This window comes from Mesorhizobium sp. WSM4821 (assembly GCF_055901555.1).
Window position 1 is genome coordinate 575470 of sequence record NZ_CM148371.1, and the last position, 56350, is coordinate 631819.

General features: G+C 63.7%; 53 protein-coding genes, 1 tRNA gene and 1 other RNA gene (1 of these 55 cut by a window edge). 37 read left to right on the plus strand and 18 right to left on the minus strand.

Features of this window, described 5'->3' with window-relative positions; translation table 11 throughout:
- The 8 genes from AC0NID_RS02580 to ffs form a co-directional block, all read right to left on the minus strand.
- Nucleotides 1-1353, minus strand: partial view of an ABC transporter substrate-binding protein gene (locus tag AC0NID_RS02580; protein ID WP_473450540.1) — the 5' portion only. Its footprint begins 291 nt before the window's first position; the window shows 1353 of its 1644 coding nt (coding positions 1-1353); the start codon lies at nucleotides 1351-1353; the stop codon falls past the left edge of the window.
- Between the two features lie 232 nt (nucleotides 1354-1585).
- Nucleotides 1586-2863 (minus strand): lytic murein transglycosylase, encoded by a 1278-nt coding sequence (locus tag AC0NID_RS02585; RefSeq protein ID WP_473450542.1) that lies wholly within the window; start codon nucleotides 2861-2863, stop codon nucleotides 1586-1588.
- A gap of 191 nt (nucleotides 2864-3054) precedes the next feature.
- Entirely contained in the window at nucleotides 3055-3660 is a 606-nt protein-coding gene (gene recR, locus AC0NID_RS02590; protein WP_473450544.1) for a recombination mediator RecR, read from the minus strand.
- Nucleotides 3661-3838: 178 nt separating this feature from the next.
- A complete protein-coding gene (locus AC0NID_RS02595; protein WP_473450546.1) occupies nucleotides 3839-4798 on the minus strand; it encodes a cell wall hydrolase in 960 nt (319 codons plus the stop codon).
- A gap of 146 nt (nucleotides 4799-4944) precedes the next feature.
- Nucleotides 4945-5352, minus strand: a complete 408-nt coding sequence (locus tag AC0NID_RS02600; protein WP_473450548.1) for a hypothetical protein — start codon at nucleotides 5350-5352, stop codon at nucleotides 4945-4947.
- A gap of 28 nt (nucleotides 5353-5380) precedes the next feature.
- On the minus strand, nucleotides 5381-5704 hold the full coding sequence (locus AC0NID_RS02605; protein WP_473450550.1) for a YbaB/EbfC family nucleoid-associated protein: 324 nt from the start codon (nucleotides 5702-5704) through the stop codon (nucleotides 5381-5383).
- Between the two features lie 29 nt (nucleotides 5705-5733).
- Nucleotides 5734-7584 (minus strand): DNA polymerase III subunit gamma/tau, encoded by a 1851-nt coding sequence (locus AC0NID_RS02610; RefSeq protein WP_473450552.1) that lies wholly within the window; start codon nucleotides 7582-7584, stop codon nucleotides 5734-5736.
- A gap of 123 nt (nucleotides 7585-7707) precedes the next feature.
- Nucleotides 7708-7804, minus strand: an RNA gene (gene ffs, locus AC0NID_RS02615) — signal recognition particle sRNA small type.
- Between the two features lie 402 nt (nucleotides 7805-8206).
- Between ffs and AC0NID_RS02620 the strand changes: the two genes are divergently transcribed.
- The 5 genes from AC0NID_RS02620 (at nucleotide 8207) to AC0NID_RS02640 (ending at nucleotide 11555) form a co-directional block, all read left to right on the plus strand.
- Nucleotides 8207-8626 carry an HIT domain-containing protein gene (locus AC0NID_RS02620; protein WP_473450554.1) on the plus strand — a complete coding sequence of 140 codons (420 nt, stop codon included), beginning with the start codon at nucleotides 8207-8209 and terminating at the stop codon, nucleotides 8624-8626.
- A 37-nt stretch (nucleotides 8627-8663) separates the two neighbouring features.
- The gene (gene nudC, locus AC0NID_RS02625; protein ID WP_473450556.1) at nucleotides 8664-9605 is read left to right on the plus strand and encodes an NAD(+) diphosphatase; all 942 of its coding nucleotides are present in this window, start codon (nucleotides 8664-8666) and stop codon (nucleotides 9603-9605) included.
- A gap of 19 nt (nucleotides 9606-9624) precedes the next feature.
- Nucleotides 9625-9918 (plus strand): Dabb family protein, encoded by a 294-nt coding sequence (locus AC0NID_RS02630; RefSeq protein ID WP_473450558.1) that lies wholly within the window; start codon nucleotides 9625-9627, stop codon nucleotides 9916-9918.
- A gap of 792 nt (nucleotides 9919-10710) precedes the next feature.
- The gene (locus tag AC0NID_RS02635; protein WP_473450560.1) at nucleotides 10711-10998 is read left to right on the plus strand and encodes a hypothetical protein; all 288 of its coding nucleotides are present in this window, start codon (nucleotides 10711-10713) and stop codon (nucleotides 10996-10998) included.
- Nucleotides 10999-11069: 71 nt separating this feature from the next.
- A complete protein-coding gene (locus tag AC0NID_RS02640) occupies nucleotides 11070-11555 on the plus strand; it encodes a hypothetical protein (RefSeq protein WP_473450562.1) in 486 nt (161 codons plus the stop codon).
- Nucleotides 11556-11649: 94 nt separating this feature from the next.
- Here AC0NID_RS02640 and AC0NID_RS02645 read toward each other — a convergent pair whose 3' ends face one another.
- The 3 genes from AC0NID_RS02645 to AC0NID_RS02655 all read right to left on the minus strand — a co-directional run bounded on the left by AC0NID_RS02645 (nucleotide 11650) and on the right by AC0NID_RS02655 (nucleotide 14133).
- Complete coding sequence (locus tag AC0NID_RS02645; protein ID WP_473450564.1) at nucleotides 11650-12453, minus strand: alpha/beta hydrolase; 804 nt, start codon at nucleotides 12451-12453, stop codon at nucleotides 11650-11652.
- 77 nt (nucleotides 12454-12530) lie between these two features.
- On the minus strand, nucleotides 12531-13394 hold the full coding sequence (locus AC0NID_RS02650) for a prephenate dehydratase (RefSeq protein WP_473450566.1): 864 nt from the start codon (nucleotides 13392-13394) through the stop codon (nucleotides 12531-12533).
- A gap of 10 nt (nucleotides 13395-13404) precedes the next feature.
- The gene (locus AC0NID_RS02655; RefSeq protein ID WP_473450568.1) at nucleotides 13405-14133 is read right to left on the minus strand and encodes a 3-deoxy-manno-octulosonate cytidylyltransferase; all 729 of its coding nucleotides are present in this window, start codon (nucleotides 14131-14133) and stop codon (nucleotides 13405-13407) included.
- Nucleotides 14134-14326: 193 nt separating this feature from the next.
- Here AC0NID_RS02655 and AC0NID_RS02660 point away from each other — a divergent pair, with 193 nt between their 5' ends.
- The 9 genes from AC0NID_RS02660 (at nucleotide 14327) to AC0NID_RS02700 (ending at nucleotide 24717) form a co-directional block, all read left to right on the plus strand.
- Nucleotides 14327-15001 carry a c-type cytochrome gene (locus tag AC0NID_RS02660; RefSeq protein WP_473450570.1) on the plus strand — a complete coding sequence of 225 codons (675 nt, stop codon included), beginning with the start codon at nucleotides 14327-14329 and terminating at the stop codon, nucleotides 14999-15001.
- Between the two features lie 183 nt (nucleotides 15002-15184).
- The gene (locus tag AC0NID_RS02665) at nucleotides 15185-17062 is read left to right on the plus strand and encodes an extracellular solute-binding protein (protein WP_473450572.1); all 1878 of its coding nucleotides are present in this window, start codon (nucleotides 15185-15187) and stop codon (nucleotides 17060-17062) included.
- Complete coding sequence (locus tag AC0NID_RS02670) at nucleotides 17062-18930, plus strand: extracellular solute-binding protein (RefSeq protein WP_473450574.1); 1869 nt, start codon at nucleotides 17062-17064, stop codon at nucleotides 18928-18930. Before AC0NID_RS02665 ends, AC0NID_RS02670 begins: the two co-directional genes overlap by 1 nt.
- Before the next feature lie 30 nt (nucleotides 18931-18960).
- Nucleotides 18961-20055: a microcin C ABC transporter permease YejB gene (locus tag AC0NID_RS02675; protein WP_473450576.1), complete on the plus strand. Its 1095-nt coding sequence runs from the start codon at nucleotides 18961-18963 to the stop codon at nucleotides 20053-20055.
- The gene (locus AC0NID_RS02680; protein ID WP_473450578.1) at nucleotides 20055-21194 is read left to right on the plus strand and encodes an ABC transporter permease; all 1140 of its coding nucleotides are present in this window, start codon (nucleotides 20055-20057) and stop codon (nucleotides 21192-21194) included. The genes AC0NID_RS02675 and AC0NID_RS02680 overlap by 1 nt, the downstream gene beginning before the upstream one ends.
- Nucleotides 21195-21284: 90 nt before the next feature.
- Nucleotides 21285-21518 (plus strand): hypothetical protein, encoded by a 234-nt coding sequence (locus AC0NID_RS02685; protein ID WP_473450580.1) that lies wholly within the window; start codon nucleotides 21285-21287, stop codon nucleotides 21516-21518.
- A complete protein-coding gene (locus AC0NID_RS02690; RefSeq protein WP_473450582.1) occupies nucleotides 21518-22018 on the plus strand; it encodes a type II toxin-antitoxin system VapC family toxin in 501 nt (166 codons plus the stop codon). Before AC0NID_RS02685 ends, AC0NID_RS02690 begins: the two co-directional genes overlap by 1 nt.
- Entirely contained in the window at nucleotides 22015-23643 is a 1629-nt protein-coding gene (locus AC0NID_RS02695) for an ABC transporter ATP-binding protein (protein WP_473450584.1), read from the plus strand. The genes AC0NID_RS02690 and AC0NID_RS02695 overlap by 4 nt, the downstream gene beginning before the upstream one ends.
- 132 nt (nucleotides 23644-23775) lie before the next feature.
- Nucleotides 23776-24717, plus strand: coding sequence for a 2-hydroxyacid dehydrogenase (locus AC0NID_RS02700; RefSeq protein ID WP_473450586.1), 942 nt, complete (start codon nucleotides 23776-23778; stop codon nucleotides 24715-24717).
- Here AC0NID_RS02700 and AC0NID_RS02705 read toward each other — a convergent pair.
- The gene (locus AC0NID_RS02705) at nucleotides 24714-25073 is read right to left on the minus strand and encodes a hypothetical protein (protein WP_473450588.1); all 360 of its coding nucleotides are present in this window, start codon (nucleotides 25071-25073) and stop codon (nucleotides 24714-24716) included. The two genes, AC0NID_RS02700 and AC0NID_RS02705, sit on opposite strands and share 4 nt — an antisense overlap.
- Nucleotides 25074-25261: 188 nt before the next feature.
- On the opposite strand from AC0NID_RS02705, the gene AC0NID_RS02710 reads away from it, so the two are divergent.
- Nucleotides 25262-26272, plus strand: coding sequence for a ligase-associated DNA damage response exonuclease (locus tag AC0NID_RS02710; protein ID WP_473450590.1), 1011 nt, complete (start codon nucleotides 25262-25264; stop codon nucleotides 26270-26272).
- Between the two features lie 61 nt (nucleotides 26273-26333).
- Complete coding sequence (locus tag AC0NID_RS02715; protein WP_473450592.1) at nucleotides 26334-27935, plus strand: cisplatin damage response ATP-dependent DNA ligase; 1602 nt, start codon at nucleotides 26334-26336, stop codon at nucleotides 27933-27935.
- 83 nt (nucleotides 27936-28018) lie between these two features.
- Here the strand turns inward: AC0NID_RS02715 and AC0NID_RS02720 are convergent, their stop codons facing one another.
- A complete protein-coding gene (locus AC0NID_RS02720; RefSeq protein ID WP_473450594.1) occupies nucleotides 28019-29317 on the minus strand; it encodes a hypothetical protein in 1299 nt (432 codons plus the stop codon).
- A gap of 264 nt (nucleotides 29318-29581) precedes the next feature.
- Here AC0NID_RS02720 and AC0NID_RS02725 point away from each other — a divergent pair.
- The 5 genes from AC0NID_RS02725 (at nucleotide 29582) to AC0NID_RS02745 (ending at nucleotide 32181) form a co-directional block, all read left to right on the plus strand.
- Nucleotides 29582-29657, plus strand: a tRNA-Thr gene (locus AC0NID_RS02725).
- 319 nt (nucleotides 29658-29976) lie between these two features.
- Nucleotides 29977-30402 carry a globin family protein gene (locus tag AC0NID_RS02730; RefSeq protein ID WP_473450596.1) on the plus strand — a complete coding sequence of 142 codons (426 nt, stop codon included), beginning with the start codon at nucleotides 29977-29979 and terminating at the stop codon, nucleotides 30400-30402.
- Between the two features lie 64 nt (nucleotides 30403-30466).
- Nucleotides 30467-30793: a hypothetical protein gene (locus tag AC0NID_RS02735; protein WP_473450598.1), complete on the plus strand. Its 327-nt coding sequence runs from the start codon at nucleotides 30467-30469 to the stop codon at nucleotides 30791-30793.
- A gap of 128 nt (nucleotides 30794-30921) precedes the next feature.
- Entirely contained in the window at nucleotides 30922-31455 is a 534-nt protein-coding gene (locus AC0NID_RS02740) for a DUF2380 domain-containing protein (protein WP_473450599.1), read from the plus strand.
- A 270-nt stretch (nucleotides 31456-31725) separates the two neighbouring features.
- Nucleotides 31726-32181 carry a pyridoxamine 5'-phosphate oxidase family protein gene (locus AC0NID_RS02745; protein WP_473450601.1) on the plus strand — a complete coding sequence of 152 codons (456 nt, stop codon included), beginning with the start codon at nucleotides 31726-31728 and terminating at the stop codon, nucleotides 32179-32181.
- 87 nt (nucleotides 32182-32268) lie between these two features.
- Here the strand turns inward: AC0NID_RS02745 and AC0NID_RS02750 are convergent, their stop codons facing one another.
- The 5 genes from AC0NID_RS02750 to AC0NID_RS02770 are packed head-to-tail and all read right to left on the minus strand — an operon-like array spanning nucleotide 32269 to nucleotide 38935.
- Nucleotides 32269-33882: an indolepyruvate oxidoreductase subunit beta family protein gene (locus AC0NID_RS02750; protein WP_473450603.1), complete on the minus strand. Its 1614-nt coding sequence runs from the start codon at nucleotides 33880-33882 to the stop codon at nucleotides 32269-32271.
- Entirely contained in the window at nucleotides 33875-36028 is a 2154-nt protein-coding gene (locus AC0NID_RS02755; protein ID WP_473450605.1) for a thiamine pyrophosphate-dependent enzyme, read from the minus strand. The genes AC0NID_RS02750 and AC0NID_RS02755 overlap by 8 nt, the downstream gene beginning before the upstream one ends.
- 48 nt (nucleotides 36029-36076) lie before the next feature.
- Nucleotides 36077-36556: a MarR family winged helix-turn-helix transcriptional regulator gene (locus AC0NID_RS02760; protein ID WP_126037474.1), complete on the minus strand. Its 480-nt coding sequence runs from the start codon at nucleotides 36554-36556 to the stop codon at nucleotides 36077-36079.
- A complete protein-coding gene (locus AC0NID_RS02765; RefSeq protein WP_473450608.1) occupies nucleotides 36556-38127 on the minus strand; it encodes a phytoene desaturase family protein in 1572 nt (523 codons plus the stop codon). The genes AC0NID_RS02760 and AC0NID_RS02765 overlap by 1 nt, the downstream gene beginning before the upstream one ends.
- A 16-nt stretch (nucleotides 38128-38143) precedes the next feature.
- Nucleotides 38144-38935: a cyclase family protein gene (locus AC0NID_RS02770; RefSeq protein WP_473450610.1), complete on the minus strand. Its 792-nt coding sequence runs from the start codon at nucleotides 38933-38935 to the stop codon at nucleotides 38144-38146.
- 122 nt (nucleotides 38936-39057) lie between these two features.
- Here AC0NID_RS02770 and AC0NID_RS02775 point away from each other — a divergent pair, with 122 nt between their 5' ends.
- The 16 genes from AC0NID_RS02775 (at nucleotide 39058) to AC0NID_RS02850 (ending at nucleotide 56305) form a co-directional block, all read left to right on the plus strand.
- Nucleotides 39058-40632, plus strand: a complete 1575-nt coding sequence (locus AC0NID_RS02775; RefSeq protein ID WP_473450612.1) for a phytoene desaturase family protein — start codon at nucleotides 39058-39060, stop codon at nucleotides 40630-40632.
- Nucleotides 40633-40734: 102 nt separating this feature from the next.
- Nucleotides 40735-42261 (plus strand): ABC transporter substrate-binding protein, encoded by a 1527-nt coding sequence (locus AC0NID_RS02780; protein WP_473450614.1) that lies wholly within the window; start codon nucleotides 40735-40737, stop codon nucleotides 42259-42261.
- A 210-nt stretch (nucleotides 42262-42471) separates the two neighbouring features.
- Nucleotides 42472-43479, plus strand: a complete 1008-nt coding sequence (locus tag AC0NID_RS02785) for an ABC transporter permease (protein ID WP_473450616.1) — start codon at nucleotides 42472-42474, stop codon at nucleotides 43477-43479.
- Nucleotides 43472-44320 (plus strand): ABC transporter permease, encoded by an 849-nt coding sequence (locus AC0NID_RS02790; RefSeq protein WP_473450618.1) that lies wholly within the window; start codon nucleotides 43472-43474, stop codon nucleotides 44318-44320. Before AC0NID_RS02785 ends, AC0NID_RS02790 begins: the two co-directional genes overlap by 8 nt.
- Nucleotides 44317-45201 (plus strand): ABC transporter ATP-binding protein, encoded by an 885-nt coding sequence (locus AC0NID_RS02795; protein WP_473450620.1) that lies wholly within the window; start codon nucleotides 44317-44319, stop codon nucleotides 45199-45201. Before AC0NID_RS02790 ends, AC0NID_RS02795 begins: the two co-directional genes overlap by 4 nt.
- Nucleotides 45194-46024, plus strand: a complete 831-nt coding sequence (locus tag AC0NID_RS02800) for an ATP-binding cassette domain-containing protein (RefSeq protein WP_473450622.1) — start codon at nucleotides 45194-45196, stop codon at nucleotides 46022-46024. Before AC0NID_RS02795 ends, AC0NID_RS02800 begins: the two co-directional genes overlap by 8 nt.
- Nucleotides 46025-46123: 99 nt before the next feature.
- Entirely contained in the window at nucleotides 46124-46723 is a 600-nt protein-coding gene (locus AC0NID_RS02805) for a VOC family protein (RefSeq protein WP_473450624.1), read from the plus strand.
- A 144-nt stretch (nucleotides 46724-46867) separates the two neighbouring features.
- The gene (locus AC0NID_RS02810; RefSeq protein WP_473450625.1) at nucleotides 46868-49162 is read left to right on the plus strand and encodes a bifunctional salicylyl-CoA 5-hydroxylase/oxidoreductase; all 2295 of its coding nucleotides are present in this window, start codon (nucleotides 46868-46870) and stop codon (nucleotides 49160-49162) included.
- Nucleotides 49159-49932 carry an SDR family NAD(P)-dependent oxidoreductase gene (locus tag AC0NID_RS02815; protein WP_473450627.1) on the plus strand — a complete coding sequence of 258 codons (774 nt, stop codon included), beginning with the start codon at nucleotides 49159-49161 and terminating at the stop codon, nucleotides 49930-49932. Before AC0NID_RS02810 ends, AC0NID_RS02815 begins: the two co-directional genes overlap by 4 nt.
- A complete protein-coding gene (locus tag AC0NID_RS02820) occupies nucleotides 49926-50396 on the plus strand; it encodes a MarR family winged helix-turn-helix transcriptional regulator (protein ID WP_473450629.1) in 471 nt (156 codons plus the stop codon). The genes AC0NID_RS02815 and AC0NID_RS02820 overlap by 7 nt, the downstream gene beginning before the upstream one ends.
- Before the next feature lie 11 nt (nucleotides 50397-50407).
- Nucleotides 50408-51220 carry an enoyl-CoA hydratase family protein gene (locus AC0NID_RS02825; RefSeq protein WP_473451478.1) on the plus strand — a complete coding sequence of 271 codons (813 nt, stop codon included), beginning with the start codon at nucleotides 50408-50410 and terminating at the stop codon, nucleotides 51218-51220.
- A gap of 213 nt (nucleotides 51221-51433) precedes the next feature.
- Nucleotides 51434-52582 carry an acyl-CoA dehydrogenase family protein gene (locus AC0NID_RS02830; protein ID WP_473450631.1) on the plus strand — a complete coding sequence of 383 codons (1149 nt, stop codon included), beginning with the start codon at nucleotides 51434-51436 and terminating at the stop codon, nucleotides 52580-52582.
- Between the two features lie 76 nt (nucleotides 52583-52658).
- Entirely contained in the window at nucleotides 52659-53054 is a 396-nt protein-coding gene (locus AC0NID_RS02835; protein WP_473450633.1) for a RidA family protein, read from the plus strand.
- A gap of 317 nt (nucleotides 53055-53371) precedes the next feature.
- The gene (locus AC0NID_RS02840; protein ID WP_473450634.1) at nucleotides 53372-54100 is read left to right on the plus strand and encodes a GntR family transcriptional regulator; all 729 of its coding nucleotides are present in this window, start codon (nucleotides 53372-53374) and stop codon (nucleotides 54098-54100) included.
- Between the two features lie 166 nt (nucleotides 54101-54266).
- Nucleotides 54267-55406: an aminotransferase class V-fold PLP-dependent enzyme gene (locus tag AC0NID_RS02845; protein WP_473450636.1), complete on the plus strand. Its 1140-nt coding sequence runs from the start codon at nucleotides 54267-54269 to the stop codon at nucleotides 55404-55406.
- 98 nt (nucleotides 55407-55504) lie between these two features.
- Nucleotides 55505-56305 (plus strand): ABC transporter substrate-binding protein, encoded by an 801-nt coding sequence (locus AC0NID_RS02850; RefSeq protein ID WP_473450638.1) that lies wholly within the window; start codon nucleotides 55505-55507, stop codon nucleotides 56303-56305.
- The last annotated feature ends 45 nt before the right edge of the window (nucleotides 56306-56350 follow it).

Here is a 56350-nt window from a genome sequence, read left to right on the forward strand (position 1 = left end):
GGTCTGGGCATTGGAATTCGGATCGAAATAATCCTGGCCCCACTGGCCGATATAGATGTCGTGGTTGCGGGCACGGTATTTGGTCAGCGTCTGCTTACCGTCTCCGGGAATGATCTCCAGCTTGACGCCGGCCTGTCCAAGCGTCTGCTGGAACGATTCCGCCATGCCGGTCACCGGTTGGGTGTTGCGTACGTCCATGGTGACGCTGAAGCCGTCGGCCAGGCCGGCCTTGGCGAGCAGTTCCTTGGCCTTGGCGAGATCGAACGTGAATGGGTTCTCGTCCAACTCGCCGAGCACGCCTTTCGGCAGGAAGGTCTGGTGGATCTCGCCGATGCCCTTGAGGATGGTCGAGCTCAAGGCATCATAGTCGACAAGATATTTGAAGGCCTGGCGAACCTCGGGCTTGGCGAGGTTCGGGTTCTTCTGATTGAGGCTGATGTAGAAGACCGTGCCCTTCGGCGCGCTGGTGGTGGTGAGATCGGCATTCTTGGCGATGGCATCGAGGTCGTTCGGCTCGAGATTACGGGCAACGTCGATGTCGCCGGCCTCGAGCGCCAGGCGCTGGCCCGAGCTTTCCTTCATGTTGCGATAGATGACGCGGGCGAGCTTGGCCTTTTCGCCGTGATAATTGTCGTTGCGCTCCATGACGACGACCTCGTTGGCCCGCCATTCGCGCAGCTTGTAGGGGCCGGAGCCGGCATAGCCGGTCTTCAGCCAGGCGTTGCCGAAGTCGTTGTCGTATTTGTAGTCGTCGCTCGGCGTGACCGCGGCGACGTGTTCCTTGACCAACTTGGCGTCGACCACCGAGGCGACCGTTGCCGACAGACAGTTCAGGACGAAACTCGGCGCATAGGCCTTGTCGACGGTGAACTGGAACGTCGTGTCGTCGACGGCCTTGGCCTTCTCGGTGACGTTACCGCCGTCGATGCCGAACTGCCCGATGATGAAGGCAGGGCTCTTGTCGAGCTTGATGGCGCGCTCGAACGAATAGGCGACGTCGGCCGCGGTGATCGGATTGCCCGAGGCAAACTTCAAGCCGGGCTTGAGCTTGAAGGTGTAGGTCAGGCCGTCGTCGGAGACGCTCCAGCTTTCGGCGAGATCGCCCCTGACCTTGGAGGTGTCGCTCAAGTCGAGACGGACAAGAAGATCGTAGGTGTTGCCGGTGACCTCGGCGGTCGACAATTCGAACGCCTCGCCCGGATCCATGGAGATGATGTCGTCGATGGCGAATCCCTCGACCAGCGTGTCGGCGGGCGTGACCGCAAAGGCCGGTGCGCCGGCCAGAAGCAGCGCGGACATAGCCGCACCCGCAAGCAAGAAGCGGGAGCGTAGAGCAAACTTTTCCATCATCATTTTTGACTGTTCCCTGTTTTGTTGACCTGAGTTCCCGGCTCAGGCTGTTGCGTTCTTTGCCGGGCTGAACGATAGCCCCTGGACCGGTTGCCTTGGCAATTTTTGTCCAGTTGGTCCATTACCATATCCGGCGGTTTCCAAGCCGGCAACGGGCATTTGCAAGACAGCGCGTTGTACCAGCGTGGGCGCGGCGAGCGGCCACAACGCCGGCTAAAATCCGCTGATGTTGCAACTACTTCAGTGCGGTGACCAGATCGGCGTCGGGAAAACAGGTGGCGGCGCGACCGTTCCCGGCCTGCCATTTGCCGATCGAACGGCGCGTCTTGAAGCCTGGCAAACCATCGGCGCTGCCGACATCGTAGCCCTTGGCCTCCAGCGCCCGCTGCAGGGCGGCGATGTCCGATCTGTAAAGCCCGCCGACCGCGCCCCAGCTGCTTGAAAAATTGCTGTCGCCATGGGCGATGCGATCGGCGCCGTGGCCGATGAACAGGGCGTAGAGATCGCTGGTGTTGTATTGTTTCAGCACGTAGAAATTGGGCGTGACGATGAAGGCTGGACCGCTGCGCCCGGCCGGCATCAAGAGAAAGCCTTCGGCCTTCAACTCGCGCGCCGGAAACGGTCTTGCCGCGACGCGCTTGATACCCATGTCAGCCCACTCGGAAATTCTCTTGCCCTGGTCCGGACCTTCGAGCGAACAGGAGACCGCTTCCGGCACCGTCACCTCGAAACCCCAGTCACGGCCCTTCACCCAACCATAGTTGACGAGATAGTTGGCGATCGAGGCCAGCGTGTCGGGTTTTGAATTCCAGATGTCGGCCCGGCCGTCGCCGTCGAAATCGACGGCATGCTTCAGGAAGGACGTCGGCATGAATTGCGGCTGGCCGAGCGCGCCTGCCCAGGACGACTTCATCGCGCCGACCGGGGCCAGCCCACGCTCGACGAGTTCGAGCGCCGCCATCAGCTCGGTGCGGAAGAAGTCCTTCCTGGTCGCCATTAACGCCTTGGTGCCCAGCACCTCGAAGGCGTCGTAGGGCATCTTCGCCGCGCCGAAGCCGCTCTCTCGGCCCCAGATCGCCAGCAGCACGTCGCCCGGCACGCCGTAACGCTGCTCGATCGCGGCAATCGTCCTGGCGTTGGCCGCCTTGCGCGCCCGCCCGCCTGATGTGACGGCGCGAACCGTCTTTTCGGCGAAATAGGCGCCGGGCGAACCGAACTCCGCCTGATGCTGCTTCTGCGGCGTTTTCGCCTTTTTGCCCGGCATCACCAGGTCGGGCAGTTTGAGGTTCGGTTTGACGCCATCGAAGGCGGCGTCGAAGGTTTTTCTGGAGATGCCTTTGGCCTTGGCCTCGGGCCAAAGGTCATTCTGCAGCCAGGCGCGGAACTGGTCGTCGATTGGTGCGGCGAAGGCGGCGGTGGCGAGGAGGACGGCAAGCAGGGCCATCAATAATGAGAGCGGGACCAATCTGAAAGGTCGGCGTTCTTTCGCGCCCCCCTCGGTCCTGCCGGACATCTCCCCCACTTGGGGGGAGATTGGCAGTTGCACCGACCGCGCCTTCTCTTCAACGTTGAAGATAAGCGAAGCCTTCGATGACAGCCGATCTCCCCCCTTGCGGGGGAGATGTCCGGCAGGACAGAGGGGGGCGCGACGGAATGCAATCGGTTCAGGAAAGCCGATCATTCCAGGTTCCTTCCCCCATTGCCTCAAAACGCCGTCCGCGAGCGCAGCGCCGCGGCCAGCGTGCCTTCGTCGAGATAGTCGAGCTCGCCGCCGACCGGCACGCCATGCGCCAGCCGCGTCACCTTGACCTCAAAGCCGGACAATTGGTCGGTGAGATAGTGCGCGGTGGTCTGGCCTTCGACCGTGGCGTTGACGGCGAGGATCACCTCCTTGACCTCGCCGCCGGCGACACGGTCGACCAGCGAGCGGATGTTGAGCTGCTCGGGACCGATGCCGTCGAGCGGCGACAGCGTGCCGCCGAGCACATGGTAGCGGACATTCATGGCGGCAGCCCGCTCCAGCGCCCAGAGGTCGGCCACGTCCTCGACGACGATCAGCGTGCCGGCGTCGCGGCGCGGATCGGTGCAGATCATGCAGGGGTCGGACGTATCAACGTTGCCGCAGGTCGAGCAGATGCGCACCTTGTCGACCGCCTCGCTCATGGCGGCGGCGAGCGGCGACAGGAGCTGTTCCTTCTTCTTGATCAGATGGAGCGCGGCGCGCCTGGCCGAACGGGGACCGAGCCCCGGCACCTTGGCCAGAAGCTGGATCAGGCGTTCGATCTCGGGACCGGCGATTCGCTTCGACATCGCATCGGTTTAGACCATGATCCCGAAAAGTGGAAACCGGTTTTCCGGAAAGATCATGGTCAAACAAGAAGATAGAGCCCCATTCCGATTTTAATCGGAATGGATCAGGCTCTAGGATTTTTCCGCGCGCTTTTGAACACTCCGATACCCAGCGTCGACGCTAAAGACGCTGCTGCCGTCAGTATGCTTCCAGCGGCCGGGCCTGGCCGGCGATCATCGCGCCGATGGCGTCGGTGTTCTCGGGCGTCGATTCAAACGACATCGTCGGCTCGGCCGGAGCCGCCGAGAATGAACTGACAGGTTGCGCACCGGCCGTGCCGCCGAAACGGGCCGCGTCCGGCTCCTGCATCGCCACACGCGTCGCCTTCTCGGAGCCTGCCTCCGCGGGGATCGCCTTCACGAAGGTCGCCTTGATCGGCTTTGCCGCCTGCGGTGCGGCTGCGGTCACGTAGGTTGCCTCGACCGGCCTTGTCTCGGTAGGTGTTGGCTCAGCGGATGTCGCCCGGGCGGATGTTGCCTTGTCTGCCCGCACCGGCGCCGCTGAGGCGACGAGCGTGGCGCGCGCCGGCGCCGGCGGCGTAGCCTGTGCCATCGCGACCGTCGGCTCGTCCGGCAACGGTTTCCAGTTCCGGCCGCGCTTTTCATAGAATGCATTGCCGCCGGCAACCATGGTGTAGTGCATGTTCTTGTAGGGAAACCGCAGGCCGGCGGTGTGAAAGAACATGGTGTTCCTCAGCTTGGCCTTACGCTCGCCCTTGAGCACCGCCTCGGCGGCTTCCTCGACATCGGGCAGCGCCTTCGAATTCATCCGCCGCGTCATCACGCCCGGCGCGAACTGCCCGCGCTCGCCGACCACCTGGCAGATGGTGTTGCCGTGTTTGCCGGAACGCAGCCGGTTCATGACCACCGTGCCGACGGCAATCATGCCGTCACGGCTCGACCGGTTGGATTCGAAGAACATCGCGCGCTGGAGGCACTCCTTGTCCTTCGCCGTGTGACTGTAAGGCCGGGACCTGACGGCATCGGTCAAGCTGGCCACGGACATGCCGTGCGAGGTGGTCTGACTGCAGGCGGCCAAAAATAGCGGAGAGGTGATGACGCCGAGCAACAATGGCGCCTTCCATCGGGTCGCGATCAAAAGTATCCCCTCATTCTGTCGCCGGCCCGCCCCAGCTTGTGGCAAGAATGATACTCTTTCAGGCAAAAAGATGGCTAAAAGGTTATTAAACGACGAGAGTGGCCAAATCGGCACATCTGGTGGGCCAAGTGTTGGGACGGGCCGGTCTACCTGCCTGCCGGCACGACGATCGGTTGCCCGGGCTCGGACTCGTCGAATTCTTCCGAAAACAGACCGCGTCTCAGGAACAGCGTCCGCGCATCCCGCGCCTTGGGCGCAATCTGCCGCGGCCAGCCGCTCTCGATGAACTCGGCCCTGGTGAAGTCAGGGGTCGCCGCGCAGGCGGATTCCAGGAAATCGGCGATTTCCAGCACGATCGCGCGTTCGTCCTTCGACAGAACCGAGATGCCGGATTCGATGGACGGATGATGGAGGAAATCGTCGAAGAGATGAAAATAGCCATTGATTCCAACGAGATCCACGCCCGCGTCGCAGTCGGCCAAGGATTCCAGGATCTCATAGATCCTGTTTCGGACGCGCTGCTCTATCAACCTGGCTGATGGCTCTTCGGTCATGGCGCCGCTGAAACGCTAAAGTCCGGATCTAGAACGGCAACTTCATTCCCGGCGGTATCGGCAGTCCCGCGGTCAGTGCCTGGGTCTTTTCCTGCATGATCTGCTCGACCTTCACCCTGGCGTCATTGTGGGCGGCGAGAAGCAGATCCTCCAGAATCTCGACCTCGTCCTCTTTGAACAGCGACGGGTCGATCTTCAGCGACTTCATCTCGAATTTGCCGGTCAGCGTCACGCTGACGAGGCCGCCGCCGGCCTGTCCGGTGGCTTCCAGCGTGGCGATCTCGTCCTGCATGGCCTGGAACTTGGCCTGCATTTCCTTCGCCTTGCCCATCAGGCCGAGAAGATCTTTCATGGCGTGGTCCTCTACAAATTGAAGCTGTATCAGGTTTCGTCGTCGTCGTCCGCCGTCGGCTCGACCGGAACCTCGGCCTCTACCGCATCGGCTTCCGGGGCGTCGGGAATGCGCACGTCGATGATCCTGGCGCCGGGAAAACGCGCCAGGATGGCGGCGACGGTTGGGTCGCTCTTGGCATCGAGGAAGGCGTTTTCGCGCTTGGTCGATTCCATCTCGGCCAGCGTCTGGCCGCCCTCTTCCTTCGACAGCGACACCAGCCAGTTACGGCCGGTCCAGGCGCGCAATTTGGCGGTCAGATCGTTGAGCAGCATCTTCGGCGCGTCATCGGTCAGGCCGACGTCCATGCGGCCCGGCTCGATGCGCACCAGGCGCACGCAGCGCTTCACCAGCACCTTGAAGGCCATGTCGCGCTGGGCATCGGCAAGGGCGGCGATGTCGGCCAGCGACTTCACCGGCACCGGCGGCGCATCCGCGACCGGTTCCGGCGTCGGAACGAAGGCTGCAGGCGTCGGCTCGGGTTCGACCAGCCGCATGGTCTGCGCGCCGCCATTGGCCGTCGACATCCGCGTCTGCGCCACCGCACTGGCGCCGCCGCCATTACCAGAACTTGCAGGGCCGGGACTTGCAGGGCCGGAGCTTGCAAGGCTGGAACTTGCAGGGGCGCCATTCGAGCGCGGCGCGCCATTCGGCGCCGGTGCTGCGCCCTCCAGCGATTTCAGCGCCTCGTCCAGCGTCGGCAGGTCGGCGGCGTGCGCCAGCCGGATCAGCACCATTTCGGCGGCACTGACCGGCCGATTGGATGACTGCACCTCGGGAATGCCCTTCAGCAGCATCTGCCAGGTCCGAGACAGCACCCTGACCGACAGCGCCTTGGCGAAATCGGCGCCGCGCTGGCGTTCGTCCTCGGACAGCGAGGAGTCATCGAGGGCGGTCGGCACGAAGCGCAGCCTGGTGACGAGGTGGTTGAACTCGGCAAGGTCGGTCAGCACCGCGGCCGGATCGGCGCCGGTGTCGTATTGGGCGCGGAATTCGGCGAGCGCGGCCGCCACATCGCCCTTCATCACATGTTCGAACAGGTCGACGATGCGGGCGCGGTCGGCCAGCCCGAGCATGGCGCGCACCGCTTCGGCGGTGACCGCGCCGCTGCCATGGGCGATCGCCTGGTCGAGAATCGACAGCGAATCGCGCGCCGAACCTTCGGCCGCGCGGGCGATCATCGCCAGCGCGTCGTCGTCGACCGCAATGCCTTCCTTGCCGGCGATCGAGGAGAGATGCGCGACCAGCGCGCCGGCATCGATACGCCTGAGGTCGAAGCGCTGGCAACGCGACAGGACAGTGATCGGAACTTTTCTGATTTCGGTGGTGGCGAAGATGAATTTGACGTGCGGCGGCGGCTCTTCCAGCGTCTTCAGCAGGCCGTTGAAGGCCTGGGTCGAGAGCATATGCACTTCGTCGATGATGTAGACCTTGTAGCGCGCCGACACCGGTGCGTAGCGCACGCGCTCGATGATGTCCCTGATATCGTCGATGCCGGTGTGGGAGGCGGCATCCATCTCGATGACGTCGACATGGCGGCCTTCCATGATCGCCTGGCAGTGTTCGCCCGGCACGGCAAGATCGACCGAAGGCTGGTCGACGTTCGATGTTTTGTAGTTCAGGGCCCGCGCGAGAATGCGCGCCGTCGTCGTCTTGCCGACACCGCGCACGCCGGTCAGCATCCAGGCCTGGGCGATGCGGCCGGTGGCGAAGGCGTTGGTGAGGGTGCGGACCATCGGCTCCTGGCCGATCAGTTCGGAGAAATTCGCTGGACGGTATTTGCGCGCCAGAACGCGATAGGCGGCGGCCTTTTCGGTTCCCGAATTTCCGGCTTCGCTCATTCGCCCGTAAAGCTCCAAGGGCCGCGCCCTGCAGGCGGCCGATTCCTGCGCATAGTTTCGCCCGCAGGGCTTGGCGCCGTCAATGTCGCCGAAGAAAGGCGGGGTCGCGGGAGAAAGGCGAAGGCGGGAGGCTGGAACAATGACCCGTTCCGGGCTCGTTAGGGCTGCTTCCTTCCGGACCTGACCCGGTTGGCGAGTGGACCGTCCACCACCAACCTCCCGTTTTCCATATCGGCAATTCGGCGATGAAATGCAAGGGCGCGCAGGATCAATCAGCCGAGAATGGCGCCGAAAGCTGAAACAAAAAACCGCCTCGGGGCGGGTCGGTGGCGCAAATCAGCACCATGTCGGAATTACCAGCATAACTGCCGGCACAAAGCAAGAACAAACATGCACTGCGTTCAGCCTTGGCGGTGATAGCGCGATCTTCCCTTCTCGTCTCGGCGCTCCGCGCCGATCCACTTCTGCCACGAGGGGACACAAGAGGGGAGAAGGGCAAGCAGGGGCAGCGCCGACCTGAAGCGATTGCCCTCGTGATTCGCTTGCAGCCCTCTTGCAGGCACCCGGCAGCCGCTCTAGCGTCATGAAGTTTAAAAACACTACAAAAGCGAAGGAAACGCCGATGCTGCCGGGCCTCAAGGCCGGATTCACGCTGGATGCCCGGCTGGAGGCGGACAGCGAGCAGTTGATGTGGCTTGGGCTGTGCGAGTTGCGGGTGATGAACGACCGCCGCTGGCCATGGTTGCTTCTGGTGCCGCAGCGGCCGGGTGCGGAGGAAATCCACGATTTGACGCCGCTCGACCAGGCGATGCTGACCTTCGAGACCAACATGGTGGCGCAGGCGCTGAAAAGAGTGACCGGCTGCACCAAGATCAACACGGGCGCACTTGGCAACATCGTGCGCCAGTTGCATGTCCATGTCATCGCGCGCTCGGAAGGCGATCCCGGCTGGCCGGGCCCGGTGTGGGGCCATGGCATGCGCGAGCCCTACCAGCGCCCCGACCTTCGCCGGTTTGCCGAAACGATCAAGGCGGCGCTATAAGCCTCTCCCCGTGTCCATTCTGAAATCCGAGTCTCTCATGAGCTTCCGCCTGTTTGACGCGCCCTTGCGCGAGCCGAGCCAGTTCGTCGGCTTCGCCGGCAACATGATCGACCGGCAATCCGAAAACCGCGCCGATGATTGCGTCGAAAAGGCACTCGCCGATCCCTCGACCAGGCTCTTGCTGATGCAGGGCGGCCGGCTCTTTCTGAAGCTCACAGATGATGGCTTCGATCCCTGGTTCGGCGTTGAGGAAAGCCAGCCGCTCCAGGCGTTGCTCGGCCACGGCGTCCTGCTCGGTTCTTCCGACAGCGGTCCGGTGCTCGCCGTGCCGGCCGGCGTCGACCCCGAACAGCTTCCCGAAACCATCAAGGCCATCGACTATCGCTCGGTCTACATGCAGGGGCTGATCGACGAGGCGGCGGCCGGCGCGATGGCGCAAGGGGCGGCGCTGCTCGCCTGGCACGCGAGCCACCGCTTCTGCGGCAAATGCGGCACCGAAGCCGAGATGCGGGCCGGCGGCTACAAGCGGCTTTGCCCGGCCTGCCAGACCGAGCACTTTCCGCGCACCGACCCGGTAGCGATCATGCTGACGGCGACGCGCGAAAAATGCCTGCTCGGCCGCGGCCGGCATTTCGCGCCGGGCATGTACTCGGCACTTGCCGGTTTCATCGAACCGGGCGAGACGATCGAAGCGGCGGTGCGACGCGAAACGCTGGAGGAAGCCGGCATCAGGCTCGGCCGCGTCGTCTACCATGCCAGCCAGCCCTGGCCCTTTCCCTATTCGCTGATGATCGGCTGCTTCGGCGAACCGCTCAACGACGACATCCAGGCCGACCTCAACGAGCTGGAGGACTGCCGCTGGTTCTTTCGCGACGAAGTGCTCTCGATGCTGGCCCGCGAGCATCCGGGCGGCCTGGCCACGCCGCCGAAGGGGGCGATCGCCTATAACCTCATCCGCGCCTGGGCCGACAGCGCATAAAACTTGCAGGGGAGCAAAAATGATCCGTCACACAGTGGTGTTCAGGCTGAAGCACAAGGACAATTCGGCCGAGGAGGCAAAATTCCTCACTGACGCTAAAATACTCGCGGTGATACCGGGCGTCGAAAAGTTCGAGCAGTTGCGGCAGGTCAGCTCGAAGAACGACTATCGCTTCGGCTTCTCGATGGAGTTCGCCGACCAGGCCGCCTATTCCCGCTACAACGACCATCCCGACCACATCGCCTTCGTCCGCGACCGCTGGATCCCGGAGGTCGAGGCGTTTCTCGAAATCGACTACGAGCCGCTGAGCTAGGGACAGAGTCCAATCGTCATGAACGAAACGTTCGGCCCCAGTAGGCATCGAAGCACATCGCTCGCAAGTCCGAGATGCGCACGGAACGCGGATGCCCAGGGTGAACTGACCGTCGACACGGCTAAGAGCTCGCTTCGACATACCTGCCTTCGCCAGGAAGCTCTCGACCTCCCTCGCGATCACGGCGTGCAGTACGCCATGGTCACGGTGATTTCCCGATCCGGGATCGCATGCAAGCCAGGGATGTGGAGGGATCAATTGCGATCCGGGCTGCGCTGACCTCGCGTTCGGGACATTTTGCAAAGTCCGAAAAGTGGGATTCGATACTCGATGGGGTTTTCTTTCGAAAACAACACGTATAACGTGCATGAAGTGGTGGAGGGGTGCCCGATCGGCCAAGCGGCGGTGCTGGTCTGCAGGGTTCCTTTTCGGAATCCAGTCATCCGGTCAATCCCTTGCTTGGCGCGACCATCACAGGATGGACGCCGTGGTGACCCGGCCCACACCATTAGAGCCAGCGCTTTCTTCTCTACATAGGCGGATGCCGCCGAGAATGAACGTGAAGCGGGAGCCAAAGTCGGCAATCGCAAAAGATGCGGCCCTATTCGAGGCCGGTCTCGTCCTCTCGCGGCACGCCGATGCATGGCGCATCTACGACATCCGTTACCGGGGTCACGATGACGCTGGCGGCCGAGATCCGACGCGATCGAGGAAGAAATTTCCGTAATTCCGGGCGCAGTCGGTGCGCGGAGATAGCCCAGTCAAGTGAGGCGAACGAGGAAGGAGAGAGAGATGCCGAAAGTCACAGTTTCGGTGCTTGCCGCCGTAAGCGTCGTGGCGGCGTCGATGTCGGCGCCGACGCCAGCCCAAGCCCACCATAATCATGATGGAGCGCTGGTAGCCGGCCTCATCGCCGGTGCGGTATTGGGAGCCGCGGTCAGCGCGCGGCAGCGGCCGCGCCCGCGCTACTATTACGGGCAGCCTTTCCCTCCAGCCTATTATCGTCCGCCGCCTCCGTCCGTCTACTATTATCCTCCACCCCGGCGTCCCGCCTACTATCCGCCCTATGAACCGTACTGACTTTCGGCGAAACCGTGTCGAGAACCGTCGGTCGGCGCCTTCAACGTTGCACCCAGGATAGGAGGCTTCAGATGCACATCCTTTCACCAATCATCGCTGCCCTGATCGCCGGCGGCATCATCAGCTTCGCCAACGCACAGCAGTCCGCGTCGGAAGGTCCACAGCCTGCTGAACAGGAACCCGCGCTCCGGGATCAACAGGCGGCCGAGACCGAACCGTTGCCGCATCCGATCGATTGTACCTTTACCGAGGCCCGCCTTTGCAAGACAGGTTCCGATTGCAGTGCGGCCGAGGCGCTTGGCGAGGTTCCACTGCCGGCGCGCTTTCTCATCCATTTCGAGCAGCAAATCATTGCGTCGGTCAATGCGGACGGGCTGCCGCATGTGTCGACGATCGGTGTCCTGGCTCGGTCGGGCGACAGCCTCATCCTTCAAGGTGTTGACGGGGCGACCGGATGGACGATCCAGGGCTCGACAAGTGACGAGATGGCCTCCTTCACCGTGGCCTCGCACGATAGCGTGTTGAACGCGTTCGGAACTTGCAAAGCGATCGAGTGACATACGGATCAATGCAGCATGAGGCGCGACGGCGCGCCTGTTCATCTCGCCGAGCCGGCCTGGATCGTCCCTTGCGTGCTCCTTGGACTGCTCGTCAATCGTGCGTGACCGCCGCAACGGAGGTACGTAACGCGCCGGCGAAGTCGGGATGGCTGTAAAGGTCGTTGTGGCCAGCCGCTATGGCGATGAGGCTGCGCAGATCACGGGCTGCCTCGCGCAGGGGTGCTGAACGTGCCGCGGGAACGATGGTGTCGTGCTCGGCGACGATGATGGCGGCGGGGACATCGAGGTTGCGCAGAGCCCCTGCCGCCTCCATACGATGCCGCAGCAAGAGGCGCACCGGCAGCCAGGGATAGTGGTGAGCGGCGAGTTCTCTCAGCGAATCGAAGGGCGTCACCATGACGATGCCTCGCAGCGGCCGGGCCGCCGCCAGATCGACCGCAACCGAAGCGCCGAGGCTGAGGCCGATGGCGACTATGCCGGCTTTGGCATCTTTGGCCAGGTGGTCATGGGCGCGTCGGGCGTCCTCGAACAGGGCGGCGGCCGACGGGCTGCCGCCGCTCGGCGCATAGCCGCGGTAGTGCAGCGCAGCGACCTCATGTTCGGGGAAGAGTTGGTGCAGCATGAGGGCAAGCGCGTCGGCATTCCAGGCGTTGCCGGCGAATCCTAGCAGGAGCGGACGCGGCCCGGTCACTGCCTGTCTTGAGGGCAGGCGCACCAGAACGACGCGCTCGCCATCCTGCGTCGCCAGCTCGACATGGCGGGCCCCGGCCGGCAGATCGGGTCCGAAAGCCGCAAGGCCGGCCGGAAAGATCAGCCGGGACTGAAGCACATACGCGACGGTGACAATGGCCGCATACAATCCAGCGACTGCGAGCGTCAGTTTCAGGAGCCACATCGCGGGAATGTCGCCTGTCGCTCGTCACCTGGCAAGGCGCCAGGTCAGGACGCCGCAGGTCTCTCGACGAATGCCAGCTAATCCGCCACCTTCCATTGCTCGCGCGATTCGCTGGCCGGGTACACGCCCAGGATCCGCATTTCGCGCGAGAAGAAGGCAAGCTCGTCGAGCGCCAGCTTGACCAGCGGATCGTCGGGATGGCCCTCGATATCGGCATAGAACAGGGTCGCGGTGAACGCGCCGAGCTGGTAGCTCTCCAGCTTGGTCATGTTGATGCCGTTGGTGGCGAAGCCGCCCATCGCCTTGTAGAGCGCGGCCGGCACGTTGCGGACGCGGAAGATGAACGTCGTCATCATCTTGGCATCGGCGGAGGGGCGGTCGGCCCATCGCCTGTTCTTGGTCAGCACGACGAAGCGGGTGACGTTGCTGTCGGTGTCCTCGACATTCTCCTCGATGATGTCGAGTCCGTAGAGCGTCGCGGCCAGAGCCGGCGCCAACGCGGCCATGGTGCGGTCCTTCAGTTCGCCGACCAGCTTGGCGGCGCCAGCCGTGTCGCCGGCGACCACCGGCTTCCAGCCGTTCCTGCGGATGTATTTGCGGCATTGGCCGAGCGCATGGATGTGGCTGTGCACGCTTCTGATCTCGTCGCGCCTGACGCCCGGCAAGACCATCAGCTGGAAATGGATCGGCAGGAAATATTCGCCGACGATGTGCAGCTTCGATTCCGGCAGGAGATGGTGGATGTCGGCGACGCGCCCGGCAATCGTGTTCTCGATCGGGATCATGGCGAGGTCGGCCTTGCCGGTCTCGACGGCATTGAAGGCATCCTCGAAGGTCGGGCACGGCAACGGCTCCATATCAGGGAACATGTTGCGGCAGGCGGTGTCGGAATTGGCGCCCGGCTCGCCCTGGAAGGCTATTCTGTTGGTTTCTTCAGGCATGCCAAATGTCTCAGGTTGAAAGGATGGTTCTGGCGCGTTCGAGGTCGTCCGGCGTGTCGACGCCGAACGGCGCGGACTGCACGATCTCGGCGTCGATGCGCATGGCGGCCTCCAGCGCCCGCAACTGCTCGAGCTTCTCGCGCCGTTCCAGCGGCGACGGCTTCAGCGCGACGAAACGTTCGAGCGCGGCGCGGCGGTAGGCGTAGAGGCCGATGTGGTGATAGAGCGGCCCCTCGCCCCAGGGTGCCGTGGCGCGGGTGAAATAGAGCGCCCGCAGCCGTGTCTGCGACAGCGGCGAGCCGACGATCTTGACGACGTTGGGATTGGTCTTTTCCTCGTCGCGGACGATCTCGATGCCGAGCGTGGCGACGTCGACTGCCGCATCCTCGAAAGGCCTAAGCGCCGCATTGATGATGCCCGGATCGATGGTGGGCAGATCGCCTTGCACATTGACGATCGTTTCGACGTTGCGCCCGGGGTCGAGCGTGGTCAGCGCCTCGAAGATGCGGTCGGAGCCCGATTCGTGGTCCGCCCGCGTCATCACCGCCTCGAAACCGTGCGCGCGCACCGCTTCCGCCACGCTTTCGGTATCGGTCGCGACCACCACCCGGCCAAGCGCGGCATCGGTGGCGCGGCGGGCGACATGCACGATCATCGGAGCGCCGGCGATGTCGGCGAGCGGTTTACCCGGCAGGCGGGTCGAGGCCATGCGGGCCGGGATGAGAATGAGCGTGGACATCGGGATGACGAAGCGTTCGAAAAGAGGACGGGAAAAGTGGCAAAAGGTCTCACTGGAAGCGCCCTTATAGGTGTTGCAACGCCAGAGCAAAAGACCTAGTTTCCGCCCGATTTGACCGCCTCGCGAGGTGGTTCACGATTACCGACGGACGGAGTGGACGGATCGGTCCGCCGGAAAAGGGAGCCTGGGGCGTATGGACTCTTTCGAAATCAACAAGCTGATCGGCGGGCTGCTGGGAACCGTGTTCGTCGTCTTCTCGGTCGGCATCGTGTCGGATGCGCTGTTCGCCTCCCCCAAACCGGAAAAGCCCGGCTTCGCCATCGAGGCGACCGAGGAGCCCGCCGAGGGCGGCCCGGCGGCCCCCGCGGCAGAAGCCAAGCCGATCGCCGACCTGCTGGCCAATGCCAATGTCGAGGCTGGCGCCGCCGTGTTCAAGAAGTGCCAGGCCTGCCATACCGGCGAGAAGGGCGGCCCGAACAAGGTCGGCCCCGATCTGTGGGACATCGTCGACCGCCCTGTCGCCGAGCATGCGGGCTTCGCCTATTCGGGCGGCATGAAGGAGTTTTCCAAGGACGGCGCCGAGAAGTGGACCTATGACAATCTCAACCACTTCCTCACCTCGCCCAAGAAGCTCGTGAAGGGCACGGCGATGAGCTTCGCCGGCCTGCCGAAGGACGAAGACCGCGCCAACGTCATCGCCTATCTGCGCACGCTGTCGGACAGTCCCAAGCCGCTGCCTGCGCCTGGCGCTTCAGCCGATGCGGCTGCGCCCGCCGAAGGCGCGGCGCCGGCCAAGCCGGCAGAGGGTGAAGCGCCCGCGGCGCCGGCCGAAGGTGAAGCACCCCCTTCTCCCGCACCGGCCCAATAACGCAATTGTCATGGACATATCCTTGGAAAAGCCGGGTTCAGCCCGGCTTTTTTAATGGAAAAGCGCATGTGCGGCGACAAAGCCAACCTGTCGCGGTTTTCATGAGCGTCAAATGATCTAGATTGTCCGCTGAGAGACCGTTTGGAAATTCTACTTTGGCGGTCATCGCAAAGAGGAGAAGGCATGACGGTTGGCCGAACGTTTCTCAGATCGATGCTGGTTGTGGCCGCTTTCGCCGGCGGCGTGCAGGCAGCATTCGCGGACGAATGGCGCACCACCTCGTCGCTGATCGGCGAATCCAAATATGGCGACAACTTCCAGCGCTACGACTACGTCAATCCGGACGCGCCGAAGGGCGGCACGCTGAATTCTGTGGCGCCCGGCACGTTCGACAGCTTCAATCCCTATATCGTGCAGGGTTCCTTCGCCGCCGGCTTCGCCCCGTTCGGCGGCGGGCTGCTCTACGACACGCTGATGGAGCAGGCGACCGACGAGGGCAGCGTCAGCCATCCGCTGATCGCCGACGCCTACAAACATCCGGACGACTTTTCGTCGGTGACCTACCGTCTCGACCCGCGGGCGAAGTGGCATGACGGCAAGCCGATCACCACCGACGACGTGATCTGGTCGTTCCAGGTGCTGAAGGCCAACAGCCCGATGTACAGCCGCTATTTCGAGAACGTCACCGATGCCGTCGCGGTCTCGGACCGCGAGGTCGAATTCCGTTTCGACCAGAAGGGCAACCGGGAACTGCCGAAGATCCTCGGCGACCTCGTCGTGCTGCCGAAGCACTGGTGGGAAGGCACCGACGCCAAAGGCAAGAAGCGCGACGTCACCAGACCGACGCAGGAGCCGCCGCTCGGCTCCGCAGCCTACAAGATCGCCAGCTTCAAGCCGGGGTCGGAAATCGTCTGGCAGCGCGTGCCCGACTACTGGGCCGCCAAGCTGCCGGTGAAGATCGGCCGCCAGAATTTCGACACGCAGCGTTTCACCTATATTCTCGATGAGAATGCGGCTTGGCAGGCGTTCACCAAGGGTGGGCTTGAGGACATCAACGCGGAAAACAGTTCCAGACGCTGGTCGACCGCCTATAATTTCCCGGCGATCAAGCAAGGCGACGTGATCAAGAAGGAATTCAAGACCGAAACGCCCGAGCCGATGCAGGGTTTCGTGCTCAATCTGCGGCGCCAGCAGTTTCAGGATCGACGCATACGCGAGGCGCTGACCAACGTGCTCGATTTCGAAAGCATGAACCGAACGCTGTTCTTCGGCCTCAACACCCGAACGAGCAGCTATTTCCAAGGCACGGAACTGGCGTCGAGCGGCCTGCCGCAAGGCAAGGAGCTGGAAATCCTCGAGCAGTACCGAGACAGGCTGCCAGCGGAGTTGTTCACCCAGGAATTCAAGCTGCCGGTCTACGATTCCCCGCAGGCCGAGCGCAAATACCTGAAGGCTGCGGTCGATCTCTTCGCTCAGGCCGGCTGGGTCATCAAGGGCGGCAAGATGGTCAACGCCGACAGCGGCCAGCAATTCAAGCTGGAGATCCTCGGACGGGACCCGAGCGACGAGGTGATCGCCAATCCTTATGTCGACAGTTTGCGCAAGATCGGTATCGATGCGGCGCTTCGCATCGTCGACCCCAGCCAATATGTCAACCGCACCCGCAGCTTCGACTTCGACGTGGTGACGGGGATGTTCGGGCAGTCGGATTCCCCCGGCAACGAGCAGCGCGATTTCTGGAGTTCAAAAGCCGCCGATGCGCCTGGCTCCCGCAATCTGATGGGAATCAAGAACCCGGTGATCGACGCGCTGGTCGACCGCGTCATCTTCGCCACCGATCGCGACGATCTGGTTGCCGCCACCCATGCGCTCGACCGGGTTCTGCTGTGGAACTACTATGTGGTGCCGCAATGGCACAGACCGGTGGTCTGGCTGGCCTACTGGAACAAGTTCGGCATTCCCGAGAAGCAACCCGCCTATGTCGGCGCCGACATCGATTCCTGGTGGATCGACAAGGACAAGGAAAAGGCGCTGGCCGCTAAATACAAGAGTGGCAATTGATGGCGGCGCTGCCTCGTCGCGACTTCCTGGCGCTGGGCGCCGCGGCCACGGCGGCAGCGCTTCTGCCGGGCCGGGCCTTCGCCACCATCCCGACCGGTGTAAAGCTGCACGGCCTGTCGGCCTTCGGCGACCTCAAATATCCTCCGGATTTCAAGCATTTCGACTATGTCAATCCGGATGCCCCCAAGGGCGGCCGGATGAATTTCGCACCGCCGAACTCCACCTTCAATCAGAGCTTCCTGACGTTCAACACGTTGAATTCCCTGGTGTTGAGGGGGGAGTCGCCGCCGCGCACCGAACTCTGTTTCGATTCGCTGATGGCAAGCTCTCTCGACGAGCCAGATGCGGTCTACGGCCTGCTTGCCGCAACCGTTACCCTGTCGCCGGACCGCAACGGCTTCCGCTTCAGCCTGCGACCGCAAGCGCGCTTCCACGACGGCTCGCCACTGACGGCCGAAGACGTTGCCTTCGCGTTGACGCTTTACAAGGACAAAGGCCACCCGAACCTTTCCCAAGCGCTGCGGCATATGACGGAAGCGGTCGTGGTCGATCCGGCTACCGTCGACCTCACCTTCAACGGCAAACAGTCCGCGCAGAATATCCTTGCGGTGGTCGCAATGCCGATCGTGTCCAAGGCCTTTTATACGGCCAACGAATTCGATGCCGCGACGATGAAACCGCCGCTCGGTTCGGGACCGTACAAGATAGGGCGAGTGGCCGCCGGACAGACGGTCGAATATGAGCGCGTCGCCGATTATTGGGGCCGCGACCTGGCCGTGAACCGCGGCCTTTACAATTTCGACCGCGTCCGTATCGACTTCTACCTCGATCGCCAGGCAGCGTTTGAAGCCTTGAAGAAAGGCGACACGCATTTTCGCGAGGAATTTACCGCGCGGGTATGGGCAACCGGTTACGACTTTCCGGCGCTGAAGGACGGCAGGGTCGTCAAACGCGAATTTCCCGGCGAAAAAACGCCATCCATGCAGGCTATTGCGCTGAACCAGCGTCGCTCGCAATTCCGCGATGTGCGCGTGAGGCGGGCGATCGCCAATTGCTTCGATTTCGAATGGACCAAACGGGTACTGTTTTATGGTGCCTACGAGCGCTCGCAATCGAACTTCGAGCGGTCGGATTACAAGGCCGAGGGCCTGCCCTCGCCCGAGGAATTGGCCCTGCTGGAGCCGTTCAGAGCCGAGTTGCCGCCGGAAACCTTCGGTGAACCGGTAATGCAGCCTGTCTCCGACGGCTCGGGCCACGACCGCAAGCTGCTGCGCGAGGCTTCGAGACTGCTTACTGAGGCCGGCTGGAAGCGAGCGGGCAATTTCGTCGTCAACGAAAAGGGCGAGCGACTGCGGGTGGAAATGCTGGTCGAGGACGACGGCCTCGTTCGCCTTTTCACCCCATGGTCCGAGAACATGAAAGCGATCGGGATCGACACCTCGATCCGGCAGGTCGATTCGACGCAGTACGAACAGCGGCAGAGCAATTTCGACTTCGATCTCATCATGCTCGCATGGTCGATCGGGGCGACGCCCACCGCCGACGGCCTGGAGATCCTCTATGACTCCCAGATGGCGAAAACGCCGGGGATGCGCAACTATCCCGGTACGGAAAGCAAGGCCATCGACGCGCTGATCGTCGCGGCCGGCAAGGCACAGAGCCGGATCGAACTGGTCACGGCGCTCAAAGCGCTCGATCGGGTCTTGCGCGCGCGGCTAGACTGGATTCCAACATACTATCTCGCGAATCACCGAGCCGCCTATTGGGACATGTTCGGCTTTCCCGAGCGGAAGCCCGATTTCGGCTTCCCGGTCGAGGCGCTGTGGTGGTTCGACAAGGACAAGGCGGCAAAAATTGGCAAAGCCTGAAATTTTCGCTCAAAGCACGCAGAGGGCCTGATGGGCGCCTATATCCTGCGCCGCATCCTGCTGATGATCCCGACCCTGTTCGGCATCATGGCAATATCCTTCGCTGTCATCCAGTTCGCGCCGGGCGGGCCGGTCGAGCAAGTCATCGCCAGGCTGACGAACCAGGGCGGCAGCGACCGCCTCGGCGCTGGCGGTGGGGACGCGGGCGGCAGTAGTTTCGATCCGGCCGGCGAGGTCAGTTCGAAATATCGCGGCGCGCAGGGGCTCGACCCCGAATTCATCGCCAAGCTGGAAAAGCAGTTCGGCTTCGACAAGCCACCGCTCGAGCGCTTCGGCATGATGCTGTGGAACTATGCCAGGTTCGATTTCGGCGACAGCTATTTCCGCGACATTTCGGTGATCGATCTGATTCTGGAGAAGATGCCGGTGTCGATCTCGATCGGGCTGTGGATCACGCTCCTGTCCTACCTGATCTCGATCCCGCTCGGCATCCGCAAGGCAGTCAAGGACGGCTCGGCATTCGACGTCTGGACCAGCGGCGTCGTCATCGTCGGCTACGCCATCCCGGGCTTCCTGTTCGGCATCCTGCTGATGGTGCTGTTTGCCGGCGGATCGTTCTACGACTGGTTCCCGCTGCGCGGCATCACCTCCGACAATTGGGACCAGCTGTCCTGGCCGGCGCGGATCGTCGACTATTTCTGGCATATGACCTTGCCGCTGACGGCGCTGGTGCTATCGGCCTTCGCCACCACGACGCTTCTGACCAAGAATTCGTTCCTCGAGGAAATCCGCAAGCAGTATGTGGTGACCGCACGCGCCAAGGGCCTGTCGGAACGCCAGGTTCTCTACGGGCACGTCTTCCGCAACGCCATGCTGATCGTCGTCGCCGGCTTTCCGGGCGCCTTCATCTCGGCCTTCTTCACCGGTTCGCTGCTGATCGAGAACATCTTTTCACTCGACGGCCTCGGCCTTCTCGGTTTCAGATCGGTGGTCGAGCGCGACTATCCGGTGGTATTCGCCAATCTCTACATCTTCTCGCTGCTTGGCCTGTTCGTCGGGCTGCTGTCCGACCTGATCTATACCTGGGTCGACCCGCGCATCGACTTCGAGCGGAGAGACGTCTGATGGCCGGGACCGCGGTCGACACGGCACCGGACCGGATTGCCCGGCCCTGGCTGTCGCCGCTCAACAAGCGGCGCTTGCAGAACTTCAAGGCCAACCGGCGCGGCTATTGGTCGTTTTGGATCTTCCTCGTGCTTTTCGTGTTGTCGCTGTTTTCCGAATGGATCGCCAACGACAAACCGGCCCTCGTTTCCTACAAGGGCGAGATCCTGTTTCCGGTCCTGGTCGCTTATCCCGAGGAGAAGTTCGGCGGCTTTTACGCGGTCACCGACTATCGCGACCCGGTCATCCAGGACGAGATCAATGCCCATGGCTGGATGATCTGGCCGCCGGTCCGCTACTCCTACCGGACCGTCAACAACGCCATCCCCGAGGCGGCGCCCACCAAGCCGTCCTGGCTCTATGACGCCAAGACGCGGTGCAACCAGTATCCGCAAGGTGCCGCCGACCCTAACTGCGTCGTCGGCAACTGGAACTGGCTGGGCACCGACGACCAGGCACGCGACGTGCTGGCGCGCGTCATCTACGGGTTCAGGGTCTCGGTGCTGTTCGGCCTGATCCTCACCGCCGGCTCGGCGCTGATCGGCGTGACGGCCGGCGCGCTGCAGGGCTATTTCGGCGGCTGGACCGACCTTCTGTTCCAGCGCTTCATAGAAATCTGGTCGGCGATCCCGGTGCTCTATCTCTTGCTGATCGTCGCCGCCATCCTGCCGCCCGGCTTCTTCATCCTGCTCGGGCTGATGCTGCTGTTCTCCTGGGTGGCGCTGGTCGGCGTGGTGCGGGCCGAGTTCCTGCGCGCCCGCAACTTCGAATATGTCAACGCGGCCCGCGCGCTCGGCGTGTCCAACGGCACCATCATGTTCCGGCATCTGCTGCCCAATGCCATGGTGGCGACGCTGACCTTCATGCCCTTCCTGCTCAGCGGCTCGATCTCGACGCTGACATCGCTCGATTACCTCGGCTTCGGCCTGCCGCCCGGCTCGGCCTCGCTGGGCGAACTGCTGAAGCAGGCCCAGCGCAACCTCAACGCGCCGTGGCTGGGCATTTCCGGCTTCGTCGTCATCTCGTTGATGCTGTCGCTGCTGGTGTTCGTCGGCGAGGCGACCCGCGACGCCTTCGATCCGCGCAAGACGTTCAGATGAGGGCGATGCAGGCTGGCATTCGGCATGTTATATTTAAGTTGGCCGAGATTGAGCGAACTCGCAGCCAAGACGATCAGTTAGGGCAGAATTATGAATAAGATCATCCTTGAACACTACCCGGCATCGAAGCTCCCGGATGAACCGCGGGAAGGCATAGCTCTGGGCGCTTCGGTCAAGGTGACCGTGGAAGAGGAGGCCAACCGGCCTCTTGGCCGCGAACAATTGCTTGAACTCATGCGGAATGCTCAGGCCAATGCGCCGGGAACAGGTCTCGAAGAAGCTGTCGCGCGCGTTCGTGCCCTCCGCGATGAGTGGGAGGATTGATGGCCGCCGTCCGGCTTTACGTCGATACCAAGATTTTCATCTATGCCTTTGAAAACAAAGACGCACTTGCAAAAAAACTACTTCAGGTCATTTCACTGAACGAGGGCAGAAAGCAATCTTTCCTGGCGACAAGCGAGATCGTGCTCGCAGAGTTGATGGTTGACCCCTTGAAAAAGAACAATGAGCGACTGATCGAACTCAACGACAATATTTCGATCGGCAATGCCTTTATCTTGGTTGGCGCGGTAACGCGCGTGGCTCTCTGGCATGCAGCGCAACTGCGCTCTGAATCCCTTTCGTTAAGATTACCAGACGCGATCCATCTTTCCACAGCGATGTACTTCGGCTGCACACAATTTCTGACTGCGGATACGAGATTGAAGGAAACCTATTCTATCGCACCAAATCGGCTCGTTCCCCCTCAACTGGCAGCGGAAATTTCGATTATACGCCCGGAAATTTCTGTCTTGGAAAGAGTCGTCGCGGAAGTTGAGCCATGACCGCCCCTCTCCTCTCCGTCCGCGATCTCAGCGTCGCCTTCGCGCAGGAAGGCCGCCAGTCGATGGCCGTCGACCACATTTCCTTCGACATCGCCAAGGGCGAGACGGTGGCGCTGGTCGGCGAATCCGGCTCCGGCAAGTCGGTCACGGCGCTGTCGGTGCTGAAGCTGCTGCCCTATCCGGCCGCCAGCCATCCGTCGGGGAAGATCCTGTTCCAGGGCGCCGACCTGCTCGCCACCGACGAGAAGGAATTGCGCCGCGTGCGCGGCAACAAGATCACCATGATCTTCCAGGAGCCGATGACCTCGCTCAATCCGCTGCACACGATCGAGCAGCAGATCGTCGAGGTGCTGACGCTGCATCAGGGCCTGGGTGACCGCCAGGCCAAGGCGCGCACCCTGGAGCTGCTCAACGAGGTCGGCATCCGCGAGCCGGAGAAGCGGCTCGACGCCTATCCGCACCAGCTTTCCGGCGGCCAGCGCCAGCGCGTCATGATCGCCATGGCGCTGGCCAACGAACCGGAACTGCTGATCGCCGACGAGCCGACGACGGCACTCGACGTCACCGTGCAGGCGCAGATCCTCGAACTGCTTGCGGAGCTGAAGAGCCGCAAGGGCATGTCGATGCTGTTCATCACCCACGATCTCGGCATCGTCAGGAAGATCGCCGACCGGGTCTGCGTGATGACCAAGGGCAAGATCGTCGAGACCGGGCCGACGAAAGACATCTTCGCCGATCCGCAGCACAGCTATACTCGGCATTTGTTGGCCGCCGAACCGAAGGGCAAGCCGCCGGCAGCCAGCCACGCCGCCAAGCCAGTCATGACGGGCCAGGACATCAAGGTCTGGTTCCCAATCAAGAAAGGCTTTTTCCGGCGCACCGTCGACAATGTGAAGGCGGTCGACGGCATCGACGTCACCGTTCGCGCCGGCCAGACGCTCGGCGTCGTCGGCGAATCCGGCTCGGGCAAGACGACGCTCGGCCTGGCGCTGGCCAGGATGATCTCGTCGACCGGGACCATTCGGTTCAACGGACGCGACATCAACGAGCTGACGTTCAACGCCATGCGGCCGCTGCGGCGCGAGCTGCAGATCGTCTTCCAGGATCCGTTCGGGTCCTTGAGCCCGCGCATGTCGGTCTCCGAGATCATCGAGGAGGGGCTGAGGATCCACGAGCCGAAGCTGTCGCCCGATCAGCGCGACAAGCGCATCGTCGATGTGCTCGGGGAAGTCGGGCTCGATCCCGCCACGCGCAATCGCTATCCGCACGAGTTTTCCGGTGGCCAGCGTCAGCGTATCGCCATCGCGCGCGCCATGGTGCTCAACCCGCGTTTCGTCATGCTGGACGAGCCGACCTCGGCGCTCGACATGAGCGTGCAGGCGCAGGTGGTCGACCTTCTGCGCAGCCTGCAGGCCAAGCACGACCTCGCCTATCTGTTCATCAGCCACGACCTGAAGGTCATCCGCGCGCTCGCCAACGACGTCATCGTCATGCGCAACGGCAAGATCGTCGAGGCCGGCCCCTCCGAACAGATTTTCGAGCGGCCGCAGACCGACTATACCAAGGCGCTGATCTCTGCCGCGTTCAGGATCGAGACGGCGCCGGTCGGCATCGTCAGCGAGTAATGGCCCTGCCGATGACTTCCGAAAATCGGAATCGATTTTCGGTGAGGATTATGCGCAAAATCAAAGTGCTACAGCGTCCTTCGCGCGTCCAGGAGATGCGGCGCCGTAGGTAAAAAGGAAAAAGAATTCGCAATGGAAAAAGGCCGTATCCTGCTTGCCGTCACCGGCTTTCATCCGCAGCGCTGGCGCGAATTGCTGTCGGCGGAACGCGAGGTGGTGCTCGAGCCGGACGGCGCCAGAGACCCCTCGATCACCTATGCGGTGGTGTGGAAGCAGCGGCCGAACCTGCTGTCGGCGCTGCCCAATCTGCGCGCCGTGTTTTCGATCGGCGCCGGCGTCGACCACATCTTCGCCGACCCCACTTTGCCCGACGTGCCGATCGTGAAGGTCGTGGCCGACAACCTTACCCAGTACATGACCGAATATGTCGTCTGGCGCGTGCTCGATCATCATCGCCAGGGCATGCTCTACCGGTCGCAGCAGAAAAAGAAGATCTGGCACGAGCCGCCGCAACGGCCGGCCAGCGACATCTCCGTCGGCATCATGGGGTTCGGCACGCTTGGCCGCGCGGCGGCGTCGGTGCTTTTGTCGCTCGGTTTTCCGGTCAATGGCTGGTCGCGCAGCGACCGGTCGATGAAGGGCGTTTCGACCTATGCGGGCGAGGCCGGGTTGATCCCCTTCCTCAACGCCACCGACATTCTTGTGGTGCTTTTGCCGCTCACGCCACAGACGCAAGGCATCGTCAATTACAGCGTGCTGAAGGAGCTGAGGAAACGCAACGGCCTCGGCGGTTCGGTGCTGATCAATGCCGGGCGCGGCCGCCTGCAGAAGGATGCCGACATCGTGCGCGCGCTGGAGGACGGCACGCTGAAGGAAGCCAGCCTCGACGTGTTCGAGGTCGAGCCGCTGCCGAAGACCAGCTCGCTATGGAGCCACCCGAAAGTGTTGGTGACGCCGCATGCGGCGGCGACCTCCGATCCCGTGCATCTGGCGCCGATCATGCTGCGCCAGATGGCGGCCTTCGAGCGCGGCGAGAAGCTCGAGAACGTCGTGGATCGCGACGCCGGGTATTAACCCGGCAGGCCGAGCCCGTCCGATTTGGCCGGTTTGCCGCATTCGCGGCGGGCAATCGAACGGTTCATGGCATCGATCTTGCCGCGTGCCTGATCGGAATCGCGCTTGCTTTTCGAGCGCATATCGGGCGTGAACGGGCCGAAGCCCATTGCCGGATTGGAGAAGGACGGCTTGGCGTCCACCGGCAGGCGGTATTGCTGCGCCAGCCCGTCACGCAGCGCCAGCAATTGGTTGCAAGGCACGCTATCGTACTGCAGCGAGGACCGGACGTCCGCATCCTGCCGTTCGGACATCGAGTTGCCGACGCAGCCGGCCGATGCCAGGCAAGATGCCAAGACCAGTATGTTCCAGCGCATGGGACGTGCTCCGTGTCGATGTGCTGCCTTCGATCGGGATGGTCGCGTCAGTCGGGCATCCGAATCGGGCTTTTCGCAGCCGCCACCACCAGTGGCACGGCTGCGGTCGATATCTCCTGCCTATGCAGGTGTCAGCAGCCACTTGCAACAGGCTTTCCGCGCCGGAATTAATGCCTATCTTTGGAGCCATGCGCGCCAGCGACCTGCTTCATCCCCGGCCCGAGGGCCTCTATTGCCCACCCGGCGACTTCTTCATCGATCCGGTGCGGCCGGTCAGCCGGGCGCTGATCACGCACGGCCATTCCGACCATGCCCGTTCCGGGCACAGCTCGGTCCTGGCCACACGACAGACGCTGGATATCATGGGGCTGCGCTACGGCGAGGGTTTTGCCGGGACGACGCAAGCGGCAGCGCTCGGCGAGACGATTGCCGTGAACGGCGTCAGCGTTACCTTCCATCCGGCCGGCCATGTGCTCGGCTCCGCGCAGATCGAAGTCGTGCATCAGGGCACGTGCATCGTCGCGTCGGGCGACTACAAGCGCCAGCGGGATGCGACGTGCGCGCCGTTCGAACCGGTCAAATGCGACGTGTTCATCACCGAGGCGACCTTCGGCCTGCCGGTGTTCCGTCACCCGCCCGATGCCGAAGAGATCGCCCGCCTGCTGAAATCGACCGCGCAGTTTCCCGAACGCGCGCATCTGGTCGGCGCCTATGCGCTCGGCAAGGCGCAGCGCGTGATGCGCTTGCTGCGCGATGCCGGCCACGACAGGCCGATCTACATACACGGCGCGCTGGCCAAGCTCAGCGACTACTATCAGAGCCAAGGCATCGACCTCGGGACGCTGGAGCCGGCGACCGTCGAAAGTGGCGGCAAGGACGATTTCTCCGGCGCCATCGTCATCGGTCCACCCTCGGCCTTCGCCGACCGCTGGGCGCGGCGCTTTCCCGATCCGATCTCGTGCTTCGCCTCCGGCTGGATGCGCATCCGCCAACGCGCCAAGCAGGGCGGCGTCGAGCTGCCGCTGATCATTTCCGACCATGCCGACTGGGACGAGCTGATCGCCACGATCAAGGAGACCGGTGCCGGGGAGATCTGGGTGACGCATGGCCGCGAGGAGGCCCTGGTGCGCTGGTGCGAACTCGAAGGCATCGCCGCCAGGCCGCTGCATCTCGTCGGCTACGAGGACGAGGGCGATTGAGGATGGGAAGTTCGGTAGTCATCTGCGTAGGGCGCGGCGTTCGCCTACGGTGCGCACCCTCATGAACCGCTTCGCCGAGCTTCTCGACCGCCTCGTGCTGACGCCGTCGCGCAATGGCAAGCTGACGCTCTTGACCGATTATTTCCGCAGTGTCGAGGATCCGGATCGCGGCCTGGCGCTGGCCGCCATCACCGGCGACCTGACCATCGCGGCGGTCAAGCCGGCGATGCTGCGCATGCTGGTCATGGAGCGCATGGACCCGGTGCTGTTTGGCTATTCCTACGACTATGTCGGCGATCTCGCCGAAACTGTTTCCCTGGTCTGGCCGCAATCGCCCGCGGATATCGCGAACCACGAGCCGACGCTGGCCGAGGTGGTGGCGAAGCTGCAGGCGGCGAGCCGCTCCGACGGGCCGAAGGTGCTGGCCAGGCTGCTCGACAGCGCCAGCATCTCGGCGCGCTTCGCCATCATAAAGCTGGTCACTGGCGGCCTGCGCATCGGCGTCTCGGCGCGGTTGGCCAAGCAGGCGCTGGCCGATTTCGGCAAGGTCGACGTCGCCGAGATCGAAGAGCTCTGGCACGGGCTGACGCCGCCCTATGCCGGGCTGTTCGCCTGGCTGGAAGGCAAGGCGGAAAAACCCGAAAAGACCGCGCTCGCACTGTTTCGGCCGGTGATGCTGTCGAACCCGGTCGGTGACGGCGATCTCGAAAAGCTCGACCCGGCCGATTACGCAGCCGAGTGGAAATGGGACGGCATCCGCGTCCAGGCCGTATCGGAAGGCGGCATTCGCCGGCTCTATTCGCGCACCGGCGACGACGTTTCCGGCGCCTTTCCGGATCTCGCCGAAGCGATGGATTTTTCCGGCACCCTCGACGGTGAGCTCCTGGTCGGCGATCCCCGGCAGGCGACAGGCACCTTTTCGGACCTGCAGCAGCGGCTGAACCGCAAGAGCGTGGCACCGAAGATACAGCAGCAGTACCCGGCGTTCATGCGCTGCTACGACCTGCTTCAGATCGGCGACGAGGATTTGCGGGCGTTCTCTTTCCGCGAGCGTCGCGACCGGCTCGAGGCCTTCGTGAGCACGCTCGAACCGAGCCGCTTCGACCTGTCGCCGCTGGTCGAATTCGAGGACTGGCAGGTGCTGGAGGAATTGCGCCGCAAGCCGCTGCATCCGGTGATCGAAGGCGTCATGCTGAAGCGCTGGGATTCGCCCTATCTCACCGGCCGGCCGAAAGGCCCCTGGTTCAAATGGAAGCGCGATCCGCACACGGTCGACGCCGTGCTGATGTACGCCCAGCGCGGCCACGGCAAGCGTTCGAGTTTCTATTCCGACTACACGTTCGGCGTCTGGTCCGGTCCGGAAGGATCGGAGGAACTGGTGCCGGTGGGGAAAGCCTATTTCGGCTTCACCGACGAGGAACTGAGGCAGATCGACAAATATGTCCGCGACAACACGGTCGAACGTTTCGGCCCGGTCCGCTCGGTGCGGGCCGACCGCAGACAAGGCCTCGTGCTGGAGGTGGCCTTCGAGGGCCTCAACCGCTCGACACGGCACAAGTCCGGCGTCGCCATGCGCTTTCCGCGCATTTCACGGCTGCGCTGGGACAAGCCGGCGGCCGAAGCCGACCGCATCGAGACGCTGCAGGCGCTGCTCGACAGCTGAGGCCTTTGTTTGAGCACCGGATTTTCCCAAACCCGGTTTCCGCCCCGGGTCAAGCCCGTGGGCATGCCCTTGGGTCCGATGCTCTACGGGACGACCGAGACGCGGATCTCGTAGATGTCGACCGACTTGCCCTGCTGGTCGAAGTCGGAATTGATGGCGATGGTGCCGGCGGCACCCGGACGCTTGTCGGGAAAGCGCACGTCGAACAGATACTCGTTGTTCTCACGGCCGACCGCGTAGCGCTTGCGGCCGCAATCGCCGAGTTCGCCGAAATTGCAATCGACGGAGATCTGCGTCTCCTTGCCCTCCTCGGAGCGGGCGATGATGTCGAACACCGCGTGCCTGCCGGCGAGTCGTTCCAGAACGCCTTGCCCGACGTCGAAGCTGATGGCCGAGCCGGAGGCGCCCGACCGGATGCGCAGGAACGAACCGCTCTCGTCCTGCATGACTTCGGCCTCGGCATCCGAAGGCGCGCTGACAAGCGTCGGGTCGCTCGGCGAAAACACGTTGATCCAGTCGCGTTCCTCATCCGCCTCGCCGGAATTCAGCGGCGAGGCCGTGTCGCCCGGCGGCGTGAAGTCATCGTCGTCCACCGTCGGGGGCGTCTGCGGCGGGGCCGTGTCGAGTTGGGCCGCCGACTTAAAGACGCCGGTCTGCGCAGCGAAATAGAAGCCGATGCCGGCAGCGGCAAGCAGCGTAACACCGAGGAAGATCGCTGTGAGCGGCAGACGGCGGCCCCTCACCCGCCTGTCGTCGCGGTCGGGCATCACCTCAGCGTCGTCGTCTCCGGCCGACGCACGGATCGACATGTCGATCTCCGGCACACCGGCAAAAACCGCTTCGGGCATGATATCGGGAACGACCGGCAGGACGCGCGACCGGGGCGCGTCGGATGCAGGAGGTTGCCCCGGACCGTCGACAACGATGTCAGGCGACGGCGCAGATTCGGCTTCGACCGCGCTGTCACTCGGCGGCTCCACCGGACCGTCGACAACGACGTCAGGCGGCAGCGCAGGTTCGGCTTCGACCGCGCTATCGGCCTGAGGCTCCACCGGATCGTCGACGACGACGTCAGGCTGCGACGCAGGTTCGGTTTCGGTTTCGCTATCAGCCGGCTGCTCCACCGCCGGTGCTGCGGTATCCTCATCGGCCGGCAGGCCGACATCGGGGACCGCCGGCAGGAACTCGGATTCGATTTCGGTGATCTTGGCCTGGACCGCCTTGCGGCGCTTGATGGCGACTTCCACCGTCACGCCCTGGTTGGCCTGAAGGGCACGGTCCAGTGCGGCGAAGGCCGATCGATAGACCCTCTCGCGAAACGCCCGGTCGTCGGCATTGCCTTTTTCGAAGGCGTTCCGGATCGCTTTTTCGATCGCGTCCAAGCGGGACCCCTCTGCACGTACGGTCACATTGCCCATGATCGTTAGCCGTAGGCGACCAATCAATCAACGGGCCAGCGGCCGCATTCTGCCCTGGCGATGCATCCAGGGCCTGTTTCCAGAGGTTTTCGGCAAGGGAATCAACATATTTCGCTGATTTTCCTGGCACTGAGCCAGCGTGGCCTCTTGAATTCGCGACTGCCCATCTTGAATTCGCGGCTGGTTGAGTCTATCACCCAGCGCATCTTGGAGGCTTCGGCTTCCCGGGCCGCTTTAGCTCAGTTGGTAGAGCACATCATTCGTAATGATGGGGTCAGGTGTTCGAGTCACCTAAGCGGCACCAAAACCTCCAATAATCCTCATGCCGCCGCGCGCCCTTGCCTCGTGCCGCCACAGGCGCGCCTCCGCCTTCCCTCGATTTCAAACGCGTCCATCACCAGGATGGGAACCGTTCGGGAATGGTCGTCCGACATGTTTGATCACATCGCACGACTTCCAAGGCACCGCCGTCAGGGCAAAGCCGCACAAGGGAGCTGAAAGCAAGTGAGCGCAAATGAAAACCAATTGAGACACAACTGAAACACATCCACGCGCAGGCGACATGCGAGCGAAACGCTTTGGGGCGATGGTCGAGCCTCACCAGGAACGCAGGAGCGTCGCCGATGACACCCGACCAGATCAGACTTGTCCAGGATAGTTTTCGCGAGGTCGTGCCGATACGCGCGGCCGCCGCCGCGCTGTTCTATGAGCGCCTGTTTGCGATCGACGCGGATCTTCGCGCGCTGTTTCCGGTAAGAGACATGACCAAGCAAGGCGCCAAGCTGATGGCGAGCCTTGGCTTCGTCGTGCACGGATTGGATCGTGCCGACACCATCCTGCCTACGGTGCGCGTGCTCGCCAAGCGTCACGTGACCTACGGCGTCGAGGAGCGTCATTACCCGATCGTCGGGCAAGCGCTCATCGAGACGCTGGCGGCCGGCCTCGGCACAGCTTTTACGCCGGCCGTCCGCGAGGCCTGGGAGGCAGCCTACGGCTTGCTCGCGAGTGTGATGATCGCGGCTGCCCGCGAGGATCAGCTCGCAGCTTGATTTTATTGATGCAGCCGAAGGCGACCATCCACCTGAATGACAATTCCAAATGGAGAGAAACACGATGTTCAGATACACAGCTCTAGCAGCGCTTTGCGTTGCGGCAGGTTCCGCTTCTGCTGGCGAACTCACGGCCCGTCAGGGTGGGACCGTCGATCTCGGCAACTTTCACGGCGTCGTCTACTACACCGAGGCGGATGACGGCTATCGGGTGGTCACCACGATGGCGGCGGGCGAGGAAAACCTGCCCGTACGCTTCGTCGCGACCCTCACCGAGGGCCAGGCGATGGTGATCTCGGTCCCGGGCGCGTTGACCGGCTCCGGCCAGGCACTCGAAATCTCGCGCGCCAAAGGCAAGCTCGTTGTCGCGAAGGTGGAGTCCACCCAGTAAAACGGGTGGAAAGTTGACGTTGCGACGCAACCGGGTAGTCTTGCGCTTGCTTTCCGCGCCTCCAACAACGCGAAGAGACAATGGGCACCGCCATTGGGACGGCTATCGTCCCTACCTCGGAGACCGAGATGCTCAAGGTGAAATGCGCGGAAGTACGATTTCGACTTTTTGAGTGCGGACAATTTCTCCTGACCCTGATCGGCGCTGGCGTGCTTGCCTCGGCCGCTTTTGCCGATGCCGTCGAGCCCGCGGCCCTCGCTGTCGCGGATTTCGAGTTCAAGGATACATCAGGCGAAGTCAGGGACCAGACCGCCGAGCACGAAGCGCGACTGAAGGCATTTGGCGTTGCGTTGCACGATGCTCTTTCGGAGAAGATCGACCTCGTCGAGTTACCTTGTCAGGCAGAACGGTGCACCATCAAGGACCCCGGCCTTGTCGATCTCTCGAGGCAGGCAAGAACAGCCCGCGCGAAATACCTGCTGATCGGTCAGATGCACAAGATGAGCACGCTGGTTGGCTGGGTGAAGTTCGCAGTGCTGGATTTGAACGGCAACAAACCTGTCTGCGATCGATACCTGACTTACCGGGGAGATACCGACGAAGCGTGGCGACGAGCAGCAGAGTTCACGGCGCGCGACATCGAGAAGCACTGCATTCCGTAGGGTTGCACGGGAAGTCCGGCAACCGAAATCGGTCGCCGCGACAGCAACGCAACAGCTCCGGTGATCAGACAGGCAGGAATGTCCCAGCGTGCTGTTGTGGTGTCGCCGCCGCTGCGGCCACCGAACGCGGCGCAATCCTCACCGGCTCGACTCCTCCAACGATGCCTGGTTTGTCGGGCGCCATGGTTTGACTTGCATCAACGCCAAAGCAGTTGGGTGGCCGGATGATTGTCCGTGCCTTTGGATTGCCCGCGATCATGGAGACGACCGATGGACGAAGAGCTCAAAAAGAAGATCCTGACGCTGTTGGACCAACACCGGATCATGACGATCGCCACGCTAAGGCCGGATGGCTGGCCGCAGGCGACTACCGTCGGTTACGTGAACGAAGGCCTCGCCCTCTACTTCCTCTGTGGCCTGGACAGTCAAAAGGCGGCCAATCTGGCGCGCGATGATCGGGTGTCGGTCACGATCGATCACGACACTTCGGATTTGATGGCAATTACCGGTCTGTCCATGGCGGCGCACGCGAAAGCGGTGGCCGATCCGGCCGAAGCGGCCATGGTCTTGCGCATGCTTCCGCTGAAGTATCCTGAGCAGGTCGCGCCCCTGCCTGTCCCGATGCCGACCCCGGAGGATGTCCGCATATTCCGCGTCACGCCGACGGTCATCTCGGTGCTCGATTACTCCAAGGGCTTCGGCCACACAGACCTTGTCACTTGCTAAGCGCTTTTTGCCGGGAGTAGGCGCCGCCGCTGCTTTCTCAGATGGACGCTGCGCGGCGCTGGTCTGGAGTTGTTCCGATCTGACTGATCAAGCGGACGAAACGGGGCCATCGCCCAGCGTCGCCACGGTCTTCAGCGCGCCGTCGAGCATGTCGCCCTTTTCGTCCTTCAACGCTGCTTCGCGCAGGCGCCTGATCCAGTCGGCGGCATCGGCGCGGTCCTTGACCAGGTCGAGCGCCGACAGCACGCGATCGAACTTGGATTGCGCGCGGGCGTGGGTGTCGCTGTAGCCCTTGATCAGCCGGCGGCAGTTGAGGATCTCGACGGCGAGTGCGTAGTCTTCCCTGACATGGCCGAGCGCCAGCGCGTACCAGCGCTCGAGATGCTCGGTTTCGACCCTGTGGCGCAGCAGGCGGCGGCGCCAGCGGCGCAGGCCGCCGATGAACCACAGCGCAGCGAAGCCGGCAAAGCTGTCGGTGCGAATGTGGCGGCCGCGATTGATGCGGCGGTCGAGAAAAGCGGCGAGCTTCGGCCGCGCCTCGATGTAGCTGCCAAGCCCGGCCGGCAGCGTGCCGCAGAACTCCTCGATGCGCGGATGGAAATATTCGGTCACCTGCAGGATCGAGCCGTCCTTGACGCCGACCTCGCGGCGCACCCGCTGGTCACGCGTCGAACGCGTCTTCAGGTCGGCGACGCGGATCATGTCGTCGTAGCACATGGCGTTGGCCAGATGCTTTGCCGCTGCGATCGACAGCGCGTAGGCATGTTCGGCCCCGTAGCCATCGGCATTGTCCAGCGCGACGGCGCGGTCGAGGCGGTCGAGATACTCGCCGCCATAGGCGATGTCCTGATAGTCGACGACTTTTTTCAGGCCGCGAAACGCCATGTCGTGCAGGGGAAGCGGCAGCGCTCCGACCCGGGCCGCAAGGTCCTGCCAGCCCTTCAGCAGGTTTTCTGGGCCGCTCACCTTTGCCGCCGCGCCCGAGCCGGTCTCGGCAGCTTTTGGCGCTGCGATCTTGTCGCCCGGAACCGGCGCGCTCGTCAGGCCACGGGCGCAATCAAAGGCGGCGCCGAAGGCGGCGAGACTGGCCTTCACGCCGCGGCCGCCGGCACTGACCGCCTGCTCATAGCTCTCGCGCGTGAACGGCAAGGCGTCGGACCCCGCCAGCGCGCCGAGCAGGCTGGCCGAGATCATCGAACCGTTGTCGGCGGCGATCTTCTCCATGTCGAAGGCGATGAAGCGCTTGGCCGCGGTTTCCGCCGTCGCATGCACTTTTGACGACGAGGCGCGGCCGTCGCCGGGCTCGATCTTTTCCGACACGGCGGCGATGCGGTGCGAGGAGGCGATCAGCGTCGTGCGCTCGGGCGTGACGAAGCCACGGATGATGGCGCGGCCGGCCTCCATCAGCTCGGCCGCGATCAAGATGTCGACGTCGCCCTGCGACGGCGACAGCGCGAAGACAGGCAAGCGGCCGGTGTCGCGGCACATCTCGACATAGTAGATGGTGGCGCCGGTGCGCTGGGCGACGCCGGCGACGGAGGTCGATTGCGCGACATAGAAATTGCGCTCGGCGACGTCGGTGATCCAGTCGGCCAGCACGCCACCGCCCTGGCCGCCGACCGCCAGCACGGCAAGCTTGATGACGCGCTCGTCTTCGGGAGCACCGGCCTTCGAGCGCGATGAGGGGACGGCGTCAAGCATCGGCGAACATCAGGCGCCGGCTTTCACGGCGCCGCTGCAGGAGGCTGATCGTGGCGCGACGCGCGGCCTCCAGGAAACGATCCCAGCGGCTCGGATTGTGGACCACATCGGCGCGGTAGAACGACGGGCAGAGCACCGCGGCATCTGCCACCTCGCCGCAATTGCCGCAGCCGACGCAGCTCTGGTCGATATGCGCCACCGGATCGTCGCGCAACGGATCGTCCAGCGACTTCACCGACAGCGACGGGCAGCCGGAGAGCCGCATGCAGGCATGGTCGCCGGTGCAGATATCCTCGTCGACGCCGAACTTCGGCTTGACGATCCGCTCGCCACCCTTGATCGCCTTGTCGACCAGAGGCTTTTCGCGGCGCTGCCGGTTGAGCATGCATTCGGACGAGGCGACGATGACCTTCGGGCCCTTCTCGGCAGTCGTCAGCGCCTCGCGCAGCGTGGCCTGCATTTTGCCGACATCGTAGGTGCGGTCGATGTGGCGCAGCCATTTGACGCCCATGCCCTTCACCGCCTCGGTGATCGGGTGCTTGGTCGATTTCGTCTTGTTGCCGGCACGGGACGAGAGAATGTCCTGCCCTCCCGTCGCCGCCGAATAAAAGTTGTCGACGATGACGATGACGCCGTCATTCTTGTTGAACACGGCATTGCCGACCGATGAGGTCAGGCCATTGTGCCAGAAGCCGCCGTCGCCGACGAAGGAGATCGAGCGGCGCTTGGCATCGGGCGAATTGAACGCCGAGGCCGAGGCCGGCCCCAGCCCGTAGCCCATGGTGGTGGCGCCGAGCTCGAAGGGCGGCATGATCGAAAACAGATGGCAGCCGATGTCGGAGGCGATGTGGTGCTTGCCGAGTTCCTGCTCGACCAGCTTGGTGGCGGCGAAGATCGGCCGCTCAGGACAGCCGACGCAGAAGCCGGGCGGGCGGCCCGGAACGACATTGATCAGGTCGGCGGTATCGAGCCCGTCGCCGATCTTGTTCGGCGCGCGGACCTCGCTCGGCAGCAAATGCGGGATGGTGGCGCGCAGGAAAGATCCGATGCCGTCGAGCATGACCTGGCCGGTGTATTCGCCGGCCATCGGCAGATGTTCCTTGCCGACCAATTTCGTGCCGCGCCCGGCCTTGTGCAGCATCGCGGCAAAAGCCTGCTCGATATAGTTGGGCTGGCCCTCCTCGACGACGAGCACGGCGTCCTTGCCCTCGCAGAAGGACAGGAACTCGTCGTCGACCAAGGGATAGACGGCATTGAGCACATAAAGCGGCACGTCTGTCACACCATAGGTGTCGGCCAAGCCGAGGCGCTGCAGCGCCCGGATGACCGAATTGTACATGCCGCCCTGCATGACGATGCCAACCGCGCCGTGCTCCGGGCCGAAGAACTCGTTGATCTTGTTGGCGCGGATGAAATCCACCGCCGCCGGCCAGCGTTTCTGCACCTTTTCCTTCTCGTGCAGGAAGGAGGCTGGCGGCAGCACGATGCGGCCGGTGTCGCGGCGCGGCGCTTCCAGCGCATCGGCCACCGTCATCGCAGGAGGCTTGTTGTCCTTGGCGATGAAATGACCGTGGACATGGCAACAGCGGATGCGGACCTGCAGCATGACCGGCGTGTTGGAAATCTCGGAGAGTTCGAAGCCGTCCTCCACCGCCTTGACGATCGACGGCAGATTCGGCCGCGGATCGAGCAGCCAGACCTGACTCTTCATGGCGAAGGCATGGCTGCGCTCCTGCATGATCGAGGAGCCTTCGCCATAATCCTCGCCGACGATGATCAGCGCGCCGCCAGTGACGCCGCCGGAAGCGAGATTGGCCAGCGCGTCGGACGCGACATTGGTGCCGACCGTCGACTTGAAGGTCGCCGCACCGCGGATCGGATAATGCACCGAGGCGGCCAGCATCGCGGTCGCGGTCGCTTCCGAAGCGCTCGCCTCGAAATGCACGCCGAGCTCGCCCAGAATGTCCTGCGCGTCGGCCAACACGTCCATCAGATGGCTGATCGGCGCGCCCTGATAGCCCCCGACATAGCCGACGCCGCATTGCAGCAGCGCCTTGGTGATGGCGAGAATGCCCTCGCCTGAAAACTCCTCGCCGGCGCCGAGCCTGAGCTTTTCGACTTCCTTGGCAAAAGACCGTTCGGCCATTTTTTGGCTCCTTCCGGCGCCGCCGAAGTTTGGCGGCGCGTGAGATCGTCAAATGTCGTGCTTGCGAATGTTCTTCAGCATCTTCTGCAGCGTGGCGATCAGCGCCGCGTATTCGGCATCGTCGACATCGTCGAACATCGCCTCGAACGCGTCATGCATGGCTGGCCAGGCGCGGGTGAACTCGGCGCGACCCTCGTCGGTCAGGAACACATGGCGGATGCGGCTGTCGGTGACGCCCTGCTCCCGCCGCACAAACCCTTGCCCCTCCAACGTGTCGAGCGTCCGGCTCAACGTGGATTGTTCGATGACCGTATAGACCGAGAGATCGTTGACGGTGACGCCGTCGGTGACCGACAGCACGGCCAGTGTGCGCACCTGCGGAATGGTCAGGCCCTGCTTGCGGAAATCGTCGCGCAAGGTGGCGTTGTAGCGGCCCATGATGCGGTTCATCAGATAGGGAGCGAACTGCTGCAGGCCGATCTGGCCCAAGGTGGAGATGCGCTGACGCTTTTCAACCTTCTGTTCCATTACAGCCTTCCCGCCAGCAGGAAGCCGGAACCGCCGCCAAGCCCGGCACCCGGATGGGTCGACGCGCCGATATGGTGGAGGCTCTTGACCCCGGTATCGTGATTGCGGCTTGTCTTGAACGGCCGCCACAGGAACGACTGGTCGACGGTCGAGGCGCCGCCATAGGGATCGCCGCCGACCAGATTGATGTTCATCGCTTCCAGATCGGCCGGCGAATAGGCGCGGCGTGCGATGACGCTGTCCTTGAACCCGTCGATATGGCTGGCGAGGATGGCTTCGGCACGGTCGGCGTAGGCTTCGCGCAATGCTTCGGTCCAGCGGCCGTCCGCCGGCGTCTGCAGTTTGCCGGCGGCATCGCCCTTGATATGGCGTGGCGCTTCGGGCAGCTGCAGCCACAGGATCGCCTTGCCGTCCGGACAGCGCGACGGGTCGAGCGCGTGCGGCTGGCCGACGCAGATCGTTGGCACCTCCGGCAGCATGGCGCGTGTGGCCTCGTTGCAGGCCTTCGACACGCCGTCGAGCCCCGGCGTCAGGTGCAGCAGCGCGACCTTGTCGAGGCCGTCGCCGCGCCATGCGGGCGGCTTGTCCAACGCGTAATGGATCTGGAAATTACCCTTGCCGTAGCGGTATTTTCGCGCTGCTTCGACCTCGGCTTTCGGGGCCGCGTCGCCGAGCAGCCGCCCATAAAGCTGGGTCGGCGTGACCGAGCAGATCACGCTCTTGTTCGCGGTGACTGTTTCGCCCGAAGCCAGCCGTACACCGGTGGCTCGGCCTCCACTCTGGATGATCGAGGCAACGTCCGCTTCCGTCCGGATCACGCCGCCGCGCTCCTTGATCAGCGCCTCGAAAGCGGCCAGCAGGTTGCTGGCGCCGCCCTTGACGATCGGCGCGCCGGCGGCTTCGAGCGCAAACGCGATGACTTTGGCGATCTGGCCGGAAAACGCATCTTCGGGTCCGAGGCCGGCATGCAACACCCAGGGCGCCCAGAGCGCGCGGGTGGTTTCGGATTGATAGGTGCTTTCCAGCCAGCCGCGCGCCGGCACCAGCGCTTCGCCAAGAAAGCCGGCAAGATTGCGCGGGCTTCGCCGCCATGCTTCGCCGGCGAGCAGCCTGGTCGTGGGGTAAGACCACAGGCTGCCGCCGAGCAGGCCGAACAGCAGGCCGGCATTGCGCTCGATCTCCCCGACATCGTTGCCGTGCCGGTCGCCGTCGCCCGCGGCAAGCGCATTGGCCGCCGCGACATTGGCGGGGCGGTCGGTGCGCAAGACGGCATGGCTGCCGTCCGGCCGCAGCACGCCGGTGGGCGTGCCGGTGTTGCAGAACTCCAGCCCATGCCGCGCCAGGTCCTTGCCCAGCGCCGCATAGGCCGGCGAGGTGATGAACAGCACGAAGGTCGTCGCCATCACGTCGTGGATGAAGCCGGGCGCGGTGATCTCCTCGGTGCGCATGCAACCGCCGATGCGGTCGTTGCGCTCGAGCATCATCACCTTCGCTCCCTTGCCGCCGAGCATCGCCGCGCAGACCAGCGCGTTGATGCCGCTGCCGACGATGATGTGATCGATATCGCTCATCGTCGTGGCCTGTCGCTTAAGCGCGTGGTACCAACGCCAATGCGCGGATCGGGCTGCCGGTGCCGTGCTCGATCTTGAGCGGTGCCGCGATCAGGATCGCGCCCTTCGGTGGCAGCCGGTCGAGGTTGCAGAGGCTGGCGAGCCCGTAGCGGTTGGCCTTGTGCATCAGGCTGTGCGCCGGGAATGGCGGCTCCATTCCCCCTGCTTTGCCGGCATCTGTGCCGATCGTCTCGCTGCCCCAGCCCTTGATGTCCTTGCTGATCAGATACTGGATGGCTTCCGCCGTCGGTCCGGGCGTGTGCGGTCCGGTCTCGTCGGCGTTGAGGAATTCGGCTTCCGAGCCGTTGCGCTTGTACCAGTCGGTGCGCATCACCACCCATTCGCCGGCGTTGATGGCACCGTGCTCGGCTTCCCACGCCTTGATGTGGTCGACGGTGAGCAGGAAGTCGTGATCGGCTGCGGCTTGCTTCGAGCAGTCGATGACATTGACCGGGCCGATGAAGTTCTGCGCCGGAATGGTGTCGGTGGCGCCGTCCGGATAATCCTTGCCGGTGATCCAGTGCTGCGGCGCGTCGAAATGCGTGCCCGAATGCTCGCCGAGCTTCAGCCAGTTCCATGCCCACCACGGGCCGTTCTTGTCATAGTGGGAGATGGCATGGATCTCGACCTTCGGCGTGTCCACCGCCAGCTCGGGCGGCAGCTTGATCAGCGGCGTGTCGGGCCCGAGCGGCGCCGTCAGGTCGACCACCTGGATGGCGCCTGAAAGAAGTTGGCCGGCGACCTCGCCGAGGAGTTGTTGCGTGTCCATGGTCTCTGTTCCCTCTTCTTGGATGGCTCTGAAGGCTCGTTGCGGCCCTTAATATCCTACTAGACGAAAACATATGCATCTGCAATTATCTTTAAGCATAAAGGAAATGGGTTGGGTGGGGCGTGAGCGAGTTTGACGCCATATTCGTGGGGGCGGGCCACAACAGTCTGGCATGCGCCGCGCATCTGGCGCTCAAAGGCTGGAAAACCGGGATTTTCGAGCGCAGCGCAACAATCGGCGGCGCCGTCCGGACAAGCGAACTTACGTTGCCCGGCTTCCGGCACGATTTCGGCGCGATGAATCTGAGCCTGTTCGCCGGCTCGGCCTTTCACAAAAAATATGCAAATGAATTGAAAATCCACGGGCTGGAATTCGCGCCGGTCGCCGACTGCTTTGCCAGCGCCTTTCCGGACGGAAGCTGGTTCGGCGTCAGCAACGACCTGGAAAAGACCGCGTCGCGCATGGCAGCTTTTTCCGCGGCCGACGCAGCCACATGGCGCCGCCTGGTAGCGGCTTTCCCGGCGGAAGCCGAGCATCTGTTCCGGCTGCTGGGCTCGCCGATGGGCGGACGGGCGCTGGCCGGCACCGCCTGGAACCTGTGGCGCAGGAAGGGTCTTGCCGGCGCGCTCGACACCGGCCGCCTGCTGATGTCATCGCCCCGCGCCTGGCTGGAGGAGACTTTCGAGTCACCGCATGTCAGGGCGACGCTCGCCACTTGGGGCATGCATCTCGACTTCGCCCCCGACATCGCCGGCGGCGCGGTGTTCCCGTATCTGGAATCGATGGCCAACCAGTGCTTCGGCATGCTGCTCGGCAAGGGCGGCGCCGACACCATCATCCGCGCCCTGTCGGGCATGGTCACTGCTGCCGGCGGCAAGATCGTCACCGGGGCTGAGGTGGCTGAGATCACCGTTGCCGCCGGCAAGGCGACCGGCGTGCGGCTTGCTTCCGGCGAGACCCATACCGCCAGCAAGGCCGTCATCGCCAGCGTCGCGCCCGGAGCGTTGCCCGGCAGACTGCTGCCTGATGGTTCCGGCGACGCCAGCTTCGACACAGCGATGAAAAAGTTCCGCCACGCGCCGGGTACGATGATGATCCATCTGGCGCTGGACGATCTGCCGGACTGGCGCGCCGGCGCCGATCTCAGGCAATTCGCCTATGTCCATCTGTCGCCGTCGCTCGACGCCATGTCGCGGACCTATCAGCAGGCAATGTCGGGCATGCTGCCGGACGAGCCGGTCCTGGTCGTCGGCCAGCCGACCGCGATCGATCCGTCGCGCGCGCCGGAAGGCAAGCATGTGCTGTGGGTGCAGGTGCGTATGCTGCCCGCCGATATCCTGGGCGATGCGGCGGGCACAATCGCGCCGGCTCACTGGAACGAGGTCAAGGAGCGCTACGCCGAGCGCGTCCTCGATATCATCGAGACCTATGCGCCCGGTCTTCGCCAGAAGACCCTCGGCCGCTCGGTGTTCTCGCCGCTCGACTTGGAACGCGCGAACCCCAACCTCGTCGGTGGCGACCAGATCTGCGGCAGCCACCATCTGGCGCAGAACTTTTTGTTTCGCCCAGCGCGCGGTTATGCCGGCTGGAACACGCCGGTCACGAATTTGCATCTCACAGGTGCCGCGACATGGCCAGGCGCCGGCACCGGTGCTGCCTCGGGCTATATGCTCGCCCAACAGCTTGGCGGGAGGTAGGATTCAAGAGACTTGCGAATGGGCGAGGCGCGGTTGCCCAGGGAGCCAGAACCCACAGAACGACAACGACGCCGCGCAGACAAAACCAACAGGGGAACGACCATGACAATCAACAGACGAGAATTGCTCGGATATGGCGCAGCAGCACTTGGCGCCACCGTTATCGGCCTGCCGCAGATAGCCAAAGCTGCCGGCGAACTGACCATCGCCTACAACGTCAACCTGCCGTCCTGGGATCCGACCACCGGGCCTTCGGCGGTCAACCCGACCATCCAGGGCCTCTACCAGTCGGTGTTCGACCAGTTCATCCCGCAGAAGCCGGACCTGTCGTTTGCACCGGGCCTGCTGACCGAATGGGGCTGGAACGACGACCGCACCAAGATCATGATGACGGTGCGCGATGGCGTGACCTGGCATGACGGCTCGCCGTTCACGGCCGAGGACGTGGTCTGGTCGCTGCAGCGGGCTGGCGACGAAAAGACCGGAAACCCCATCCAGTTCGTCTGGAAGAACGTCAACAACTTCAAGATCGACGGCAACAAGATCACTGGCGATGTGGTGCAGTTCGACCCGGTCTATTTCAAGTGGATGTCGTTCCTGACCGGCTACATCATGCCGAAGGCCTACTACGAGAAGGTCGGTGCCGAGGGCTTCGAAAAGGCCCCGATCGGCACCGGCCCCTACATGGTCGACAAGTTCGAGCGTAACGCCTTCCTGCGGCTGAAGGCCAATCCGAGCTACTGGGGCGGCAAGCCGGCTTTCGAGAATGTGACGATCAAGTTCGTCACCGACGCGGCGAGCCGCGTTGCCGAAATCGAGTCCGGTTCCTCGCAGGTGACGCTCGAAATCCCCTATGAGGAATATGACCGGCTGATCGCCAAGGACGGACTTGCCGGCTCGTGCAAGAATGTTTCCGACATCGGCATGATCTTCTTCAACGACATCGACGTGATGCTGGACAAGAACGTCCGCCAGGCCGCTGTGATGGCGGTCGACAAGAAGCTGCTCGTCGACCGGCTACTGCACGGCTACGGCCAGCCGATCGACACGCTGGAAACGCCCGAATACGCCGCCTACGATGCATCGATCATGGTCGAGCACAATCCGGAACAAGCCAAGGAATTGCTGGCCGCTTCCGGCTATTCGACGGAGAAGCCGGTCAAGTTCACGATCCAGACGACCAAGGGCTTCAAGCCCAAGGATTACGAGATGATCCAGGCGATCGTCGGCATGTGGCGCAAGGTCGGTATCGAGGCGACGATCGAGGTCTACGAGATCGCCAAGCACTACGAACTGCGCGCCGCCGACAAGCTGGCGCCGACCGCCTTCTACAATTGGGGCAACGCCATCGGCGATCCGACCACCTCGACCGGTTTTGCCACCTATGGCCCGAGCCCGCATTCGGTGTGGGACAGCCAGGATCTTATCGACATGATCAATCCGCTGTGGGGCGAGGCGGACGAGGCCAAGCGCATCGCAGGCTGGAAGGCTGTCGACAAATACATCGCCGAACAGGCCTATGTGCTGCCGCTGATCCAGTATGCGCAGCCGATCGTGCATGCCAAGGGCGTCAATGTGGTGCAGCATGTGTCCGGCGCGCTGCTGCCGGCGCTGATGACCCCGGCCTGACATCGGCTCGAAACGCAAGGTGACCTGTCTTCTGCGACTAGGCAGGCCCCCTCATCCGGCGCTTCGGGCCACCTTCTCCCCGCTGGGGAGAAGAGACTGGCTCAGCCGCGCGCGACCTCTTCTCCCCTCGGGGAGAAGGTGGCCGCGAAGCGGCCGGATCAGGGGCTCTTTGCTCCATCAGTCACTGAAATGCACTAGGCTTACGCCAGGATGCTGCTGCAAAGATTCCTGATCCGTCTTTTGACGATGGTGATCACGCTGTTCGGCGTGGCCGTCGTCGTTTTCGTCGTGATCCGCGTCGCGCCCGGCGACCCGATCGCGATGATGCTGCCGCCCGGTGCCACCGATGCCGACATCGCCCGGCTGCGTGCGCTCTATGGGCTCGACAAGACCATCGTCGAGCAGTTCTTCATCTGGCTGTCCGGCGTCGTGAGAGGCGATTTCGGCACCTCGATTTCGCTCAGACAAGATGTTCTGGGACTGGTCTTCAACCGGCTGCCGGCGACACTGGAACTCGCCATCACAGCACTTTTGATGGCGCTGGCGATCGGCGGCACGACGGCAGTTCTCGGCGCGCGCGAACGCGGCACCGCGGTTGAAGCCGGCATCGACATCGCCAGTGGTGCCGCCCTTTCCATTCCCGACTTCCTGTGGGGCCTGGTGCTGATCCTGTTGTTCGGCGTGCTGGTGCCGGTGTTCGACATTTCCGGCCGCGTGTCTCCGCAGCTCGACCTGCCCTTCGTCACCCAGTTCTATCTATTCGAGAGCCTTTTGCGGCTGCGCTTCGACCTGACCAAGGATCTTCTGGCGCACATGCTAATGCCGACGATTGCGCTGGCGTTGCCGCTCGCCGCGATCATCTCGCAGCTGTTGAAACAGTCGCTGAAGGAAGTGCTCGACCTCGACTACGCCGTGCTGGCGCGGGTGAAGGGATTCTCGGAAACGCAGGTCATTTTGCGCGAGGCGCTGAAGAACGCGGCACTTCCGACGCTGACCCTGATCGGCGTGCAGTTCACATTCCTCATCGGCGGCACGGTCATTGTCGAGCGGCTGTTTTCCTATGAGGGCCTCGGCAATATGGCGATCGACGCCGTCATCAACCGCGACCTGCCGCTGATCCAAGGCATCGTGCTGATCTTCGCGCTGCTGTTCGTGCTGATCAACCTTGCCGTCGACATGACCTATGCGGTGCTCAATCCGAGGCTGCGCCATGGATGAGGGCCGTATCTCACGACATGGCTCGGGCGCAAAACTATGGTTTGCCGGCGGCTGGCTGCTGTTGGCTTTGCTTGCCGCGATCTTCGCGCCGCTGGTGGCGCCGCAGGATCCGCTGGCGCAGGATCTGATGTTCGAACGCCTGCCGCCGTTCTGGATGAGCGGTTCAGAACCGGGCTTCTGGCTCGGCACCGACAGCCTCGGCCGCGATTTGCTGTCACGGCTGATCTTCGGCGCCCGCATCGCCTTCATCGTCGCCTTCGCGGCGGCCTTGGCCGCCTGCCTGGTCGGCTCGACGCTCGGGCTGATATCAGGCTATTTCGGCGGCTGGGCCGACCGCATCATCTCGCGCATCGTGGATGTCTGGATGGCGTTTCCGCCGGTGCTGTTCGCCATCCTTCTGGTCGCCGTGCTCGGCACCGGCTTGAGCTCGGTCATCATCGCCATCGCGGTCATCGACTGGACGCGCTTCTGCCGGGTGATCCGCGCCGAAACCATGGGCCAGGCACGCATGGACTATGTCGAGAACGCCCGCATCGCCGGCTATGGCCGCATCGGCATCATGCTGCGCGAGGTGCTGCCCAATGTGGTGCCGTCAATCGTGGCGCTGCTGTCGCTGGAAATGGGCATCGCCGTCATCGTCGAGGCGATCCTGTCCTTCGTCAATCTGTCGATCTCGACCGACGATCCGACCTGGGGCGGCATCATCGCCGAGGGCCGCCTGTCGATCCATCAGGCGTGGTGGGTGCTGGTGTTCCCGCTGGTCACCCTGATCCTGACGGTGCTGTCGTTTAGCCAGTTCGGCGAGGGGCTGAAGGCACGTTTCGATCCGGTGTTGCGATGAGCGCGGCCGCTTGCCTCGACATCAGGGATTTGAGTGCTGTGCTGCCGAATGGCGTCCGCGTGCTGCGTTCGGTGTCGCTCTTAGTTCAACCCGGCGAGGTCCGCGCGCTGGTCGGCGAGAGCGGCGCCGGCAAGACGATGATCGGCAAGGCGGTGCTCGGCGTGCTGCCGCCCAGCGTGCGCATCGTCGAAGGCGACATGCTGCTCGAAGGCGAGGATCTCGGCCGGCTTCAGCCAAAGACCAGGCGCACGCTGATCGGCGCCCGCACCGCGCTGATCCCGCAGGATCCGCTGACCGCGCTCAACCCGTCGCGCCGCATCGGCCCGCAGATGACCGACCGGCTGGTGCGCATCCTCGGCTGGAGCGCACAGAGGGCCGACGTCCGCATCCGCCAATTGCTGGACGAGGTGCAGATCCGCGATCCGGACCGCGTGCTGAAAAGCTATCCGCACGAGCTTTCCGGCGGCATGCGCCAGCGTGTGCTGATCGCGGCTGCCTTTGCCGCCGAGCCCCGGCTGATCGTCGCCGACGAGCCGACGACGGCGCTCGACGTGACCGTACAGAAACAGATCCTGCGGCTGATCGCGCAATTGCAGCGCGAGCACGGCACGGCGATCCTGTTCGTCACCCACGATCTCGGCGTCGTCGCCAAGATCAGCCAGAAAGTGTCGGTGCTCTATGCCGGCAAGGTGGTGGAAGAGGCCGAAACGGCGGCCCTCTTCGCTGCCCCGCGGCACCCTTACACGCGAGCACTGATGGCCGCCACACCGCGCTACACCGATCCGTTCGCCTCGCTGAAACCGGTGGATGAGGCGGTGCTGGCCGGACTGGCAGCGGAGATCGCCGCTGCCGACCAGGCCTGGAGACGGCCACATGGCTGAGCCGCTGTTTTCCGTGCGCGGGCTGAAGGTCGCGCTACCCGACATGGCGCGCAAGCCGCTGATCGGCCGGGCGCCGATGGCCGAGATCCTGAAAGGGCTGGACTTCGACCTCCCCAGGGGCTCGGTGACCGGTATCGTCGGCGAATCCGGGTCGGGCAAATCGACGCTCGGCCGCGCCCTGGTGCGCTTGCTGGAGCCCAGCGCCGGCAGCATCATTTTCGACGGCCGCGACATCACGCACCTGCCGGAGGCGGAACTCAGGCCGCTGCGCCGCAACCTGCAGATGATCTTCCAGGATCCGATGTCATCGCTCAACCCGCGCCGCACAATTGCCAGCATCATCGCCGCCCCGCTCAAGCAGAACGGTCTCGGCGACAGGCTCAAGGAGCGTGTGGCGGAGGCCTTGCAGCGCGTCGGTCTGCCGCAAAGCTTCGCCAGGCGCTACCGCCACGAACTGTCGGGCGGCCAGCGCCAGCGCGTCGGTATTGCCCGTGCCTTGGCGCTGTCGCCGAAATTCGTGCTGGCCGACGAGATCGTCTCCGGTCTCGACGTATCGACCCAGGCGCAGATCCTGACGCTGCTGGAAGGGCTGGCGGCCGAAATGGGCCTGACCGTCGCCTTCATCAGCCACGACCTGTCGGTGATCCGGCGGCTCTGCCGGCAGGTGATCGTCATGCGCGAAGGCGCGATCGTCGAAGCCAGCGCCACCGACGCTTTGTTCGACAACCCGCAACAGGCTTACACGCGCGATCTCCTCGCCGCCATTCCGCTGCCTGAGATCGATGCCGAGTGGCTGTTGCCCGCGGCGAGGACGTCGCCATGAAAGCGGTCGCAAGGATCGTCAATCTCATTCGCACGCCGAAGAGCGGGCCTCGGGCGTGCGCCCGGCAAGTCACCCATGTCCCGCGAGAGGATGACTGAGATGAAGAACGCACTCCGAAACGCAACGCTTGCGACCGCCGTCCTGGCCAGCATCGGCACCGCTTCCGCCGGCTCAATTCCCGGCATGCGCGGGCACGATCACACCGGGGTTACGGTGCCCGACATGAAGCAGGCCGTCGACTTCTTCACCGAGGTCGTCGGCTGCAAGAAGGCGATGTCGTTCGGCCCCTTCGCCGACGACAAGGGCACGTTCATGCAGGATCTGCTGGGCGTCGATCCCAAGGCGGTGATCGAGGAGATCACCCTGGTCCGCTGCGGCCACGGGTCGAATATCGAGCTGTTCAAATACACCGCGCCCGGCCAGAAGGACCTACAGGCCCGCAACAGCGACATCGGCGGCTTCCACATCGCCTTCTATGTCGACGATATCGCTGCGGCAAAAGCCTATCTCGATGAAAAGGGCGTCAAGACGCGGATGGGCCCGCTGCCGGTTACCGAAGGTCCGGCCGCCGGCCAGACCATCCTTTATTTCCAGGCGCCGTGGGGCCTGCAGCTGGAAGCGATCAGCTATCCCGACGGCATGGCTTATGAAAAGGACGCGGAGACGGTGCTGTGGAGCCCGAAGACCCCGGAAAAATGATCCGGCAAGCGTGTGCTTGCGGGTCTGACCGCAGGCACGTCACAGGCTTTTGAAGTGAATTGTTCATTCATGAAACTTCAAGCTTGAAATAATTTGCCTCAGGCGCGATACTAGACGCAGAAAAGCGAAGAGGAGATCGCACGCATGAAGGTTGCGGTTCTCGGCGGCGGACCAGCCGGGCTCTACTTTGCCATCTCGATGAAGCTCAGGGACGCCGCGCACGAGGTGACGGTGTTCGAACGCAACCGCGCCGATGATACGTTCGGCTGGGGCGTCGTGCTGTCGGCCGAAACGCTTGACAATCTGACCAGGAACGATCCGGTCAGTGCCGTCTGGATCAGGAAGCATTTCGCCTATTGGGATGACATCGCCGTCATCCATGACGGCGTGCGCACGGTCTCGACCGGCCACGGCTTTTGCGGCATCGGACGCAAGCGGCTGCTCATCCTTTTGCAGCGGCGGGCGCGCGAGCTCGGCGTCAGCCTGCTCTTCGAGACCGACATCGACAATCCCAAACCCTATATGGAGAGCTACGATCTGGTGGTCGCCGCCGATGGTCTGAACTCGAAGTCACGCGGCACTTTTGCCGAAATGTTCAAGCCCGACATCGACAGCCGCAAATGCAAGTTCGTCTGGCTCGGCACGCAACAGAAATTCGACGACGCCTTCACCTTCATTTTCGAGAAGACGGAGCATGGCTGGGTGTGGGCGCATGCGTACCAGTTCGACAGGGATACCGCGACCTTCATCGTCGAATGCAGCGAGCAGACCTGGGAGCGTTTCGGCTTCGGCACCATGACGCAGCCGGAATCGATCGCCGTCTGCGAACGGATATTCGCCAGGCATCTCGGCGGCCACGCGCTGATGACCAACGCCAACCATATCAGAGGTTCAGCCTGGATCAATTTCCCGCGCGTGCTGTGCGAGCGCTGGTCGTACAAGAATCTGGCGCTGATGGGCGACGCGGCGGCGAGCGCGCATTTCTCGATCGGCTCCGGCACCAAGCTGGCGCTGGAAAGTGCGGTGGCGCTGGCCGACTATGTCGAGTCAGAGCCCGACCTCGAAGCCGCCTTCCGCAAATATGAAGACGCCCGCCGCACCGAAGTGCTGAAACTGCAATCGGCGGCGCGCAATTCGCTTGAATGGTTCGAGGAGGTCGAGCGCTATCTTGGCCTCGACCCGGTGCAGTTCAACTATTCGCTGCTGACCCGCTCGCAGCGCATCAGCCATGAGAATCTGCGGCTGCGCGACGCCGAGTGGCTGGCCGGCGCCGAAGAATGGTTCCAGCGCCAGGCCGGCGCCGGCAACAACAGCCTGCATCGGGCGCCGATGTTCGCGCCGTTCCGGCTGCGCGACATGGCGCTGCAGAACCGCATCGTCGTCTCGCCGATGGCGCAGTACAAGGCCGTCGACGGCTGCCCGACCGACTGGCATTTCGCCCATTACGCCGAACGGGCCAAGGGCGGCGCCGGGCTTGTCTATATCGAGATGACCTGCGTCAGCCCGGAAGGCCGCATCACGCCGGGCTGCCCGGGGTTCTACGCCCCCGAACATGAGGTGGCCTGGAAACGGCTGGTCGACTTCGTCCATACCGAGACCGAGGCGAAAATCTGCGCCCAGATCGGCCATTCGGGCGCCAAGGGCTCGACCCGGCTCGGCTGGCAGGGAAACGACGTGCCGCTGACATCAGGCAACTGGCCTGTCATGGCGGCGTCGGCGGTGGCATGGTCGCCTGAGAATCAGCTGCCGAAGGCGATGGACCGCGCCGACATGGATCTGGTGCGCGACCAGTTCGTCGCCTCGGCCGAGATGGCTGATCGTTGCGGCTTCGACATGCTGGAGATCCACGCCGCGCACGGCTATCTCCTGTCCTCCTTCATCACGCCGCTGACCAACCGGCGCTCGGACGCCTATGGCGGCTCGCTCGAAAACCGCATGCGTTATCCCTTGGAGATCTTCCGTGCGGTGCGCGCCGCCTGGCCTGATGAAAAGCCTGTTTCAATGCGCATCTCGGCCAATGACTGGGTCGGCATCGAAGGCGTGACGCCGGCCGATGCGGTCGAGATCGCGCGGCTCTTGCATGAGGCCGGCGTCGACATCTGCGACGTGTCGGCCGGCCAGACTTCGGCCGAGGCAAGGCCGGTGTATGGCCGCATGTTCCAGACGCCGTTTTCCGACCGCATCCGCAACGAGGTCGGCATGGCGACCATGGCGGTCGGCAACATCTATGAGCCGGATCACGTCAATTCGATCCTGATGGCCGGCCGCGCCGATCTCGTCGCGATGGCAAGACCGCATCTTGCCGATCCCTACTGGACGCTGCATGCAGCCGTCACGCTCGGTGACCGCGGCGTCAAATGGCCGGATCCCTATCTGCCGGGCCGCGACCAGATCTACCGGCTGGCCGAACGCGACGCGGCAGCGGGGCTGAAAGTATGAGCGCCGTTGCAACGATCGCGGGAAAGCATGCGCTGGTCACCGGCGGCGGCTCCGGCGTCGGCCGGGCGATCGCGCTGGCGCTGGCCGGCGCCGGCATTGACGTGACCATCTGCGGCCGGCGCGAGGCTGCACTTGCCGAAGTCGCCAGGGGAAATGAACGCATCTTCGGCATCGCCGCGGACGTCACCGATGAGGCGGCAATGGCGTCGCTCTACGCGGAAGCAGAATCAGCGCGCGGACCGATCGATATCGTCGTGGCCAACGCCGGCATGTCCGGCAGCGCCCCGGCCCAGCGGACCTCGCTCACGGACTGGCAACGCACGCTCGACGTCAACCTGACCGGCGCGTTCCTGACGGCGAAGCCGGCGCTGGCCGGCATGGTCGCGCGGAAGACAGGCCGTATCATATTCGTTGCTTCGACGGCCGGCCTGAAAGGCTATTCTTATGTCGCCGCTTACGTGGCGGCCAAACATGGCGTCGTCGGCCTGATGCGGGCGCTGGCGGTCGAGACCGCCAAATCCGGGGTGACGGTCAACGCCGTCTGCCCGGGCTTCGTAGAAACAGAAATGCTGGAAAGCTCCGTGCAGCGCATCGTCGAAAAGACCGGCCGCTCGGCCGAAGACGCAAGGACGAGCCTTGCCTCGACAAACCCGCAAGGCCGCTTCATCCAGCCCGAAGAGGTTGCAGCGGCAGTGCTGTGGCTGTGCGGACATGCTGCCCAGTCGATCACCGGGCAGACGATCTCGATCTCTGGAGGCGAGACATGGTAGCTGGTCCCCTGCCCGCGCCATCCGGGCCCGGCAAGGATCGCCTGCGCCTGTGGGTGCGGCTGTTGCGCGCCTCGCGCAGCATCGAGGCCGAATTGCGCGAGCGCCTGCGGCAGGAGTTCAACACGACGCTACCGCGCTTCGACGTGATGGCCGCACTCCACCGTGCGCCGGAAGGCATGCTGATGAGCGACCTGTCGCGCTTCCTGCTGGTGTCCAACGGCAATGTGACCGGAATTGTCGACCGGCTGGTTTCGGAAGGGCTGGTTGCTCGCGCCCGGCGCAATGGCGACCGACGCACCTCGATGGTGCGGTTGACGGAGGAAGGTTCGAAGGCCTTCGCCGTGATCGCCGCCGCGCATGAAAGCTGGATCGGCGAGCTGCTGGGCAATGTGAGCGAGGACGAGGCGCGCCGGCTGACCGGCATGCTGAATTCCTTCCGCAGCAACTGGGAGGGACGGGAATGACTGCGACGGGAATGACTGGCATGGCCGGCCGCAAGCCGAAGCATCTCCTTTGGCAGGTCGAAGGCAGGATCGCAAAAATCCGGCTCGACCGACCAGAGCGCAAGAACCCGCTGACCTTCGAAAGCTATGCCGAGCTGCGCGATATCTTTCGCGACCTCGTCTATGCCGATGACGTCGATGCGGTGGTGTTCCTGCCCAATGGCGGCAATTTCTGCTCGGGCGGCGATGTCCACGACATCATCGGCCCGCTGGTGAAGATGGACATGAAGGCGTTGCTCGCCTTCACCCGCATGACCGGCGACTTCGTCAAGGCGATGCTGAATTGCGGCAAGCCGATCATTGCGGCGGTCGACGGCGTGGCGGTGGGCGCCGGCGCCATCATCGCCATGGCGTCCGACATCCGCATCGCCACGCCGGAGGCCAAGACGGCTTTCCTGTTCACCCGCGTCGGCCTTGCCGGTTGCGACATGGGCGCCTGCGCGATCCTGCCGCGCATCATTGGTCAGGGCCGCGCCGCCGAACTGCTCTACACCGGCCGGACGATGGGCGCTGAAGAAGGCGAGCGCTGGGGTTTCTATAACAGGCTGGTCGACGCTGCGGCGCTCGAAGCCAACGCGCTCGACATGGCCGCGCGCATCGTTTCCGGCCCGACCTTCGCCCACGGTATCACCAAGACGCAATTGAGCCAGGAATGGTCGATGGGCTTGGAACAGGCGATCGAGGCGGAAGCGCAGGCGCAGGCGATCTGCATGCAGACCGGCGATTTCAAGCGGGCGTACGAAGCGTTTGTCGCCAAGGGAAAACCAGTGTTCGAGGGCAATTGAGGATGAACGGTCTTCGCCCAGGCACGCCCCTCTGGCCTGCCGGCCATCTCCCCCGCAAGGGGGGAGATCGGCTGCACGTTTTGTTTTCGCCAATCTCCAACGTTGCCAGGGCAAAGCCGTCGGCAAGGCTGCCAATCTCCCCCCTTGCGGGGGAGATGTCCGGCAGGACAGAGGGGGGTGCGACGGATCGCGACGAAAACCGAGGGCGCGCCTATGCCTGACCGTTCCTTCCTCAACTGGCCGTTCTTCGAGGACCGCCATCGCCAGCTGGCCGAGCGGCTGGATGCGTGGTGCGCGAAGACCCTGCCGGTCGATCACCATAATGTCGATGCCGCTTGCCGCGAGCTGGTGGCGAAGCTCGGCCAGGACGGCTGGCTGAAGCCAACGGCGCTCGACACGGAAAACCCCGGGCCGCTCGACGTGCGCACGCTGTGCCTGACGCGCGAGACGCTGGCGCGGCATGACGGACTGGCCGATTTCGCCTTTGCGATGCAGGGGCTCGGCACCGGCGCGCTCAGCCTGTTCGGCACGGCCGACCAGCAGCGCTGGCTGGCGAAGACCCGCGCCGGCAAGGCGATTTCCGCCTTCGCGCTGTCGGAGCCGCGCTCCGGATCTGATGTCGCCAATATGGAGATGACGGCGACGCGTGACGGCGACGATTATGTCCTCTCTGGCGAGAAGACCTGGATCTCCAATGGCGGCATTGCCGACCTCTACATCGTCTTCGCCCGCACTGGCGAGGCGCCCGGCGCCAAAGGGCTTTCCACTTTCATCGTGCCGGCCGAGACCAAGGGCCTGGCCATCGGCGAGCGGCTGGAGGTGATCGCGCCGCATCCGCTGGCACGCCTGTCCTTCGACAATGTTCACGTTCCGGCCTCGGCATTGATAGGCAAGCCGGGCGACGGTTTCCGCATCGCCATGTCGGTGCTCGACGTGTTCCGCTCGACCGTCGGTGCGGCGGCACTCGGCTTTGCCCGTCGCGCGCTGGATGAAAGCATCGGCAGAGTGGCCGAGCGCAAGCTGTTTGGCGCGGCGATGGCCGAGTTGCAGATGGTGCAGGGCCATATTGCCGACATGGCGCTGGACGTCGATGCCGCCGCCCTGTTGGTCTATCGCGCCGCCTGGACCAAGGACATGGGCGCCGCCCGTGTCACCCGCGAAGCGGCGATGGCCAAGCTGTTCGCCACCGACAAGGCGCAAGAGGTGATCGATAAGGCGGTGCAGCTGCATGGCGGCGACGGCGTCCGCAAGGGCCATATCGTCGAAAGACTCTATCGCGAGATCCGTGCGCTGCGCATCTACGAAGGTGCGTCCGACGTGCAGAAGGTGGTGATCGCGCGGCAAGTGATGGGAGCGGCCTGAGGCCGATAAATTGCGGTTTGGGCTGGTTTCGAACTTTGAAGGTTGCGAACCGGAGTTGAATATCGGGAGGCTTGATATGCACACCATCCTGCAGCCGGAAGGTTGGGCGAAACCTGTCGGTTACGCCAATGGCGTCGCCGCGCGCGGGCAGCTGATCTTCATCGGCGGCCAGGTCGGCTGGACCGGACAAGGCCGGTTCGAAACCGACGATTTTGTCGGCCAGGTGCGCCAGACGCTTGCCAACATCGTCGCCGTGCTGGCCGAGGCCGGCGGCAAGCCGCAGCATATCACATCGATGACCTGGTACTTTACCGACAAGGCCGAGTACCTGGCCAACCTCAGAGGAATCGGCGAAGCCTATCGCGAGGTCATCGGGCGGCATTTTCCGGCCATGGCCGCCATGCAGGTCATGGCGCTGGTCGAGGATCGCGCCAAGGTGGAGATCCAGGCGACGGCGGTGATCCCGGACTGAGCTCGGTTCTACTTCGGCTCTCCCAATTGAGGCATCAAGCCTATAGCAGTCGGCGCCGCTCCTCACCTGCCTGCCATGATCGCCCTCTCTCAGCGAGTTTGCAGAACTCTCAGCACGCTACCGGCGAGGGCCGCTCTCATCGGCCGGCAGGCAACGAGGGTCAACACTGACGCCGGACGGCCGCAGAGCCATATCTTAGTGCTCAGATCAGACCCTTGGCTGTATCTGCTTTTTGTGATCAGATGATCACGCCAGCTTCGAGCGGGCGATTACAGCGTGCAACTTGCACATAGCCTCTGTCGGAGGAAAGCGAAACCGTGGCTCTGGGATTTGAACCTGTATCGGGACGTGTGACCGTCCAGGATGGCGTCTACCAACAGCTTCGGCATGCCCTGATGGTCGGCAGCTTCGATCCGGCCCAGGTGCTGACCATTGCTTCTCTGGCCGAAGCCTTCGGTACTTCGAACATGCCGGTGCGCGAGGCCTTGCGGCGGCTTGCCGCCGAGAACGCGCTGGAGATCTCGCAGAACGGCTCCGCCTGCGTGCCGGTCGTGACCCGCGCGCGGCTCGACGACCTCTGCCGGGCGCGTGTCGCCGTCGAAGGGCTGGCGGCCGAACTCGGGGCGCCGCGCCTGACCGCTACGGACATAGCCACATTACAGCAGATCACCGCAGACCAGCAGACGATCGGGCGCAACGGCAGCATCTACGAGCTGATCGCCAAGAATCAGCAATTCCATTTCACCATTTACCGCGCCTCCGGCTCCGACGTGCTGTTCCAGCTGATCGAGACGCTGTGGCTGCGTTTCGGCCCTTATATGCGGCTATTGTCCAACCATGTCGCGCCTTTAATGCGCGCCGGCGCGATGGAGCCTTCCGGGCGGCACATCGCGATCATCGCGGCACTGAAGGATCGCGATTTTGCCCGCGCCCGCGAGGAGGTGGTTGCGGACATCACGACGACGCAGGAGACGCTGCGCGCCATCTGCCCCGACGTGCCGGAACCCAGGCCAGTCGAGTTCGCCGGGTTCGGCAAGGCCTCCTGAAGCGCGCCGCGGCGAACGCCAAATCGACGCCGGAAGGCGCCGATCCGCGACCGCTCGCGGTCGGAAAAAATCGCCGGATTTTCCCGATTGAACCGCATTTCTTCGCAGGCAGCGATTGATCCATATCCAATTTTGTGATCACATGATCACAGGGAGCTGAAGCGTAGTGTCTGGTTATTTTCTCTACCATTCGATCGGAACGTTTCCCGGCAAGGCGGAGCGCATGGCTGCTGCCCTGTCGGAATTCTCAGGAGTCTGGTCGGCGGAAGATGACGGCCAGTGGCCGGCCGCCCTTGCCGCGCGGCAGCGCTTCATCGATGCCTGGGGCTCGCTGATCGATGCCCCACAAGGTACCCTGACCACCGCCGAGAACGTGACGTCAGCCCTTTACAGCCTGATCGGCGCCCTGCCACCTGAGCGTCTGGCGGGAAAGCGCCTGCTGGTCGCGGCCGACTGTTTTCCGAGCCTGCACTTCCTGCTTGCCGGACTTGCCGAGCGCTTCGACTTCACGCTCGACACCGTGCCGCTGCGGCCCGGCGAGAGCTGGGTGCGCGACGAGGATTTCATTGCCCGCTGGCAGGACGATGTCGGCCTGGCCTTGCTGACCTTCGTCACCTCGACGGCCTCACGCCGCTGCGACGTGGCGCGGCTTGCCTCGCATGGCCGGAAGGTGGGTACCATCATCGGTGTCGACATCACCCAAGGGGTCGGCGTGGCGCCCTTCTCGATCGCGAAGACGCCGGTCGATTTCGTCGTCTCGACCTCGCTGAAATGGCTGAGCGGCACCTCGGGCGCCGGCATCCTGCAGGTGACGCCCGATCTCCTGGCAACATGCCGGCCGGAACTTCGCGGCTGGTTCAGCCAGCCAAACCCATTTTCGTGGGATCTCGACAGTTTCGCCTATGCGGACGATGCGCGCCGTTTCGACCATGGCACGCCGGCCATCCTGGCCAGCGTCGCATCGCTGCCCGGCCTCGAATGGGTCGCCGGGACAGGGGTCGACGCCATCCGCGCCCAGAACGCCAGCATGACCGGGCGCATTGTCGGCTGCGCGCTGGACAATGGCTGGGTGGTCCGCTCGCCGCTCGAACCAGACGAGCGCGGCGGCAGCGTCATGCTGACCTTGCCGCAAGGCGTCGACCCGGTGAAGACAGTGTCGGCGTTGCGCAGCGAGCGGCTTTATTGCGACGCGCGCGGCGCGACGCTCAGGATTTCGCCCGGCATGGTGACCACGGACGACGCGGTGGGTGCACTGCTGCAGCGTCTGCAGCAATTGATCGGCGCGCGACAACGCCGCGCGTCCTGACTCAGGCGCCGCCTCGCCTGCAGTGTCCGGAAACGCGGCGCTGAAAGCGGCGGAAGTGAAAAGCGCCACAGGGAGTGGCCGAACCAGAGGGAACGAAAATGAGCTTCACTCGCCGCAATCTGCTTCTTCTCGCCGCCGCCATCGGCATCGCCGCCGGACCGGCCACTACCGCCTATGCCGCGGACGTGCTGAACGTCGGCGCCTATCCGACCAACCCGCCCTTCGAATACAAGAACGAGAGCGGCACCTTCGAGGGCTTCGAAGTCGACATCGTCAACGAAGCGGCAAAGCGTATCGGCATGACCACGGAAATCGCCGATCTCGGATTTCAGGCGCTGTTCGCCGCCACCACGTCGAAGCGCATCGACGTTGCCATCTCGTCGATAACGATCACCCCGGAGCGACTGAAGTCGCAGGCGTTCACGCAGCCCTACTATGATTCCGACATGGGCATCGCCGCCAAGGCCGACAGCCCGATCAAGACCGAGGCCGACCTCAAGGGCAAGATCATTGGCGTGCTGTCTGGTTCGACCGGGGAAGCCTGGACCAAGCAGCACCAGGAGGCGGGCGGGTTCAGCGAGGTGAAGGGCTACGACACGCAGCAGAACCTGCTGCTCGATCTCAGCGCCGGCCGCGTCGACGCTGCGATCAGCGACATTCCGGGCCTGGAATATTCCTTCACCAGGATGAAGGATCTCGCCGTAAAAGAACGCATCAAGACCGGCGAGCAGTACGGCCTGATGATGGCCAAGGACCACCCGCTGCTCGGCAAGCTGAACGACGCGCTGACCGCGATGAAGGCGGACGGGACGCTGGCCGCGATCCACAAGAAGTGGTTCGGCAGCGATGCGCCCGCCGATTCTTCGACCGTCAAGGAAATGCCGATACCGAAGACCTGAGCGGCAGCCTATGCCGGGATTGTGCCGGCTTTGCGCGCCGGCACA

Excerpts from the sequence above, each read along its gene's own strand:
- AC0NID_RS02585 (WP_473450542.1), bottom strand. The coding sequence starts at position 2,863 with ATGTCCGGCAGGACCGAGGGGGGCGCGAAAGAACGCCGACCTTTCAGA.
- recR (WP_473450544.1), bottom strand. The coding sequence starts at position 3,660 with ATGTCGAAGCGAATCGCCGGTCCCGAGATCGAACGCCTGATCCAGCTT.
- AC0NID_RS02600 (WP_473450548.1), bottom strand. The coding sequence starts at position 5,352 with ATGACCGAAGAGCCATCAGCCAGGTTGATAGAGCAGCGCGTCCGAAAC.
- AC0NID_RS02605 (WP_473450550.1), bottom strand. The coding sequence starts at position 5,704 with ATGAAAGATCTTCTCGGCCTGATGGGCAAGGCGAAGGAAATGCAGGCC.
- AC0NID_RS02610 (WP_473450552.1), bottom strand. The coding sequence starts at position 7,584 with ATGAGCGAAGCCGGAAATTCGGGAACCGAAAAGGCCGCCGCCTATCGC.
- AC0NID_RS02620 (WP_473450554.1), top strand. The coding sequence starts at position 8,207 with ATGCTGCCGGGCCTCAAGGCCGGATTCACGCTGGATGCCCGGCTGGAG.
- nudC (WP_473450556.1), top strand. The coding sequence starts at position 8,664 with ATGAGCTTCCGCCTGTTTGACGCGCCCTTGCGCGAGCCGAGCCAGTTC.
- AC0NID_RS02630 (WP_473450558.1), top strand. The coding sequence starts at position 9,625 with ATGATCCGTCACACAGTGGTGTTCAGGCTGAAGCACAAGGACAATTCG.
- AC0NID_RS02635 (WP_473450560.1), top strand. The coding sequence starts at position 10,711 with ATGCCGAAAGTCACAGTTTCGGTGCTTGCCGCCGTAAGCGTCGTGGCG.
- AC0NID_RS02640 (WP_473450562.1), top strand. The coding sequence starts at position 11,070 with ATGCACATCCTTTCACCAATCATCGCTGCCCTGATCGCCGGCGGCATC.
- AC0NID_RS02645 (WP_473450564.1), bottom strand. The coding sequence starts at position 12,453 with ATGTGGCTCCTGAAACTGACGCTCGCAGTCGCTGGATTGTATGCGGCC.
- AC0NID_RS02650 (WP_473450566.1), bottom strand. The coding sequence starts at position 13,394 with ATGCCTGAAGAAACCAACAGAATAGCCTTCCAGGGCGAGCCGGGCGCC.
- AC0NID_RS02655 (WP_473450568.1), bottom strand. The coding sequence starts at position 14,133 with ATGTCCACGCTCATTCTCATCCCGGCCCGCATGGCCTCGACCCGCCTG.
- AC0NID_RS02660 (WP_473450570.1), top strand. The coding sequence starts at position 14,327 with ATGGACTCTTTCGAAATCAACAAGCTGATCGGCGGGCTGCTGGGAACC.
- AC0NID_RS02665 (WP_473450572.1), top strand. The coding sequence starts at position 15,185 with ATGACGGTTGGCCGAACGTTTCTCAGATCGATGCTGGTTGTGGCCGCT.
- AC0NID_RS02670 (WP_473450574.1), top strand. The coding sequence starts at position 17,062 with ATGGCGGCGCTGCCTCGTCGCGACTTCCTGGCGCTGGGCGCCGCGGCC.
- AC0NID_RS02675 (WP_473450576.1), top strand. The coding sequence starts at position 18,961 with ATGGGCGCCTATATCCTGCGCCGCATCCTGCTGATGATCCCGACCCTG.
- AC0NID_RS02680 (WP_473450578.1), top strand. The coding sequence starts at position 20,055 with ATGGCCGGGACCGCGGTCGACACGGCACCGGACCGGATTGCCCGGCCC.
- AC0NID_RS02685 (WP_473450580.1), top strand. The coding sequence starts at position 21,285 with ATGAATAAGATCATCCTTGAACACTACCCGGCATCGAAGCTCCCGGAT.
- AC0NID_RS02690 (WP_473450582.1), top strand. The coding sequence starts at position 21,518 with ATGGCCGCCGTCCGGCTTTACGTCGATACCAAGATTTTCATCTATGCC.
- AC0NID_RS02695 (WP_473450584.1), top strand. The coding sequence starts at position 22,015 with ATGACCGCCCCTCTCCTCTCCGTCCGCGATCTCAGCGTCGCCTTCGCG.
- AC0NID_RS02700 (WP_473450586.1), top strand. The coding sequence starts at position 23,776 with ATGGAAAAAGGCCGTATCCTGCTTGCCGTCACCGGCTTTCATCCGCAG.
- AC0NID_RS02705 (WP_473450588.1), bottom strand. The coding sequence starts at position 25,073 with ATGCGCTGGAACATACTGGTCTTGGCATCTTGCCTGGCATCGGCCGGC.
- AC0NID_RS02710 (WP_473450590.1), top strand. The coding sequence starts at position 25,262 with ATGCGCGCCAGCGACCTGCTTCATCCCCGGCCCGAGGGCCTCTATTGC.
- AC0NID_RS02715 (WP_473450592.1), top strand. The coding sequence starts at position 26,334 with ATGAACCGCTTCGCCGAGCTTCTCGACCGCCTCGTGCTGACGCCGTCG.
- AC0NID_RS02730 (WP_473450596.1), top strand. The coding sequence starts at position 29,977 with ATGACACCCGACCAGATCAGACTTGTCCAGGATAGTTTTCGCGAGGTC.
- AC0NID_RS02735 (WP_473450598.1), top strand. The coding sequence starts at position 30,467 with ATGTTCAGATACACAGCTCTAGCAGCGCTTTGCGTTGCGGCAGGTTCC.
- AC0NID_RS02740 (WP_473450599.1), top strand. The coding sequence starts at position 30,922 with ATGCTCAAGGTGAAATGCGCGGAAGTACGATTTCGACTTTTTGAGTGC.
- AC0NID_RS02745 (WP_473450601.1), top strand. The coding sequence starts at position 31,726 with ATGGACGAAGAGCTCAAAAAGAAGATCCTGACGCTGTTGGACCAACAC.
- AC0NID_RS02750 (WP_473450603.1), bottom strand. The coding sequence starts at position 33,882 with ATGCTTGACGCCGTCCCCTCATCGCGCTCGAAGGCCGGTGCTCCCGAA.
- AC0NID_RS02755 (WP_473450605.1), bottom strand. The coding sequence starts at position 36,028 with ATGGCCGAACGGTCTTTTGCCAAGGAAGTCGAAAAGCTCAGGCTCGGC.
- AC0NID_RS02760 (WP_126037474.1), bottom strand. The coding sequence starts at position 36,556 with ATGGAACAGAAGGTTGAAAAGCGTCAGCGCATCTCCACCTTGGGCCAG.
- AC0NID_RS02765 (WP_473450608.1), bottom strand. The coding sequence starts at position 38,127 with ATGAGCGATATCGATCACATCATCGTCGGCAGCGGCATCAACGCGCTG.
- AC0NID_RS02770 (WP_473450610.1), bottom strand. The coding sequence starts at position 38,935 with ATGGACACGCAACAACTCCTCGGCGAGGTCGCCGGCCAACTTCTTTCA.
- AC0NID_RS02780 (WP_473450614.1), top strand. The coding sequence starts at position 40,735 with ATGACAATCAACAGACGAGAATTGCTCGGATATGGCGCAGCAGCACTT.
- AC0NID_RS02785 (WP_473450616.1), top strand. The coding sequence starts at position 42,472 with ATGCTGCTGCAAAGATTCCTGATCCGTCTTTTGACGATGGTGATCACG.
- AC0NID_RS02790 (WP_473450618.1), top strand. The coding sequence starts at position 43,472 with ATGGATGAGGGCCGTATCTCACGACATGGCTCGGGCGCAAAACTATGG.
- AC0NID_RS02795 (WP_473450620.1), top strand. The coding sequence starts at position 44,317 with ATGAGCGCGGCCGCTTGCCTCGACATCAGGGATTTGAGTGCTGTGCTG.
- AC0NID_RS02800 (WP_473450622.1), top strand. The coding sequence starts at position 45,194 with ATGGCTGAGCCGCTGTTTTCCGTGCGCGGGCTGAAGGTCGCGCTACCC.
- AC0NID_RS02805 (WP_473450624.1), top strand. The coding sequence starts at position 46,124 with ATGAAGAACGCACTCCGAAACGCAACGCTTGCGACCGCCGTCCTGGCC.
- AC0NID_RS02810 (WP_473450625.1), top strand. The coding sequence starts at position 46,868 with ATGAAGGTTGCGGTTCTCGGCGGCGGACCAGCCGGGCTCTACTTTGCC.
- AC0NID_RS02815 (WP_473450627.1), top strand. The coding sequence starts at position 49,159 with ATGAGCGCCGTTGCAACGATCGCGGGAAAGCATGCGCTGGTCACCGGC.
- AC0NID_RS02820 (WP_473450629.1), top strand. The coding sequence starts at position 49,926 with ATGGTAGCTGGTCCCCTGCCCGCGCCATCCGGGCCCGGCAAGGATCGC.
- AC0NID_RS02825 (WP_473451478.1), top strand. The coding sequence starts at position 50,408 with ATGACTGGCATGGCCGGCCGCAAGCCGAAGCATCTCCTTTGGCAGGTC.
- AC0NID_RS02830 (WP_473450631.1), top strand. The coding sequence starts at position 51,434 with ATGCCTGACCGTTCCTTCCTCAACTGGCCGTTCTTCGAGGACCGCCAT.
- AC0NID_RS02835 (WP_473450633.1), top strand. The coding sequence starts at position 52,659 with ATGCACACCATCCTGCAGCCGGAAGGTTGGGCGAAACCTGTCGGTTAC.
- AC0NID_RS02850 (WP_473450638.1), top strand. The coding sequence starts at position 55,505 with ATGAGCTTCACTCGCCGCAATCTGCTTCTTCTCGCCGCCGCCATCGGC.